This window comes from Vreelandella arctica, from assembly GCF_037070215.1.
Classification (GTDB): Bacteria; Pseudomonadota; Gammaproteobacteria; order Pseudomonadales; family Halomonadaceae; genus Vreelandella; species Vreelandella arctica.
This window is the reverse complement of sequence record NZ_JBANSN010000009.1, coordinates 1-56,456: the sequence shown is the minus strand read 5'-3', so window position 1 is coordinate 56,456 and position 56,456 is coordinate 1. Positions and strand designations below refer to the sequence as shown.

Genomic DNA, 56,456 nt, shown 5'->3' with positions numbered 1-56,456 from the left:
TGGCGGATGCGGGTCAACCTCGCCCGTACGCTGTTTATGCCTTCTGACCTTCTGCTGCTGGATGAGCCCACCAACCACCTGGATCTGGACGCCCTGCTGTGGCTGGAGCAGTGGCTGACCCGCTACCCTGGCACGCTGCTGCTGATTTCCCACGACCGCGACTTTTTGGATGCCGTATGTGATCACATCGTGCACATGCATCACCAAACGCTGGAGCTTTACCGCGGCAATTACTCCCAGTTTGAGCGCACCCGCGCCGAAAAGCTCGCCTTGCAGCAAGCCGAAGCCGCTAAGCAGCAGGCCCGCCGTGAGGAGATCGAGCGCTTTATCGCCCGCTTTAAAGCCCAGGCGACCAAGGCAAAGCAGGCGCAAAGCCGGGTCAAGATGCTGGAGCGGATGGAAGATATCGCTGTGGCCCATGTGGATTCTCCCTTCCACTTCACCTTGCCTGCTGCCGATAAAACATCGCGCCCGCTACTGGTGCTTGATCAGGCGCAGTTAGGTTATCGCGGCAAAACGGGCGATGGAAGTGACGACAACATCCAGTTGGACAAGGTCAACGTTACCCTGCTGCCCGGCAGCCGCATTGGCCTGTTAGGCCCCAACGGGGCGGGTAAATCGACGCTAATTAAGTCGCTCACCGGCGAACTTGAGCTACTTAACGGCAAGCGCGTGCCTGGCGAGCATTTGGCGATTGGCTATTTTGCTCAGCATCAGCTTGAGAGCCTGGACGTTTCATCGACGCCTTTTGTGCATGTCCAACGCCTCTCGCCCACCGCCAGCGATCAGGATATCCGTAACTTCCTGGGCGGTTTTGGGTTTAAGGGCGACGACGCCTTCGGCAAAGTCGCCAACTACTCAGGTGGTGAGAAAGCCCGCTTGGCGCTGGCGCTCGTTGCTTGGCAAAAACCTAACCTACTGCTGCTTGATGAGCCGACCAACCACCTGGATCTAGAAATGCGCGAAGCGCTGACCCAGGCGCTGGCAAGCTTTGAAGGCACGGTGATTCTGGTGTCTCACGACCGTCACTTGCTACGCGCCACGGTCGATGAGTTTTGGCGGGTAGCGGATCACCGCGTTGAACCTTTCGATGGCGATTTAGAAGATTACCGCGTTTGGCTCAAAGCGCGCCTGGAAGAGAGCCGTCGGGATTCCCGCGGCGAAAAAGCCGAGCGCCAGAACCAGCAACCCAGTGGCGACAGCCGTGAAGCGCGCAAGGCATCGCGTAAAGCAGCAGCCGAGCTGCGTGAGAAGCTACGCCCACTGAAAAAACAGCGCGATCAAGCGGAAAAAGCGATGGAAAAGACCCAGCAGGAACTTGATCAGGTAGAACAAGTGCTGGCAGACCCCGAGCTCTACACCGACAGCGCCCGCAAACCCGAGCTGACCAAGACGCTTAGTCAACAAGCTGAAATCAAAGCACGACTGAATGAAGCAGAACAGCAATGGCTTAGCGCCGAAGAGGCGCTGGAAGCAATGGAAGCCGAGCTGCTCGCCAGCGAAGAGACGGCTAGCTAGCTTTCGAGTAAAAACGTTACCGGGCCATCGTTGATTAGCGCCACCTGCATATCGGCGCCAAACTCACCGGTAGCGACATGTGGCCAGGCAGTGCGCGCCTGGGCAACCAGCAAATCAAACAGCGCTTCACCCTGGGCGGGGGGAGCGGCGCTGGAGAAGCTGGGCCGTAGCCCTTTGCGGGTATCCGCCGCCAGCGTGAACTGAGAAACAAGCAGCAAGCCTCCACTCACCTGCTGCAGGTTGTGATTCATTTTGCCTTCGGCGTCGCTGAATACCCGGTAGTGCAGCATTTTATGCAACAGCTTCTCTACCGCCGCCGCATCATCGTGCTTCTCAACGCCTATCAGCGCAAGTAGTCCGTGATCGATACTACCGACAATTTCCCCTTCCACTTCTACGCTGGCGCGCTTTACGCGCTGAATGAGTGCCTTCACAACGCCTCTCCCCGGCAAAGAAACGGCTATTGTAACCGCCGCTCATTCGCTTTTCCTTCACCGAGTCAGTTTCGCCCTAGTAGCGCGTCGCGGAAGTCGTCGTCCAGTGGGCGCTCACCGAGCCAAATACTAAACATCGCGCTGGCAAACTCGGCACTCTCCTCTTCAAACAGCACCTCACCATTGAGCGCAAGGCGCAGCTGCTCGCCGTTCCAGCTAAGCAGGTAGCGGTCACCGGGAACGACATTGCGATAGCGTTGATTTAGGCGCCCAAGTGGTTCTTCGATCTGAGTGAATTCATACAGCGTAAGAGTGTCTTGCAGCGTTTTTTCAGTCGCTTCGGCAAAGTCGCTGGCTTCAATGGCATGAAAGTAGGCAAGCTCCAAGCGCCGCGGAATATTGCCTAACGGCTGTGGCTGGGTTTCACCTTCAAGCTGATAATATGCCCCCGCGTAGGCCGTCCAGATCATGTAACGGAATACGCCACTGCCAATCAACGTGTAGCGTTGGCCATCCTCTACTACGCTGCGTTCAAACGATTCGCCGTTTTCTGACACGCTACTGGCCATTACCCAAGGAGACAGCATTAGCCCCACTAACATTAGCGTAGTTTGGGCGGGAATTGGCGTGGACATAAAACCTCCTCGTGGCAGCATTGCTATACGTAGCAATACACCCAATAAAGGTTTCGTACAATATACAGCCTATCCAAAAGCAATTTAAATGATGTGTCGCCTACCAAGCGCGGCAGAGCATCAAATCGCAGTGCGGCTCACACAGCAGCATCTCGGTGAGCTGGCTAGTGTGATGGGGTTGCCCACGGCTGCCGATCATGACGAGATCGGGTGAATGACGTTTCATATAGGCCTGAAGCACATCACAGGGTGCGCCCTGCTCTAGCACTAGCTCAACGTCTGGTACCCCCTCTAGCTCGCGCATTAGGCTATCGACCTCATTGGTCAGCTGTTCGCGCAAGCGCTGCACTTCTTGCTCACGCCAATGGGCGTAGTACGCTTGCGAACCCAGCTCACGCTCGCCGGGAAGCGACCAAGCGTGTAGCAGCGTCAGCGAGGCATCAGGGAAGCGAATCAGCGCCTCTCTCAAGGTATGCCGCGCGGTGAGCGAAAAGTCGATGGGTACCAAAATATGCTGCCAGGGCTGGGTGGGTTGATAAGAGGCCACCACCACCGGGCAAGGAGCGCTGCGCAGCACACGCATCAGTGTTGTACCCATCAACAGGTCTTTTTGCCCGCGCTTGCGATGCATGCCCAGCACAATCAGCTCGGCGTTGCGCTCATGGGCTTCACGTACAATCTCAACGTGGGGCGAACCTGTCACGGTTTGGATCAGCGTTTTCGGCGCCTCCAAAGCGTAGTCTTCACGTAGATCGGTCAACGTGGTGGTAATGTCCTCTACTACCGCGCTCTCTACATCAAGCAAGACACGCCGCGGTAAGTAAGGGTCCAACACGTGCAGCACGTCGAGCTGAACCCCGTAAGCGTAGGCTAAACGCAGCGCACGGGCACAGGCGGCGCGATTATCAGCAGAAAGATCGGTGGCAAACAGAAGTGTACGAGGCATGGCGAAACGCTCCTCAGCTGAGCAACTCAGCCTTATAAGCCGTTAAGCAGACACTCCTCAGCATGGTGTGCAATACCCATTCACGCAAGCTACCTATTACTCTGATGGCAGCGCCTCACCACCAGGCGTGAAAATGGTGCACCGGTCCGCGCCCTTTACCCACATTTAAGCGCACACTCGCTTCCAGCGCTGCATGTAGCCAACGCTTGGCATCGCCGATCGCCGCCACCGGGGCATCAGGGCCTGACTGCTCTGGCAGTTTCGCCAGACAGGCGGCAATCGCCGAGGAGAGCGCGCAGCCGGTGCCGTGCAAATTGTTGGTGTCGATTCGCGAGGCGGGCAACCATTCATGGCCGTTGGGGGTTGCCAGCAGATCAGGGCAGGTCGCTCCGCGCAAATGGCCGCCTTTTAGTACCACATAGGGCGCCCCCAGCTGGGTCAGTCCCGGCAACATCGCTTCCATATCATCCAAGCTGGTAGGCGATGGCGAATCGAGTAGAACCGCGGCTTCCGGTAGGTTCGGGGTGATGACATCGGCAAGCGGTACCAAGATGTCACGCACGGCGCGAATACCGGCGTCATCGACCAGTATGTCACCGCTCTTGGCGACCATCACAGGGTCGAGCACGATCCAGCGCGGTCGGCGCTGGCGCAGCACGTCGGCGATTACCTCAGCCACCTCGCGGCTGGCTACCATGCCAATTTTGACCGCGTCCAGCGCCACATCATCCAGCAGGTGCTCAAGCTGCTCGCGAATGGCCTGGGGAGAGACCGGATACACCGAGGCGACGCCACAGGTATTCTGGGCAATCACCGCGGTGATCACGTTAGTACCATACACGCCGAGGGCCGAAAAAGTCTTCAAATCGCCCTGTAAACCAGCTCCGCCGGACGGGTCGGAGCCAGCGATGGTGAGCACATTGCGCAGACGGGAATGGGTAGACATGAGGCTCCTTTACGACAAAATCGTCACTGTCTGCCTAGGATACCCAAGCTATGCGTTTTGTGCTGCTTAAAACCTACGCTCCAGACACACAACAGCCGCCCGAAGGCGGCTGTTGTGTTCGTGTGCGTTAAGCACAGCAGTCTATTGCGCGGTGTCGCCTTCCGGGTTACGGGCGTTGTAGTACGCCTGCTCGGAGATAGCGTGGTAATCCTCGACCTTTTCCTGGAACGCTTGATAAGAGTCATAGATACGCGTGGCTAATTCGCTCGACTCCGCCAATTCGGCGACAACATCAGCCGAATGCTCGCGGGCTTGAGCAAGCACGTCTTCAGGAATACGGCGCAGCTCAACCTCGTGCTCGTTCACTAGGGTTTCCAGCGCATCGTTGTTACGTGCGGTGTACTCATCCAGTACGCTTTGGTTGATATCGCTAATAGCGGTACGCAGGATCGCCTGCAAATCCGCTGGCAGCTCAGCGAAAGCGTCTTCGTTAACGATCGCCTCGAACATGACCGTCGGCTCGTGCCAACCTGGGTAGTAGTAATAGTCAGCAGCCTGATGCAGGCCAAACGCCAAGTCGTTATAGGGGCCAATCCACTCGGTAGCGTCAATCGCGCCCGACTGCAGCGAGGTAAAGATCTCGCCGCCCGGCATGTTAACAATCGCTACACCCATACGGCTCATTACTTCGCCACCCAGGCCAGGCATACGCATTTTCAGGCCGTCTAGGTCATCAACCGAGTTGATCTCTTTGTTGTACCAGCCGCCCATCTGCACGCCTGAGGCACCAGCGACCATGACGTCAACGCCAAAGTCGTCGTAAAGCTCGTTCCACAACTCCATACCGCCGCCATAGCTTAACCAGGCGTTCATCTCCTGGGCGTTCATGCCAAACGGCACGGCAGCAAAGAACTGAGCGGCGGGGGCTTTGCCCTTCCAGTAGTAGGAAGCGGAATGGCCAAGTTCAGCAGTGCCGTCGGAAACGGCGTCAAACACTTCAAACCCCGGCACCAGCTGACCAGCACCGAAGACTTCGATAGTCAGGCGGCCATCCGACATTTCATCCACCAGCTCAGATAGGCGCTCTGGGCCTTGGCCAACACCTGGGAAATTCTTCGGCCAGGAGGTGACCATTTTCCAACGGAACTCGTCCTCTTGCGCCTGGGCGTGGTTATCGAAGCTAGAGACCACCAGCAAACTGGCGGAGAGAGCGGTCGTCATGGCGATGGCGACTGGGAGTGTTTTGGCTTTCATACAATAACCCTCTTACTTTCTATTATTACTATTATGAGTAGGGAATACCCCGCCTAGCGTAGAACGCCAGGCGGTTTGCTACAGACCATTACTTGCTACAGGACACTAATGGCTCGTTGCTGCTTTTAGTTAGGTTGCCACATATATTCGTTGATAGCTGCGTTGATCACAGTGATGCTTTTCAACTTACCTTTTGTTGACTAGAACTGCGAGGGAAGCCAGGTTGCCAACTGCGGGAAGAAGCTAAGCATGAGCAACATACCCAACTGCATCAAAATAAACGGGATAACGCCACGGTAAATAGCTGACGTGGACACAGACGGCGGCGCAACACCGCGCAAGTAAAACAGCGCGAAACCAAACGGCGGCGTTAAGAACGATGTCTGCAGATTAATGGCAATCATGATGCCCAGCCAAATCGGGTCAAGGCCCATGGCAAGCAAGATCGGCCCGACAATGGGCACCACCACAAAGGTGATTTCGATAAAGTCGAGAATAAAGCCGAGCAGGAAGATAACCAGCATGACGATAATCGTTGCGCCCACCACGCCGCCAGGCATGCCCTCGAACAGCTCGGTAACCATGTGCTCGCCGCCGTAGGCACGGAAGACCAGCGAAAACAGCGCCGCACCGATCAAGATCAGAAACACCATGGTGGTAACGTGAGTGGTCGAGCGCAGCACGTCTTTCAGGGTCGCCCAGTCGAGCTGACGGTAAGCCAGTGCAAGCACCAGAGCGCCAAAGGCCCCTACCGCGGAGGCTTCAGTCGGTGTGGCAAAGCCGCTTAGGATCGACCCCAGCACCGCCACAATCAGCACAACGGGTGGCACTAAGCCTTTGAGCAGCAGCATGCCAATCCCTGAGGTATGGCCAAGCTCGGCCATTAACTCTTCACGGTCGGCAGCGGGTGCCATGTGCGGTCGCAACCATGCCACCAGCGCCACATAAATCATATATATCACGACTAGCAGCAACCCAGGCACCAACGCGCCCATAAACAGATCGCCCACAGAGACCGTTTTAGGGCTGAAAATCCCCATATCCAGCTGTGCTTGCTGGTACGCCGATGACAACACATCACCCAGCAGCACCAGGGCGATAGAAGGCGGAATGATTTGTCCCAACGTGCCGGTGGCACAGATAGTGCCGGTCGCAAGCGATGTGCTGTAGCCACGCTTTAGCATGGTGGGTAGCGACATCAGCCCCATGGTGACCACTGTGGCCCCCACAATGCCGGTAGAGGCAGCCATCAACATGCCCACCAGCGTCACCGAAATACCCAACCCGCCCCGCATGGAACCAAACAGCAGGGCCATGGCATCCAGCAGCGTTTCCGCCACTTTGGATTTTTCCAGCAAGACGCCCATCAACACAAATAGCGGCACCGCCAACAGCGTTTGGTTGGTCATAATGCCGTAAAGCCGGTTGGGCAAGGCGGCGAGATAGCCGCTATCAAAATTGGCATCGATACCAATGGCTTCCAGGCCCAGCCCCATACCGGCAAACAGCAGCGCCGTGCCCGCCAGCGAAAGCGCTACGGGAAAGCCGAACATCAACACAATGCAGATGACGGCAAATAAAATAATCGGCATGAATTCCAGCATCAAACACGCTCCTCAAGATGGTTGCCGCCAGCAGCAGCCGGCACTATCCGTCCGGCCATCACATAGCTATTACGCACGATCTCAACCACGCCTTGCACGATCATCAGCACGGCAAACAGTGGAATTAAGGTTTTCAGTGCATAGACAGCCGGAATGCCACCATAGTCGGAGGAGGTTTCCAGAATACGCCAGGAGTTGGCAACGTAGCCCAGGCTGGAAGCGATGATAAAGATCATCACGGGAATCAGTAGCGTAATAATACCCACGACATTGATTAACGCTTGGCGGCGCGGAGTCATGCCTCGATAGAAGATATCCACCCGCACGTGGCCGTCGTGACGAAAGGTGTAAGCAGCAGCCAGCATAAAGACGCTAGCGTGCATATACATCACCAGCTCTTGCATAAAGATGCTGTTCACGCTGAAGGCATAACGAAGCAGTACAATCGCGAACTGAATCAACATCATAATGATGATCAGCCACGCAAGGGTACGGCCGAACCACTCTGAAGCGCGGTCCAGCGCACCAATAAAGGCAGGTAGTTGTGTTGTGTCCGACATGGAAGTGTCTCGCGTAAAACGACTAAGGGGAGTCAGCGCCCCAGACAATAGCGCATATACGCGGACAATGCAGCGCCCACAGGCGACAAAGGCTATCTTGTTGGCCTAAACACTTAGCCTAAACGCTTGAGCGAATAGCCGCTAAACAAGCCTCTGGCAGCGGAAGATTGACGGCTATCGGTAGGTGATCAGAGAACAGATGATCCAGCACACGTACTTCCGCGGCCTCTAGCGACTGCGACAACAGAATATGATCCAGCGCATGGCGCGGTTGCCAGGAAGGATAGCTGAAAAGGGGTTTAACCGGGTGCAGGGGCAGCGACAAACTAAAGCGCTCGTGAGCGTGTAGTTGGTCAGGCGTACAGTTGAGATCGCCCATCACCACGACGTGGCGCAGCGGCTGAATAATATCGCTTAGATAGTTGAGTTGGCGCACACGACCGCGGTGGCTAAGCGCCAAGTGAGCAACAAAAATATGCAGGGCATCCGGGCCTTCGCCAAAGCGGGCATGAATAGCGCCTCGGCCAGGCATTGCGCCCGGTAAGCGGTGCTCGACGATCTGACTAGGTACCAAGCGCGACAGTAACCCATTGCTGTGCTGGGCAATACGCCCCAGGTTGCGGTTTAACTGCTGAACATGGTGCGGAAATCCCGCTTTGGTAGCGAGATACTCCACTTGGTTAACGCGGCTGGAGCGAAAGCTGCCGCCATCAACTTCTTGTAGCCCAACTATGTCGAACTTACTCAGCACTTCGCCCATCATGTCCAGCCGCTGCTGTCGACGCGGATGCGGCAATAAGTGCTGCCAGCTGCGCGTGAGATAGTGATGATACGCTGACGTCTGAATACCCACCTGCAGGTTAAACGTTAACAGCCGCAGATGGCCCTCTTCCAACAGCACCGGACGATGGCTACTGGGTACTGCCTCATCACGCTCTCTCGCTTCACGCAACACGGTTATTCTGCGCGCTCTGCACGCACCTGCTCGACCAGCGCATCAGCAATTTTCGGCATATTTTCCAGGCTACCGGCTGAACTCGGCGAAACAACGTAGCGTCCGTCAATCACCAGCGCGGGCACCCCCATCAACTTCATCTCACGCATACGGTTGTTGGCTTCATTGACATCGCTACGAACACTAAAGTCGGTCAGCGCTTTTTTGGCCTCTTCTTCGCTGACACCATAGTTAGCGAAAAAAGCGGCAATCTCATCGGACTCAGTGAGCGACTGATTTTCCTGATGGATAGCATTAAAGAAATCGGCGTGTAGCTCCTCTTCAATACCCAGCGACTCAGCCGCGTAGAAAGCGGTAGCGTGGGTATTCCAGTCGCCGCCCATGGTAGCTGGCATATGTTCTACGCTAACGTCGTCTTCCAGCGTCTCGTACCACTCATTAACCGGTGTTTGTAGCCGGTAACAGTGCGGGCACCCAAACCAGAACACTTCAGTAACTGCAATTTGCCCATCTTCAGCGTGGGTTTCTACCGGTGACTCAAGCACTTCATAGTGCTGGCCTTCAACCACATCCTGGGCACTCACTAGCGCAGAAAAACCTAGACCGGCCATCGTAACCATTAGCGTTTTAAACATTGTCGTTTTAAACATCGTATAAATCTCTCCATGGGTAAGCGAGGACTAAGACCGTGGTTATATTAGCGGGTTCCCTCATTTCAAGCACATAGACAAATGAGGGAACCAAACGGCACAAGGAGGTATAAAATTTTGCAGCCTTAATTCAGTCCTAATACGTAATTCGCCACTGCTTCCATATCCCTGTCACTCATTTTGGAAGCAATATCGCCCATAATATTATTGGGGTCATTGGTGCGATCGCCGGACGCAAATGCCTGCAGCGTAGAAACCGTATATTGAGCATGCTGACCGGAAAGGCCAGGATACACGGCACTACCGATACCTACCCCGGTCGGCGTGTGACAGGCTGAACAGGCGGGGATACCCTTAGCCATATCGCCAGCACGGTAAATCTCTTCGCCGCGCGCCAATAATTCAGCGTCTTCGTCGTTGGTTTGGCCCAAGTTAGCGTCTTGTTCCGCAAAGTAGGCCGCAGCATCCCAGGCGTCTTGGTCAGAGTAGTCATCCACGATGCCCGCCATTTGAGGCACCACACGATCACCGTCGCGGATATCCATAATCTGCTTGGCCAGGTAAGACATTTGCTGCCCAGCCAGGTTAGGAAACGCGCCTGAAGGGCTAATACCCTGCTGCCCATGACAGGCGGCGCAGACTTGGGACATTTCTTGACCAGCAGATGCGTCCGCATCGGCTTGATAGTCCGTTTGAGCGTGGGCAGCGCCAACGGCGCCCATGGTAATTGCCAGGCTTGCCAGTAACTTTCTCATTGCTCTTCCACTATGCCGTTTTATGTTTGACTGGTACGCACCCTGGGCGCTTCCCAGGCTCCACAAATTACCAGGGTTAGCTCCGCCAAAACGAACAACGTGTCGCGTTGGTCGCTGCCGGCTAGAGGGCGATGGTACACTAGCGCCCCAGGTCGCAGATATAAACCGCTTGCATTATAACGAATCACCCCAGCGGCGGGAATGCAAGTCCTGGTCTGCTTTAGGGGTAATTCGTCGCAGTCCTGCTCTCATTTCTCTATTATGCGTCACTACCAAGCGTTCTACTTTACGCGCTGAAGTAGCCATAATGGGTTGATAGTGCGTTGATGATAGCGCATTGATGAGCACATTGATGATAGTGCGTTGAGTAGGCCGCTTTTATGTTCGTTTTTCAGGATTAAGTCCATGACTACCCCCCACGATAGCCCAGTCCCTCGGCTGAACTACCCGACGGCAAGTTTTATTATCAGCGCTCCCACCTTGGCTTTGTGCCCAGATGATACCGGCGCTGAAGTAGCTTTTGCCGGGCGCTCTAACGCGGGCAAATCAAGTGCTATCAACGCCTTAACACAACAAAATGCGTTGGCGCGCACGTCGCGTACACCGGGGCGCACTCAGTTGATTAACTTCTTCAGTGTCATGAACGATGAATCGCTGCGCTTGGTCGACCTACCCGGCTACGGCTACGCCAAGGTTCCGGAATCGGTCAAGCTAGAGTGGCAAAAGCACTTAGCAGAATACCTACGCAATCGCTTTAGTCTACGCGGCTTAGTACTGCTAATGGACGTTCGCCACCCGCTCACTGAGTTCGATCAGATGATGCTCAATTATGCCGACCAGCGCGAAATGCCGGTGCATATTCTGCTGACGAAAGCGGACAAGCTTAAAAAAGGGCCCGCCAGCGCTTCGTTGCAGAAAGTACGTTCGCGCTTGAAGGAGTGGGAAGACTTGGTCTCTGTACAGCTCTTCTCTTCGCTCAAGCGTGACGGCGTCGATACACTATCCCAGAAACTCAATCAGTGGCTGTACACACCGCCGGAATGATGCGTTTCCAAGCCCGCCTTTTCTAACATCTCAAGCACGCGGGGCAGCTCTTTAATATGAGCAATACGGTGTACCCGCGGGGGAAGTGGTTGATCTTCCAGCGCGGAAATCCACACGGCATGCATACCCAGCTGCTGGGCGGGTAATACATCTTCCTGCCATGAATCGCCTACGTGCATGGCGTGTTCGGGGGCCACGTTCAAGCGCGCAAGCGCCGTCAGAAACGGCGTGGGATCAGGTTTAGGTGCTAACAACTCGCCTGCTGCGATGGCCACCGGAAAATAGGCGGCCAGCGGCTGACGCGCCAAATGAATATTGCCATTCGTGATGGCTGCTAGCTGATAACGCTCGGTTAACACCGCCAGCAAACCGGCCGCCTCTGGGTGTGGTGTGACTTGCACGCGCAGGCGATGGAACTCATTCATCGCCGCTGCCGCCCACAACAAAGCGGCACTGCGGGTCAGGCCTTCCGCCTCTAACTGCGCTTCCAGGGCGCGCATTCGCAGCCAAGTAAAGTCACCGCGCCGTTCGGGCACCTCTTTGGCTAACTGTTGACGACGCTGAAGGTAATCCTCCCGGCCGCCTTCTTGGGTCAATGTTAGGGCTGGTTCCTGGCTTGCCGCTCGCCAAGCCTCAAGCGCCTCCAGCAGCCAGCGGTAGTGTCCCTCTTCGGTACGCGCCATCACGCCATGGTTGTCCCACAGCGTGTCGTCTAAATCGAAGGTAATGGCCTTCAACTTGGTCATGGTTTGCTCCTGGGCTATTTGTTTCTGTTTTCGCCGTTTCTGGGACTGGGGCTTCTTTTAGCCCGGGGATGCGCCGCATCGTAGCTGGTTGCAAGATGCTGCCAGTCAAGCCGGGTATAGATTTGCGTGGTCGACAGGTTAGCGTGGCCCAACAGTTCCTGCACCGCGCGCAGATCCTGGCTCGACTCAAGCAGGTGGCTAGCAAAGGAGTGGCGCAAACGGTGAGGGTGCAAATGTTCGGGCAAGCCGCGGGCTAACGACAGCTGCGCTAAGCGTTTCTGAATGGCCCGATGGCCTAGCCGCGTGCCACGCTGCCCCACAAACAGCGCCAATTCATCCACCGGTGCGAGCGCGGAGCGACAGCCCAGCCACTCCGCCAGTGCCTGCTGGGCGCGCCGCCCGACGGGCACTTGGCGCGGTTTGCCGCCTTTGCCGGTCACCCTTACCCGGCTGTTTTGCAAATCGCCCAAATCAAGGGCTGCAAGCTCTGCTAGACGCAGCCCGCTGGAGTAAAACAGCTCAAGGATGGCCTGATCCCGCACGCCCAGCGGCGAGCCGTCGTGAGGGGTATCGAGAAAGCGCGCCAGGGCGTCAACATCCACCGGACGCGGCAAATGGCTCGGCTGTTTGGGCGTACGCAACAACCCCACCGGGTTATCGGCCAGCACGCCCTGTTTAACCAAATAATCAGCAAATTTGGAAAGCGCCGCCCGGCGCCGGGCAAGGCTTCTTGGCGCTAAACCCCGGCTGCGCTCCGACCCTAAAAAAGCCCGCAGCAGCGCGGTATCTAACGCCGCGGGGTCCGTCACCTCCCGGCGCTCGGTAAAGGCACACAGCGCGGCCAGATCATGCCGATAGGCTTCCACCGTTGCAGGACTTGCATGGGATGACAATGCGGCTAGAAAGCCGTCAATGTGCTTGGCTATCGACACTTCACCCAAGGGAGCCTCAACCATGATCACCCAGGCGCACCAGTAGCCGTGCGACGATATCGCCCAAATACTCGGTGAAGAGTGTGTCCATGCTGGCCCGATAGGCATCCGGGCTGGGGCTTGCCAGCAATAGATAACCAAGCGGGTCGCCTGCGGATAGGCGAGAAATGGCACAGGAGCCCGCTTTACGCGGCGCTTTAACGTGAGGCAGCAGGCACTTCCAATCGCTAACGCTAAGCTTAACGCAGCGACTGGTGCGGCCATCCAGCAGCGCTGTCAGCCGTGCGCTGGCGTGTTGATCCAACACATGGCGCGGTGGCTGAGGCGGCGTTGGCTCACTGTCGCTTAATGTGGCCGGGCACCATAGCGCCATGGCCGGCGTTTCAAAGCGCTCGCTGAGCTGGGTAGCCAACGCTTGTGCCAGCGCATCGCGGTCTTGCGCTTCCACTAGCGCAATCAGCGTTTCGCGCAACCGACGGTATTGGGACTCGTTATGGCGAGCGGTTTCCAGCAAGTGCTCCAGGCGGCCTTCCGCGTTTTCAGCGCGCTTGCGTAGATCAAAGACCAAGCGTTCCAGCAGCGATACCGCCCCGTCGATATGCGGGTGGGGCACCTGCAATTGCTGCAAAAGCCCCTCGCGACCGACGAAAAAATCGGGATGACGCGCCAGCCAGAACGCCACTTGATCAGGATCGAGCGTTTTGCGGGGTTCGGGGGCTTGTGACATCGCCGTTCTCCTCGAATTAATTAAGGGCTACGCGGCCATCGAAGACGCGTGTAGCCGGTCCCACCATCGTTAGCGCCCCTTCAGGATCAGGCCACTCAATGCTGAGTTCTCCACCGGGCAAATGAACCTTCACGGGACTTTTCAGCAGCCCCTGACGGATACCGCTGGCCACGGCGGCGCAAGCACCGGTACCGCAAGCCAGCGTTTCGCCACTGCCGCGCTCATACACGCGCAGACGGATTTCGCTGGGCGAGACGACCTGCATAAAGCCCACGTTAACACGCTTGGGAAAACGAGGATGCGCTTCCACCAACGGCCCCAGGCGCTCGACCGGCGCAGTGTCCACATTGTCGACCTGAATCACCGCATGAGGATTACCCATGGAAACCACACCGATCTGCAGTGTTTCATCGCCCACTTCTAAGCGGTGCAGTGGTTGGTCCCCTGGAGCATCGAACGGCAGCGCCAAAGGACTAAACCGCGGGCGGCCCATATCCACACGCACCATGCCGTCGTGCTGCACGTTCAGCACCAAGGGTCCGCCTGCAGTTTCCACATGGATTTCATGCTTATGGGTGAGCCGCTGGTCGCGTACAAAGCGGGCAAAACAGCGCGCGCCGTTGCCACAGTTTTCCACTTCACTGCCGTCGGCGTTGTAAATGCGGTAGCGAAAATCCATTTCTGGATCACGGGGCGGCTCCACCACTAGCAGTTGGTCGAAGCCTATGCCAAAGCGCCGGTCCGCCAGGGCGCGGATTTGCGCTGCATCCAACCGGGCGCGCTGAGTGACCAGATCCACCATGACAAAGTCATTGCCTAGACCATGCATTTTGGTGAAGTGTAAAAGCATCAGCGCTCCCCTTCAGGCAGCAGCGCCTCACCCGCCCACAGGCTGGCGACAGTTTCCCGTGCACGTACCACGTGGCAGTTGTCGCCATCGACCATTAACTCGGCGGCGCGAGGGCGGCTGTTATAGTTCGACGCCATGACAAAGCCGTAAGCCCCCGCCGAACGCACCGCCAGCAGATCGCCTTCGGCAATTGCCAGTTCGCGCTCTTTGCCCAGAAAATCACCCGTTTCGCATACCGGACCCACCACATCGTAAAGGGCGCTTTCGCGCACTTCGCGGGTATCGACGGGCACAATCGCCTGCCACGCCTGATACAGCGCCGGGCGAATCAAGTCGTTCATGGCGGCATCGACAATGGCGAAGTTTTTGGTTTCGCCGGGCTTGAGAAACTCTACCCGAGTGAGCATGACACCGGCATTGGCGGCGATGGAACGGCCGGGCTCAAACAACAGTGTCAGCGCTTCACCACCTTCCCAGCGCGATAACCGTGCCAACAGCTGGCTGGCGTAATCAAACGGCTGGGGCGGTTTTTCATCGCGGTAAGGCACACCCAAACCGCCGCCTAAATCGAGATGTTCGATTTCGATGCCGCGTTCACGCAGGCGCTCCATGAGCATCAGCAAGCGATCAAGGGCATCCAGAAAGGGCGCCGTTTCGGTAAGCTGAGAACCAATGTGACAATCGAGCCCCTTCACCTTCAGATTAGGCAGGCTCGCGGCTAGTTCGTAAACATCCAGCGCTTCATCTACCGGGATGCCGAACTTGTTATCTTTCAAACCGGTGGAGATATACGGATGGGTTCCCGCGTCCACATCCGGGTTCACTCGTAGCGAGACCGGCGCGGTTTTTCCCAGCTCACCGGCAACGCGGTTCAAGCGCTCAAGCTCCGGACGCGACTCAACGTTAAAGCACTTAATGCCCACTTCTAGCGCACGAGCCATTTCGTGGGCCTGCTTGGCCACGCCGGAAAACACCACGTTGACCGGGTCACCACCGGCTTTAAGCACGCGCTCAAGTTCGCCGATAGAGACAATATCAAACCCCGCGCCGAGCTTGGCCAAAAGGCCCAGCACTGCCAGGTTGGAATTCGCCTTCACCGCGTAGCAAATCAGGTGCGGATGGCCGCCCAGCGCTTCAGTGTAAGCGCGAAAGTGACGCTCAAACGTCGCTTTTGAGTAGACGTAGCACGGCGTGCCGTGCTCGTCGGCAATCCGTGATAGCGGCACGTCTTCGGCATACAGCACGCCATCGCGGTAATTAAAATGATCCATAGTGCTTTCCCCTTCTCCTGGCCTGCAACGGTCTATTTAGACGCCTGACTAGACTGCTCATCAGCAGGTGCATCGTCCGGCAAATACAGCGGCCCTTTTTGCCCACAGCCTGCCAACCCGGTTAACAGCAGCGTGGTAAGGGTCAAGATTGCCAACGTTTTCATGCGCCCGCCCTGAGTGCGCTGAGTGCCTCACGCGCTCGCTGGGCGGCAGCCCGCACTTGGTTTGGCGCGGTGCCGCCAATGTGGTTACGGGCAGCTACCGAACCTTCCAGGGTAAGTACCTCGAACACATCCTGCTCGATGGTAGCGGAGAACTGCTTGAGCTCATCAAGGCTCATTTCAGACAGATCTTTTTCGGTTTTTAGGCCATAGGCGACTGACTGACCAACAATTTCATGAGCATCGCGGAAGGCCACGCCTTTGCGCACCAGGTAGTCAGCCAAATCCGTCGCGGTGGAGAAGCCGCGCCGCGCCGCTTCATACATGCTGGCTTTTTTGGGTTCAATCGCGGGCACCATGTCGGCGAAGGCTTTTAAGCAGTCGCGCACGGTATCCACCGCATCGAACAGCGGCTCTTTATCTTCCTGGTTGTCTTTGTTGTAAGCCAACGGCTGCGATTTCATCAGCGTGAGTAGCGACATCAGGTGACCATATACCCGGCCGGTTTTGCCGCGCACCAGCTCGGGCACGTCAGGGTTCTTCTTCTGCGGCATGATCGAAGAGCCGGTGCAGAAACGGTCAGGTAGATCGATAAAGTCGAACTGGGCGCTGGTCCACAGCACCAACTCCTCACTCATGCGCGACAGATGCATCAGTAGAATGCTGGCAAAGCTGGTAAATTCAATCGCAAAGTCGCGGTCTGAAACGGCATCCAGAGAGTTTTCTGACGGGCGGTCAAAGCCTAGTAGCTCTGCGGTCACGTGGCGGTCAATTGGATAAGTAGTGCCAGCCAATGCGGCCGCGCCCAGCGGCATCACGTTGACGCGCTTGCGACAGTCCAGCAGGCGTTCATGGTCACGCGCCAGCATCTCTTGCCAGGCTAAAATATGGTGCCCAAAGGTAACCGGCTGGGCGGTTTGCAAGTGGGTAAAGCCGGGCATGATAGTCTCGGCTTCACGATCAGCCAACTCGATCATGCCTTCGCGCAGGCGCTTTAGCTCCACTTCGATCACATCGATCTCGTCGCGCATAAACAGGCGAATATCGGTGGCGACCTGGTCGTTACGCGAACGCCCGGTGTGGAGTTTTTTGCCGGTAATGCCGATCTTTTCGGTCAGCCGCGCCTCGATATTCATGTGCACGTCTTCTAACGGCACCGACCAGTTAAACTCGCCGCGCTCGATTTCGGCCTGAATCTCATTAAGGCCGTTAATGATGGCGTCGCGTTCATCATCGGTGAGTACGCCTACACGGGCTAACATGGTGGCGTGGGCGATAGAGCCCTGAATATCCTGGCGCGCTAGGCGCTGGTCGAAAGTCACAGACGCGGTGAAACGTGCGACAAAGGCATCGGTGGGCTCGCTAAAGCGACCGCCCCAAGACTGATTCGTTGCTTGGCTCATCGAAGGTATATCCTGCTGACAAAACGTAAAAGTCGTTACGGAAAGTGGGAGTCGTTGCGGAAAGTGTACCAGAGTCGCCGGTCAGCGAGCAGCAAACACAGGGGGTGATGCCAAAAATGCGCAGAGGGCATCTAAGGGCATAGGACGAGCGAAGTAGTAGCCTTGAAAGTAGTGGCAGTGGTGCTGTTCAAGGTAGGCAAACTGCTCCAGCGTCTCTACCCCTTCCACTAGTACTCCTAACCCCATTTTTCCCGCCATGGCGACAATACCATCGATAATGGCCGCATCGTTGCGATCGGTAATCACATCGCGCACAAACGAACGGTCAATTTTAATTTTATTAATCGGCAGGCGCTTAAGGTAGCTCAAGCTAGAGAAGCCGGTGCCAAAATCGTCTAAGGCAATATGAACGCCCAACGCAGACAAATCCGCTAATGCCTGGATTGCTTGTTCGGCGCTGTCCATTAAAACCCCCTCGGTAATTTCAAGCTCTAGCAGGACTGGCGCTAAGCTACTCTGGGTCAGCACCTGTTGAATAGAGGCCAGAAAACCGGGGCGTTGAAACTGCATCGGGGAGATATTGACCGCCATGGTGATCGGGCCAACACCCATGGCATTAAGCTGCTGGGCATCCCGGCAAGCGGTCGCTAGCACCCAATCGCTGATCGGTATGATCTGCCCGGTATCTTCTGCCAAGCTGATGAAATCAGACGGCGGAACATTACCGCGCTCTGGATGTTGCCAGCGGATTAATGCTTCTACGCCTACCACGCGGCCACTCGGGGCATGGACTTGTGGCTGGTAATAAAGCGTAAACTGTTGTTGCTCAATGGCTTGCTGAAGCGCACTGCGTAAACTGACCCGCTCACTTACCTTGCGATTTAAGTCTTCAGTATACCAGTGGTAGGTGTTGCGTCCGCGTCGCTTGGCCTTGTACATGGCCAAATCTGCTTGTTGGATAAGTTGGCGAGGGTTTTTCATATTGCCATCGTTGATAGCAATGCCGATGCTGGCGGTAATACGCAGCTCGCTGCCACGGTACCAATACGGCGGCGAAAGCCTCTGCAGCACGCGCTCCACCACCTGTATCACGTCTTTTTCATGGGCTAAGTCGGGCAGTAAAACAACAAACTCGTCGCTGCCAAAGCGCGCCACGGTGTCCCAAGGGCGTAGTTCATCTTCAAGACGCTTGGCAACCTCGACTAAGATAAAGTCGCCCACCTCATGGCCGAGCGTATCGTTAATGGGTTTAAAATCATCCAGATCAATAAACAGAACGGCAATAAAGCGCTGGTAGCGACGTGCTAACACGCACCCCTCTTCCAAGCGCTGACCAAGCATTACTCGATTAGGCAGCCCGGTCAGCGCATCGTGATTGGCGTTATAGGTAAGCTGGGCCTGATATTCGCGCTGTTCAGATACATCGTTTTGAACACCCAGATAGTGAGTCACGTCACCTGTTTCGTCGCGCACTGGCGAAATATACAAGTCGTTCCAAAAAATCGAACCATCACGCCGATAGTTACGGATCACTACGTGCACTTCGTGCTGCTGAGCAATACCTTCCTGCAGCAGTTTGACGGTAGCGGGGTCGGTATCTTCGCCCTGCAAGAACCGGCAATTACGCCCCAGCGCCTCACTGCGCGAATAACCGGTTATGCGCTCAAAGGCGGCATTGACGTAGACCATAGGGAGATCGCTGCTTTGGGCAGCGACAATAATCACCCCGTTGGTGCTTGATTCCACACTACGCTCTAGCAGCTTCAGCTGATGCTCACTCGCTTTGCGCTCGCTAATGTCGCGAAAATAGACGGTAAGCCCTTCAGCTGAAGGATAAACATGCACTTCCAGCCATAACTCTAACCGCGGATTGAAAGCTTCAAAATGTACCGCCGTTTGTTGGCTAGCCGCACGTTGATATTCGTCGTCAAAGTAGCTGCCTTTTGCATCAGGAAAGCTCTGCCAAATATGCTGGCCCAGCAGCTCGCCTTCGCGGCGCTTTAAAATACGCTCCGCCTCACTATTAACGTAGGTAAAGCGCCAATCCGTATCTAAAGTGAAGAAACCATCGGTGATACTGTCAAGCGTAATGGTGAGTCGTTGCGCAAGCTGGGTTAGATTTTCACGCAGCTGTTTTTGCTCAGTAATATCTTGCGTCGAGCCCTCCACCTGACTAATTTCCCCCCGCTCATCGCGCACGGCCTTACCAATAACACGCACCCAGATATGCTTACCTTGGTAAGTAATCACCTCTAGCTCTTCGTCAAAACTTACTCCCTGTTGGCAGCAGGCGGTAAAGACTTCCAAAATACGCGGCTGAGAGGCGGGCGCATAAAACCCTATTGCCTGTTCAACGGTCGGTTGGAAACCGGGAGCCATACCATGCAGGCGGGAAACTTCATCCGACCAGTTAGGCAGCCCTACGGCCATGTCCATGTACCAACCGCCTATCAGCGCCGTTTCACCGGCTATTTTAAATAGCCGCTGGTTGCTTAATAACTGTGCTTCTGCCAACTTACGCTGTGTAATGACCCGGGCAATAATATAAATAACATCACCACCGGCAGTTGGGGTGATTTCAATCCAATGGACCTCCCCAGACACGGAGATGGCGCGGACTTCAAAGGGGGCAACAATTCCCCTGTGCTGCATACGCACCAGCGCCGCTTCAATCACCGGATAATCCTGCGGATCTACCACCAATCCGCAGCGGCGCCCGATCAACGCACCGGCTGAATACCCCAACAGCGATTCAAAGGCCGGATTAACCTCAAGCAGTGTGCCCTGAAAGTCGATACAGCAGAACAGATCCTGCGAGAGCAGAAAGAACTGATCCAACTGACCTTTAGTAAGCACTGAGGGCATACGATTTCCTAGGCAATGAAAAGACACGTTGCGAGAGCATAATTGGCTCCGTTATTTTTACTGGGACGCTCGGTGCTTTATGATGAGGTTTATCATAGTTTGACTCGCCGTGTCTGCGGTATTAGGGAGAATAACGTGCTATCTATCACCAAACTGCGCATTGCCACGCGTAAAAGCCAACTGGCTATGTGGCAGGCTGAGTACGTTCGCGACCGCTTAATGGCGGAGCACAGTGGCCTGGAAGTCGAGCTTGTAGCACTTTCAACCAAGGGCGATAAAATTCTTGATACGCCGCTTTCAAAGATTGGCGGCAAGGGTTTGTTCGTCAAAGAACTGGAAGACGCCATGCTGGACGGTCGCGCCGATATTGCCGTTCACTCCATGAAGGATGTGCCGATGCACTTTCCTGAAGGACTGGGCTTGTCGGTCATTCTAGAGGGCGCCGACCCAACTGATGCATTTGTATCCAACCACTACTCTAGCATTGATGAGCTTCCAGAAGGGGCGCGTATTGGTACAGCCAGCCTACGCCGTGGCCTGCAAATGCGAGAAGCCCGCCCTGACCTGCAAATTCTTAATCTACGCGGCAATGTGCAAACGCGGTTGGCCAAGCTAGATGCGGGCGAATTCGACGCCATCATTCTGGCAACCTCGGGCCTTAAACGCTTGGGTTTGGATGAGCGCATTGCTCAGGCGCTTCCACCGGAAGTGTGCTTGCCCGCCTGCGGCCAAGGCGCGTTAGGTATCGAATGCCGTCTGCATGACCCCGAACTCGTTGCGTTGCTGGCGCCGCTGGATGACGCCGATACTGCCACGCGCGTGCGTGCAGAGCGGGCCATGAACACGCGCTTAGAAGGCGGTTGCCAAGTGCCTATTGCGGGCCATGCGGTGCTGGACCTGGATAATGAAACCTTGTGGCTGCGCGGCCTGGTCGGCAACCCTGAGGGTACAGAAGTGCTACGCGCCGAAGGGCGAGGCTCGATGCATGAACCTGAAGCGCTGGGTATTCGCATTGCCGAAGAGCTGCTCGACCAAGGCGCTGGCGATATTTTGGCAGAGGTTTACGGCCGCGAAATATGAGCCAACCGGTACTGATCTGCCGCCCAGGGGAACGCGGCGAAGCGTTAGCGGCGGCGTTGCGCAACCAGGGCGAAAGCGTTGAATCACTCAATGTGATGCAGCTTGAAGCACTGCCAGAAGACACCGCCATGCGGCAAATTTGGCTGGATATTGATCAGTACCGTAAGATAATTGTCATCAGCCCTTTTGCTGCCACCTGCTTAAGTGAGGCGCTGGATCGCTTCTGGCCGCAGCTACCGGTGGGAATTGACTACTATAGTGTTGGCAGCGCCACCGCGAGTACGCTTTACGATCAATTGGGAATCCGCGTCCATGTGCCTTCACCCACCGCGGGCGAAGATACCAGCGAAGCGCTGCTGGCGCTTGCATCGCTGCAGCAATTAGCGCATCAGCGTGTTCTACTGGTGGCCGGTGAAGGCGGCCGGCCCCTGCTCGCTGAAACGCTTGCCGAGCGGGGTGCAAAGGTGACGCGCATTGCCGTGTATCGGCGCACCTTTCATGCTCTAGCACCTGCTCAGCAGGCGCGCCTTTTTTCAGGTAATTATCGGGCGTTGATCGTCACCAGCAGCGAACTGCTGGAACATCTGGCAAAATGGTGTAATCAGGCGGCCTTGAACCAACCGCTAATCGTTTCCAGTCGCCGTTTGGCTACACTGGCTGGCATACTGGGGTTTTCTAACCTCAAGGTGGCGTCCGGAGCAACGCCAGCTGCGTTGATAGCGGCGTTGGAGACCTGCGACCCACAGGGTGCCGATGTCGATCAAGGAACTTACTAAGGGCTAGCGACAGATGAGCAAACAAGTAAACGATCAGGACGATGTACAACCTACGTCCGCCGATGCCTCCCAAGGCGTCCCTACGACGACTAACAAAGCAGCTTCCACTACCGACGCCACTGAGCCTAGCACGCAGTCTCCCCCGTCTAGCTCAGCAACACCGTCTACTAATAGTGGGGCTAAAAATAGTCGTTCACGGCGGCGTGGAAAAGGATCCCAGAATACGGGCTCAACTGCTACTAGCTCTTCAGATAGCACCTCAAACAGCGCCTCAGAAAAGAACCCTGCCGTGCCCGGCACTTCACAGGCGGGGGCAAAACCAGCGGATGCAACGCCGACGACGACTTCCAGCGCGGCTAAAGGCAGCAGCACAGCTTCGCCGAGCGCGGCTGCACCAAGCCCTTCAAGCACCACTGCTAACGCTTCTTCAGGTTCCACTGCTGCAAAACCTGCTACCGGCAAGGCTGGTAGCGCGGGCAATGGCAGTGGAAATAGTGATGGTGGAAACAGTGGTAGTGGAAATAGTAGCGGTGGAAACAATAGCGGCGGGAATAGCGGTAAAAAGGGCAGCGGTCTCGCCATCGCCCTGGTACTTATCTTAGCCATTGCCTTAGCGCTCGTTGCTTGGCAAGGCTGGCAGCGTCTGGAAAGCCAGCAACAACGCCTCGACGAACTGGCGCAACAGGCTGAAGGTAGCGCTTCGCAACAGGCAGTCAGCGACCTTGAGTCGCGTTTAGACAGCGGTGAAGCGGAGCGCAATGAAGCAACTCAAAGCACCATGGAAGAGCTGCGTAGTGAGTTTGACAGCTACCGTAGTGATGTCGACGAGACGCTGGGCCAAGTGCTTGACCAGCTCTCACAAGAGCAGGACACCGACGAGCGCGAATGGCTGCATGCCGAAGCCGCTTATCTACTACGCCTAGCCAACCAACGCCTGCAGCTAGAAGGCGACGTTGATGGCGCCGCCGCGCTACTGCGCACTGCCGATGCACGCTTGGTCGATGCGGATAACCCCGCGCTGACCCCCGTTCGCGAAGCGATTGCCAATGAGCTAGCCGCGCTTGACGCCGTGCCCCAGGTTGACCGTACAGGGCTCTACCTAGCACTGAATGCGCAGCAGGAGCGCATTTCTGAACTGCGTCTCTCGCAAGAAATTGAAGAGCAGGCGGTAACGTCGAGTATCGAGCAGCCGCCTACCGGCACGTTCCAGCGCCAGCTAGCGCGTTTCGGTGAAGAGCTCAAAGACTTGGTGGTGGTTCGCCATCACGACGAAGCCCTGGAAGCACTGATTACCCCGGAGCAAGAGTCTTACCTGCGCCAAAGCCTGCGCTTAGTACTGGAGCAGACTCAGCTAGCCCTGCTCAATGAAGAAAAAGAGCTTTATGATGCGAGTATCGATAAAGCGCTACAGCTGCTAAACGACTACTACGACACCACTCGCGAAGAGACGCAAAGCGTTATTACTCGTCTAGAGGAGCTACAGCAAGCCGAGGTTAAACCGGAGCTGCCGGATATCAGCGCCTCTCAGCAGGAACTGGCACGCTTTATTGAGAATCGCTATGAGACGCGTGGCCAAAGCGGAGGTGATGCATGAGAAAGCTCGTTCTCCTCATTGTCGCCGGGCTTGCCGTCGGGGCCCTGTTTGGGCACCTGATGATGTCGGTACCCGGTTACTGGCTGATCCGCGTGGGCGACTCATCTATTCAAACCTCTTTCTGGTTTGGCCTAGTGCTGCTGTTTGCGGCGTTTGTCGTGCTGCACTTTGTACTGCGCTTACTCAGCGGCATTATTCGCCCCATGGGACGCTTTCGCACCTGGAACAGCCGTGCCCGCAACCGCCGCGCCATGCAGCGCACTCAGCGTGGCTTGGTAGCGCTCACCGAAGGCCGCTGGAAAAAAGCCGAAAAGACCTTGGTGAATGCCGCTGACGACTCTAGCACACCACTGGTCAACTACCTCTCGGCGGCCCTGGCCGCGCATTACCAAGGGCATCACGCAAAATCCCAAGAGCATCTCAACCAAGCGCAGCTAACCACCGACGGCGCCGATACCGCGGTGGGCTTGATGCAGGCGCAAATGATGATTGAGCGTCAGCAGCCGGAAGAGGCGCTGGCGATCCTGAACCGGTTGGATAAAAAGCTCTCGAACCACCCGCAGGTACTCAAGCTACTCAAACAGGTGCATTTGAGCGTCAACGACTGGGAAGGCTTACGGCGCTTGATTCCAAGGCTAGCTGCGCAAAAGCTGATTACCCAGCAAGAGCGTGAGCAGCTGGAATTTAAAGCCTACCGCGAACTGATCGTGTTTGAAGCGCAAAACCCCACCAATATTGAACGAGTGCGGGGGCTGTGGGCCGACATGCCCGACTACCTGCGCGGCAACACCGAGCTAATCGTGCTCTACACCGAAGCGCTGATTCAGGCTAACGAGGAGCCGATTGCCGAGCGTTTGCTCAACCACTCGCTGGATCATCACTGGGACGCGCGCTTGGTGAAACGCTATGGCCTGCTGAATGTGGACGCAGGACGCCAACTGGCGAAAGCTGAGAAGTGGCTGCAGGAACGCCCCAATGATCCTGAACTGCTGCTCGCCTGTGGTCGTCTCTCTCTGCGTGTTGGCCAGTGGGAAAAAGCGCAGGAGTACTTCGAAGCCAGCCAGCGTCAACGCCCCAATGGCGTGGTATGTGCTGAACTTGCCCGCCTTTATGCAAGCCTTGGTGAGCATAACAAAAGTCAGCTTTACTACCGCCACAGCGTTGAAATGCTGGCCAAGTCGCTACCTTCGCTGCCCCAACCAAGCGATGCGAACGATAGTCAAAAGCCGGATACGAAAGCGGCCAAAAAACGCGCTTAACCTAGCATTTCTATCATTGAAAAAGCGGCTTTAGAACACGCAAAAAGGTGCCTGAATAGGCACCTTTTTGCTTTGGACGATTACTTGGCAACCGGCGTTTCAGTGGGCTGAGGAGACAAAGGTTCAGCCGATGCCTCTGGGGACGGCAAGGCCGCCGTGCAGTGTCCACACCGTGTGGCTTTGATAGGCACCACCATTAAACAATACGGGCAAGGCTGCTCCGTAGGACTCGCAGGCGCCACTGCCTCTTCGCGCTTTAACCGGTTGATGGTGCGTACCAACAGGAACACCACGAAAGCGACAATCGTAAAGCTGACGACCGCATTAATAAACAGCCCCACGTTCAATGTCACCGCCCCAGCGGCTTGCGCATCCGCCAGCGTCGCATAAGGGCCGCCCACCGCCCCTTGGCGTAACACCACAAACAGATTTGAAAAATCGACACCGCCTACCAGCAACCCAATCAGCGGGTTCATCACATCCGCCACCAGGCTCTGCACAATCAGCGTAAACGCCCCGCCGATGATGATGCCCACCGCCATATCGACCACATTGCCTTTTACCGCAAACTCTCGAAATTCCTGGAAAAATTTTGTCATTGAGCCTCCACTCTTGCGTCTAGGCGATGTTGAGATAAAGACATGCCATGTTTGCTGAGGAAGAAAGACAGATATCGCTCGCGGGCTTATTAAGAGTGTATCGCTTCTCTGGATTTTTGCGCCGTATAATCCAAGGCCACGCCACTTTAATCTTTCTTCTTACTTTCATCATATCTTGTTTGTTGCAATGACCGCCTGAAAGGCAGCTTTATAGCCTTGAACCCCTAGTCCGGCGATTACTCCATCGGCACGCAGCGAGACATAGGAGTGATGCCGGAAGGCTTCTCGCTTGTGCACATTCGATAGATGCACCTCAATCACTGTGCCATCGAAAGCATTAAGGGCATCAAGAATGGCCACGGAGGTGTGGGTATAGGCAGCGGGGTTGATAATAATTGCTTGGGTGCCATCCAGGCGGGCGGCATGGATAGCATCGATCAAGGCGCCTTCATGGTTACTTTGCAAACACAGCATGTCCCAGTCGGCCATTACCGCTTTCTCTCGCAACATATTATTCACATCATCTAATGTCGTGTAGCCATAGATTTCAGGTTGACGACTACCTAATAAATTTAAATTAGGCCCATGTAATACTAGTACCTTTCCTTTACTCATAACGTTTTACTACCCTACTTGTATTGAACATATCAATAAAAATGGTTGATCTATCGCTCAAACCACTAACTGCGCCAGCGCCTGTTCAAGCGATGCTTGTTGGCGCTGAGTGTAAAGCTCAATCTCATCAATGACGGTAGTCCCTAAAGCCTGCTCGAATTGCTGTTGGCTGGCGCTACTGCCGTAGTTATCGCGACTGCTTTCGCCCAGATTGGACTGAAAAATGCCAGCCGCACTCACCGGTAAGAAACCTTCATAAATCATCGGTGTGACTGACAGGGTGCCCTGCTGAATCAGGCTATCCACCTGCTCTATCGAAACAGGCCCTTGCACCGGCACGCCCTGCACCGCGTGGTAATGGAAGAATGCTAACGCTTCCCGACGCAGAATGGCGTAATCATCGGGGAACGCGGTGAAAACTTCCGCTAAATGGGCTTGATGAGTGTCATTATCCGCCCCCTTGGGCGCACTTTCTCGCGCCGTCGTCAGCAGGCGATCATAAAGCTCGCGCCCTTTTTTAGTTAGCGCAATACCGCGCTGCTCGATCTCGCCAAAACGAGCAGTATGTTTGCCTTCGGCGGCATCTGCGAAAGCGATGGTCTCCTCTAACGCTTTGAAACTGGTCTGGCGCAAGAGTATCGGGCAGTTGCGGCGGGGCGGGCCTTCAATGGTAGCTTTGGGATCAATACCCACGCTTGGCATACGTCGCTGTACTTCATCAATATCTAACGTTCTCGGCGCTAGGTGGTTAATGTGTGGGCCGCGGAAACAGACCACGTCGGCGATCAAGCGATGCTCATGATGCAAACGGTCATAAGTCGCCAAATCGACTGTGGCGTTGTCATGCCAGCGGAACGTTTCCAGCGCTTCCTGAACGAACTGCTCGGCATCGGCGGCGCTAAGCCCACCCTGCTGCTCGAAGCCTTCAATGAGCGTTTTCACATTATCAGTAAAAATATCCCGTGAGCTTAAAATGGCGCTTGCCTGTTCGCGGAGTTCGGCCTTTTCGATGAGTTCCAGGCGCAGCAGCGAGGTAAAGACACGAAAGGGATTACGCTTGAGCGCACGATCGGCGACCGGACGAAATGCTGTGGAGTGCACCGGCACGCCCGCCGCCGCCAGGTCATAATAGCCCACCGGCTCCATTCCCATTACCGCGAACATTCGCCGTAGCATGGCAAGCTCGTCAGCGCTGCCCACGCGAATCGCACCGTGGCGTTCAACATTGATGCGGGCCAGCTCGTCGCCCTCCTGCAGTGCACCGTTAAGTTCTGGATTAGCAGCTAGCACCTCTCGATTAACAGCCTCGACCAGCGACAACAAGGTGCCGTATTGCGGCACTTCCTGCTGATACATCGCTGACATCGCGCTGGAAAACTGATCGCGGATTTCATCACTGCTAACGTACGCTGAACTCATGGAATTGTCCTATTTATAAACGGCTATATCTGCCCATAAAAGGCTGTACCTACATAGTAGCGCTATCGGTGCCTTAACAATTTCACTTTTTCCGCACCTTGCTACACCTAAAAGCCCCCTCACCTTAACGAGTAGGTATTTTAAACTGTTACATTAGCGCTTGATCTTATGAACCTAGGCACGCCATCAATGACGCTTCCGCTTTATTTAGGTTTGCCCATGTGGGCCAATCAAGACTGGCTCGGCAGTCTTTATCCGCGCCATGCCAAAACCGAGCTATTAAGCGATTATGCCGCGGTGTTTTCGAGCGTTGAAGGTAACACTACGTTTTATAGCGGTATTCCAAAACCGGAAACAGTCGCCGCTTGGGCACGCCAGGCGCCACCCCACTTTCGTTTTTGTTTTAAATTACCGGCAACCGTCACTCACGATCAACGGCTTACCCATTTAGAAGACGCATGGGCATTTTTAGCCGCCCTTGAACCGCTGCACGATCGCCTTGGGCCCACCATGGTTCAACTACCCCGCGACTTTGGCCCTCAAGAACTCCCTCAGTTGGAAGCGTTGCTCGCTGATTGGCCTGCTCATTTGCCTTGCGCGGTAGAAGTACGCCACCCTGATTTTTTCCACAAAGGGGCCGCTGAAATTGCCCTTAACCGCCTGTTGATAACTTATTCGGCCAACCGCGTGATGCTTGATGTCCGTCCGCTCTTTTCAACCCCGTCAAATGATCATATGGGCCTGGCTCATGCCCAGCAAGAAAAGCCAAAACTCCCACTACACGTGCTTTCCACGGCAAATTATCCGGTAATTCGCTTCATTGGTCATATTGACAAAACCATAAACAGTGACTACTTCACCGCCTGGAAAGCTCGCCTAAAACTGTGGATAAGTCAGGGGAAAACCCCTTTCTTATTTGTGCATACTGCGGATAACCGCGAGTCCCCCCACATGGCTCGCCTACTTTATAACGCACTCGGAGAAGAGACGCCCTTACCCCCGCTTGAGCCCTTTGCCGGTGAAAAGCAAAGCCAGCTGTTTTAGGCCGCCTTTTTAGGCCAGCTAACTGGCATGCTCGCAGTCGATCAGATAAATTGCGCTTACTTTCGAAAAAGACGCTAACAATGACGCTGTTTTTCGAAAATTAGCGTGCACACCACGCTGTGACTGACACAATAATCGACTTCATAGGTGATGTATGGCGAAGCTCGCACACGCGCAGTGGTCATCGCGAATGACCTTTGTGCTGGCCGCCGCTGGTTCAGCGGTGGGTCTAGGGAATATCTGGAAATTTCCATATATGGTGGGTGAAAGCGGCGGCGCTGCTTTCGTATTTGTGTATTTACTTTGTATCGCACTGATTGGCTTGCCCATTCTCGTCTCCGAGTGGCTACTGGGGCGGCGTGGCCAGAAGAACCCTGCCAGCACGATGTCAGAACTGGCCCGCACCGCAAACAAGCCAAAAGCATGGGCCATTGTCGGCATTAGCGGCATTGTTGGGGCCTTTTTGATTTTGTCGTTTTACAGCGTGATTGGTGGCTGGTCACTCTACTACACCGTTAACTCAGTGAGCGGTGCCTTTAGCGGTCAAGACGCCGACGGGATTGGCGCCCTGTTTAATGGCATGCTGAGTAACCCAGGCTTACTGCTGTTGGGCCATTCGATCTTTATGCTACTGGTGATTGGCATTGTCGCCCGCGGTGTTACCAAAGGGCTTGAAGGCGCTGTACGCATTCTAATGCCAGTACTCGCGCTGCTGCTCGTTGTGCTGATCGGTTACGGCATGTCGACCGGCCACTTTGGTGAAGCGTTGACGTACATGTTCAACCCGGACTGGAGCAAGCTCAGCGCAGAAACCGTGCTGGCCGCCTTAGGTCACGCCTTCTTCACCCTCTCACTGGGTATGGGCATCATGATGGCTTACGGCTCTTACTTGGGCAAAGAGATCAACCTGCTGCAAACCGCCCGCACGGTCATCATCATGGACACCGTCATTGCCCTAGGCGCTGGGCTAGCCATTTTCCCGATTGTGTTTGCCAACAACCTGGATCTTGCCTCAGGCCCTGGGCTGATTTTCGTCACGCTGCCGTTGGCGTTTGGCAATATGGATGGTGGCTTGATCCTAGGCTTGATGTTCTTCTTGTTGCTCACGTTTGCCGCGCTGACCTCAGCGATTTCACTGCTTGAGCCGGTGGTTGAGTTCGTTGAAGAGCGCACGCCGCTCAGACGTGTCATGGCAACGGTTGTGGCCGGCGTGGGGGCTTGGTTGCTCGGCATTGCGGCACTGCTATCGTTCAACGTTTGGAGCGAGCCGCTCATGTTTGGGCTGGGCGTATTCGACCTGCTGGATACGCTGACCAGCAAAATAATGCTGCCGCTAACCGGGCTAGGCGCGATTCTCTTCGCCGCTTGGTGCCTGGATCGTAAAAGTGTCGAAGCCGAGCTTGAACTTTCAGCGACCGGTAAAAGCGTATGGAACATCATCGCACGCTATGTAGCGCCCGCTGGCGTTATTGCGGTGTTCGTGACAGGGCTTATTTAAGGTAAGCTGTCACTTCCCTGCTGTTTGCTAACCTCAGTGCAATTCGCTCTCTTGCCGATCTTCATCGGGCAAGGGGGCGATGTCCCGCGATAGCTTCTGAAATTCTCGATGCAATTCAATCCCACGACGCGCTCTTAGGCTACGCTGGGCAGCGCTCCGCTGACGCTGGGCATGTTCATCTACTTGCATACTCATAAAGATGTCGAGCAGTTCGCTTTTAACCGAGGTGATGCGTTCGACGTTTCTCATAATCGACGTTCCTCCAGGTGAATATGCCTTCGTCCACCTGCATCCGTGACGACTGTTTGATGCAGTGCGGCACTTCACTTCTTACTATAACCTACTTGACAAAATGATGAACATTCTTAAAAAAAGTGCCTAACGGCATTTTAACGCTAACCTTAAACAACGCTTTTCATGCCCATTTGCGCTATCAGTCAGGCATACTGTGGCAAATGCTAGAAGTAAGCCAAGTGTGTGCTGAAGAGCCAAGGAGCTGAACGTGAGTCGCGCCCTGTTCGATGAAATGAGACGCCGCATGGAGCACTTTCGACGCTCCGAGCAAAAAGTGGCGCGGTTTGTACTGCGCAACCCCGAAGAGGTCATCCACATGCGTATTGTGGATCTGGCCACTGAAGCCACCGTCAGCGAACCGACCGTGGTGCGCTTTTGCCGTGCGCTGGGGTGTAACGGCTTTCAGGATTTCAAGCTACAGCTAGCGCAAATGCTGGCCAGCGGCAGTCAGTTTGCACAATTTTCCATGAACGATAGCGACTCGGTCGCTGAGTTTTCCCATAGCATCTTTGACTCGACCGTGGGCACGCTGCTCTCTGTGCGTGACCGGCTGGATAACGACGCCCTGGGCCGAGCGGTTAATGCGCTAGCGATGGCTAATCGCGTGGAGTTCTATGGCTTTGGCGCCTCAGGCGCGGTCGCCTTTGACGCCCAGCACAAGTTTTTCCGGCTGCAAATTTCCACCTCCGCCTACGCCGACCCTCATATGCAGAATATGTCGGCGGTAACCCTAAAAGAGGGTGACGTGGTGGTGGCCATTTCTCAAACCGGCCGCACCAAAGCGCTGGTTGCCAGCGTGCGCTTGGCCCGAGAGGCAGGCGCGACGGTGATTGGCCTCTGTCCCAGCGGCTCCCCGCTCGCCGAAGAAGTCAGCCTGCCGCTATATATCGATGTTCACGAAGACACCGAAATCTACACGCCGCTTAGTTCACGTATTGCCCATCTGGTGCTGATTGATGTGCTCGCCGTCGGGGTCGCTAAAACCCGCGGCCCAAAACTCGCCGAACAGCTTAAAGCGGTTAAAAAGAGCCTCAATACGCTGCGCTTTCCTGAAGAGTCGTAATCGTTAACCTGTATACACAGCCAGTTTGCTGGCTGTGCTAGACTAGCCGCCTATTTTTTGATCCGGCAGCGGCTACTATGGACGACGTCACGGCGATTCTCGATCAGCTCAACTCCGCACAGCGCGAAGCAGTGAGCGCCCCCCAAGGTAACCTGTTGGTGCTCGCAGGGGCAGGCTCCGGCAAAACCCGCGTGTTGGTTCACCGTATCGCCTGGCTGATGCAGGCCGAAGGGTTGTCTCCCTACGCGCTGCTGGCGGTTACCTTTACCAATAAAGCCGCTAAAGAAATGCGTACCCGCCTTGAGACGCTGCTGAGCCTCTCGCTGCGACATGTCTGGGTCGGCACCTTTCACTCCATTGCCCACCGCCTGCTGCGCACCCACTGGCAGGATGCTCGGCTGCCGCAACACTTCCAGATTATCGATTCCGACGATCAGCTGCGCCTGGTTAAACGGCTGCTGAAAGATTACTCGATCGATGACGAACGTTATCCGCCGCGTCAGGTGCAGGGGTTTATCTCCGGCTGCAAAGAAGAAGGGCTGCGCCCGCACCAGGTAAATGTCGATGGCGATGCCTACATGGGTCAGATGGTCGAACTCTATGAGCGCTACCAACTGACCTGCGAGCGCGGCGGTCTGGTCGATTTCGGTGAGCTGCTGCTGCGAAGCCTGGAGTTACTGCGCGATAACCCAGCACTGTTAAAACACTATCAGGAGCGCTTTGGTCACGTACTGGTGGATGAGTTTCAGGATACCAATACGCTGCAATACGCCTGGCTAAAACTGCTCACTGGCATGAAAACGCCGATGACCGCGGTGGGCGATGACGACCAGTCGATCTACGGCTGGCGCGGTGCCAAGGTGGAGAATATCAGCCGCTTTGAGCAGGAATTCCCGCAAACCCATACCGTGCGTCTAGAGCAGAACTATCGTTCCACCAGCGCGATTCTTGAAGCCGCCAATACACTGATCAGCCACAACAGCGAGCGGATGGGCAAAAACCTGTGGACTGATGGCATCGAAGGCGAGCCGATCTCGATCTACGCCGGGTTTAACGACCTGGAAGAAGCGCGTTATATCGTTGATACCATCAAAGAGAAGGTCGACGAAGGCTTTAACCGCCGGGATATCGCGATTCTCTACCGCTCCAATGCCCAGTCGCGGCTGCTGGAAGAGACCCTGATTCGCCAAGGCATGCCCTACCGTATTTACGGTGGCCACCGTTTTTATGAACGCTTAGAAATCAAAAATGCCTTGGCTTACCTTCGCCTGATGCTCAACCGCGATGACGATGCCTCCCTTGAGCGGGTCATTAACGTCCCCACTCGTGGCATCGGCACGCGCACGGTCGAGATTGTCCGCCTGCGTGCACGTGAGCAGAGCATTCCGCTGTGGCAGGCGCTCCACGATGCGATTAACGACGGCACTTTAAAAGGCCGCGCTGCCAATGCCGTACAAACCTTCGCCAACCTGATCGAGCAGCTCGATAACGACGCCTCCGGCATGGCACTGCACGAGATTATCGATCACGTTACCGTTCATACAGGCCTGATAGAACATCACAAAAGTGAGCGCGGCGAGAAAGGTCAAGCGCGCGTGGAGAACTTGGAAGAGCTAGTCACTGCTGCCCGCGCCTTTACCCAAGGCGATGTCTTTGAAGCCCCTGAAGCGGGCGAAGGCATGGCCGCACTGGAAGCGTTTCTCTCCGAAGCAGCCCTTAACGCTGGCGACCATGAAGCTGAAGAGTTTGAAGACAGCGTACAGCTAATGACGCTGCACTCCGCCAAAGGCCTGGAGTTTCCCGTGGTGTTTATTGCCGGGGTCGAGGAGGGGCTTTTCCCGCACAAGATGTCCCTGGAAGAGCCGGGCAGGCTCGAAGAGGAGCGCAGACTTTGTTACGTCGGCGTCACTCGCGCCATGCAGAAGCTCTACCTGACCCACGCAGAAACTCGCCGCCTGCACGGCAAAGAAGTGTTTCCACGCCCCTCACGCTTCTTACGCGAGCTACCGCCACACCTGCTGGAAGAAGTCCGCCTGCGCGGGCATATTTCACGCCCGGTGACCGCGTCGCGCACTTCTTTTGCTCAGCAAAGCGTCGAAAGTAGCGGCGATCTGCCCAGCCTGCACGTCGGCCAGGGCGTTGAGCATCCGGTGTTCGGTGAAGGGATTATCCTTAATGCGGAAGGCGAAGGTGCCCGCGCCCGTGTACAGGTCAGTTTTGAAGGCGAAGGGGTAAAATGGCTGGTACTTGGCTTTGCTAAGCTGACACCGCTATAGCGATCTGTTCACTTACGTCCCATTGAATGCGCCCAGGCGCCACGTAGAGGTCATTATGAAACAGCGCTTAAAACGCCTATTTCCAGAAGTGAGTAACGGCTGGCAATCACTCAGCGGCTACCAGCGCTTTGAACGCTTAGTATCGATGGTACTGACCCTCGCCATCGGCGGCGCTGTGCTGGTCGCCATGTATTATCTGGTCATTCATGTGGTACAGCTGCTGTTTATTCAAAGCCGCGACCCCTTTGACTACCGCGTGTTTCAAGCCTTGTTCGACATGATTCTTACCGTCTTGATTGCCATGGAGTTCAACAACTCCATTATCCGCACAATGACCAGCGGGAAAGGCTTCATTCACGTTGAAATCGTCGTGCTGATTGCCATTATGGCGCTGGTGCGCAAGTTTATGGTGCTGGATATGGAAGTCATCGACCCCTGGCAAATAGGCGCGCTATCGGTGGCAGTCCTGGCGTTAGGCGGTTGCTATTGGCTGGTGCGCCACGGCAACAGTATGAAAGACGCAGCGGATGATTAGTCAGAAGGCTTGCGAGCTAAATTCGCTATAAAGCATACTAACCAGCAGACACGGCGCACTTAGCGCCCTATAAAAACAGATAATGACTTTTGGAGTTTTGCTCACATGCAACGCCGTAACTTCCTCAAAACCGTTGGCCTAGGCGCTGCGGGTGTCGCTGCCGCCCCCTTCGTAACTACCTCTAGCGTACGCGCTCAAGAGACCTATACCTGGGACATGGTCACCTCGTGGCCGAAAAACTTTCCCGCCCTGGGCACCGGTGCAAATGATTTTGCCCGCCGGGTCGAGCAGCTTTCCAACGGCCGTATGCAGATTCGCGTCCATGGCGCGGGTGAGCTGGTACCTGCGCTTGAAGTATTCGACGCCGTGGCGGCGGGAACCGCTGAGATGGGTCACTCTGCGTCCTACTACTGGCGCGGCAAAGTGGCTGCTTCACAATTTTTCACCGCTGTACCGTTCGGCATGACCACCACCGAAATGAATGCCTGGTTGTACCATGGTGACGGCCAAGAGCTGTGGGACGAAATCTACGCCAATCACAACCTGAAACCCTTTGCTGTCGGTAACACCGGCACGCAAATGGCGGGCTGGTTCAAGAAAGAGATCAACTCGCTAGACGATATGCAGGGGCTGAAATTACGCCTGCCAGGCCTCGCGGGTGAAGCCATGAACGGCATCGGTGTCAGCACCGTCAACATACCGGGATCCGAAATTTTTACCTCGCTGCAAACTGGCGCTCTGGATGCCGCTGACTGGGTGGGGCCGTATAACGATTTGGCATTCGGTCTGCACCAGGTCGCTGATTACTACTACACGTCGGCTTGGAACGAGCCCTCAGCGGTACTGGAAGGCACGATCAACCTGGATGCCTGGAACGCGCTGCCGGAAGACCTGCAGGACGTCATTCGCGAAGCCGCACGTGCATCTAACCTGGCGATGATCAGCGAATTCGCCTTTCGCAACGCCCAGGCACTGGAAGCATTGGTCGATGAGCACGGCGTTCAGCTGCGCACCTTCCCTGAAGACGTGATGGCAGCGCTTTACACCTCCTCCCAGGATGCCATCCAGCGCCAAATCGAGGACGATGAAGAGTCCCGCCGCGTGTATGAATCTTACTCGGCGTTTCAGAAACTACTGCGTCCGTTTAGCGACGTGGGTGAATACGCCTATCTCAAGAACCGCGACAACGTAGGTGCCTGATTATCCAGTCAGGTAAGCAGCAAGTACGGCAAAGGGCGCACTGAGCGCCCTTTTGCTATTTTAGGGGGGAACATTGAAGGGGTTGATAAGAAGGGCTATTCGCTGTGTACCGCTCGGATCCGTCCGTTATCGTCTAATGCGACCATTACAAAACGCGCCTCTGTCACCTTTTGACGCTCTTCAATCCGTTGCCCATGGGGCGGGCGTACCCATACTTCCACATCAATTTTGATTGAGCTATGACCGATCTCTTGTACCTGGGTGTAGACACTGACCATTGAGCCGACGCGCACCGGGCTTAAAAAATCCATGGCTTCAATCGCCACGGTGGCCGTTCGCCCACCCGCTTCGCGGCAGGCTGCAAGCTCAGCTGCCTGGTCCATTTGATTGACTAGCCAACCACCGGGTATATCACCATAAAGATTGGTATCTTGGCGGGAAGCCAGTAATTTTAAAGTAAGCTGCCCTTGAGGGGCCGGTACGTCATCCAAATCGGTTTCCAGAAGAGTCATGGGTTCGTCGCTTAGTCAGTTTATTGTTGTAAACGTTGCAGTAAGGCACATTGCCAAGGGGCGTTGCTGCGTCGCAACACAAGTGAATGGATTCAGTTAACCATAAGAGGACGCTTGTTTGAATACTCTTTCATCTCATAGAAGCTACCTTTTATCGCTACGGCACACCTCAGGTTGCTGGGTGATGATGGCCCTGCTGCTGGTGACGCCACCTACTTGGGGGCAATCACTGCCGATAACCGGCACGTTAGGTGCCGTCGGTTCTGACACCATGGCTGGGCTCATGCTGCGCTGGGGCGAAACACTGACTTCCCGCTACCCAGAGGTAAAGCTGCAATTTCAAGCCAGCGGCTCGGCCAGCGCCCCAACCGCGCTAATGGCAGGTACCACCCGGCTGGGGCCGATGTCGCGGCCGATGAGCACTGAAGAGCGTAATAATTTCATTGACCGCTACGGCTACCCGCCGCTGGAGTTAAAGGTTGCCCGAGACGCGCTGATTGTGGTCGTCCATCGCCATAACCCGCTGCGCGCGCTCACCCGCCAGCAGGTCGATGCGATTTTCTCGACCTCGCGTGCCTGCGGTGCCGAGGCGCCGATACGGCGCTGGGAGCAACTTCCGGCAACCCGTGAGTGGTCATTTGGCAGTATTGCGTTACATGGGCGCAACCTTGCCTCCGGCACTCACGGGCTATTTCAAGAACGGGCGCTGTGCGGCGGCCTCTTTCGCAACGATATTAGCGAACACCCCGGCTCATCGGCCGTCGTCGCTGCAGTCGGCGAGTCTGCCAATGCAATGGGATACGCCGGGTTTAACCACCTAACGCCGGCCGTGCGCGCATTAAGCCTTTATGACGATGACGGCATCGCTATACCGCCCGATGAAGCAGCGATACAGAGCGGTGATTATCCGCTGTCGCGCTACCTCTACCTCTACGTGAACCTGCCGCCCGGGGCATCCTTACCGCCCGCCGAGCAGGCACTACTGACGCTAATCATGTCCGATGAGGGCCAGCAAATTGCACGCGCATCCGGTTTTGTCCCCTTAACCCCAAGCGTCCTTGACGCGCAGCAAGGGTGGTAAGCCGCTGTCATCTAATTGACACATAATCGTCTTAGAATAGGAAGTCATTCTATGCACCGTTTTCACTATAAGCTCTCTTCACGACTCACTCTTTCAATACATGCTGGTCAGTACTGTGATCACCCCGGTTTTGCCATGCCTAGTTTTGTCATGATAGCGACATGACCCCACCTCGGTTAACCTCTTCTCGGCAGCCATTGCGCTTGCTTCAGGATCGTGTGGCCACCGGGTTCATCACCGCTGGTGGTGTCGGGGTGTTGCTGGCGATTCTCGCTATCGGCGTTTTTCTGATATGGGAAACGCTGCCACTACTGGCGATTGGAGAGAGCTTGGCCCTGGCCAAGCTCTCTCCGCTGGCGTGGGGCACCCTTAAAGCCGCGTTGGCTGCACTGCTGTTCGCGATTCCCGTCGCCTTAGGGGCGGCGATCTACTCTGCGTTGTTTATGTCAGCGCGCTTGCGTGCGCGTATCAAGCCCTCGCTCGAAATGATGGAGGCCATTCCCGGCGTGGTGGTGGGCTTTATTGCCGGGCTCATTTTGGCACCGTGGGTAGAGCGACACCTAGCCAGCGCTTTGGTACTGATAATCTGGCTACCGCTCAGTGCCGGGCTTGCGGGCTTGCTCTGGCAACTGGTCAAAGCTCGGCTGCGCCGCCGCTTACCGCTTTCCTGGGCAGGCCTGTGGCTAATACCGTGGCTCGCTCTGATGGTGGCAATAGCGCTATGGCTTGCGCCGTGGATGGAGCAGCTGTGGCTGGGCGGTGATCTGCGTCAGTTGCTCGACCAGCGCTTTGGGATGGATTACGCCACCCGTAACGCCCTGATTGTCGGCTTGGCGATGGGTTTTGCCGTTATCCCCAGCATCTACTCATTGGCAGAAGATGCCCTTGCCGATGTGCCTTCGACCCTGATAGAGGGCGCCCAGGCGCTGGGTGCCAGCCGTTGGCAGGCGCTGTGGAAGGTGGCTCTGGTGGCAGCGGGCCCCGGTATCTTCTCAGCAGTAATGATCGGCGCGGGTCGGGCGGTGGGCGAAACCATGATTGTACTGATGGCCAGTGGCAACACCGCTCTGTTTAGCGCCAGCCCTTTCGAAGGTATGCGCTCCATGGCAGCGGCTATTGCCATCGAGCTTCCTGAAGCGTCACCCGGCGGCCAGACCTATCATCTGCTGATTTTTGCCGCGCTGGTGCTGTTTATCTTCACGTTCCTGGTTAACACCCTAGCCGAGGTTGTCCGCCAGCGCCTGCGCCGCCGTTATCGGCAGATGGGAGGCACTTCATGAAAGCTGGCACGGTCAACACCGCCTCTCGCCGCCCTCGTTTTAACTGGCTGAATGACTTATGGCCTTGGCTATGCGCGGCCAGCGTAGCGCTCTCCTTGCTGATGCTGGGTGCTCTACTGTCGCTATTGTTAGTGCGCGGGCTTGGACATTTCTGGCCCGCGACGCTTGAAGAGGTCACTCTGCGTTCGGGTGACACCTTTGCTGGCCATGCCGTGCGCGAGGTCGAGCTCCCCCAGCAAGCGGGAGATGAACGGCTGTACTTTACCGGCAATCAGGACATTGAGGGCGCCCGCTGGCGCTGGGTGGCGATTGAGGAGATTGCCGAACGCGCGCAGCCAGCTGACTTGATTCGCCTGGAGCGAAGCCCCTGGGGGGATTTTATTGGCCGCTTGGTGGCCATTGAGCAAGACGACCAGCGCTGGGAGGGCGATGCTGCCTGGCAACGGTTAACGACTTTATTAGCGCTTCCCGCTAGCCAACGTCAAGAGAGCCAGCTGCTGCTCACCACCGTGGATGGCCAAACCTTGCGCCAACCGATGGCCAGTGTCGTCAGCGCTCAAGCCCCAAATGCGATGAGCTGGTTGCAGAAAACCCATGTCTGGGGCGATGGGGTCTGGCGGTTTCTCAGCGAAGGACCCCGGGCAGCCAATACCGACGGTGGCGTGTGGCCGGCGATATTTGGCACCGTGCTAATGGTGATTTTAATGTCCGTCATGGTGACGCCTTTTGGCGTGCTGGCCGCTATTTATCTTAATGAAATTGCCCACCAGGGGCGGCTGACGCGCCTGGTGCGTATTGGCGTGCGCAATCTAGCGGGGGTGCCGTCCATCGTGTATGGCGTCTTCGGCTTGGGAGTGTTCGTTTACGGCATTGGCGGCTCGCTGGATCAGTGGTTTTTCAGCGATACATTGCCTTCGCCCACGTTTGGCACCGGCGGCCTGCTGTGGGCCTCGTTAACCCTCGCCCTGCTTACCCTACCCGTCGTAATTGTGGCAACCGAAGAGGGGCTCGCGCGGATTCCTGAGGCCCAGCGCGAAGGCGCCGTGGCGCTCGGGGCTACTCGCCTTGAGATGCTTACCCGCATCGTACTGCCCATGGCGGCACCGGCCATGCTGACAGGCGTTATTTTAGCGGTCGCCCGCGCGGCAGGCGAAGTGGCGCCACTGATGCTCGTCGGCGTTGCCAAACTAGCGCCACAAATGCCCATTGATGGTGAGTTTCCTTACCTACATTTAGAGCGCAAGTTCATGCACCTTGGCTATCATTTATTTGATACCGCCTTTCACGGCGAAGATGTACAAGCTGCGATCCCGCTGGTTTACGCCACGGCGCTACTTTTAGTGTTGATTGTGCTAGTGCTTAATCTAACTGCCATATTTCTGCGTCATTATCTTAGGCGTCAACGGGGAAACGAATGCTAGCGCCTTTACATTCAGCTAATACCGCTCAGGTACCAGTGGCGCACTTTTCGTCCGAGCACAGCTGCCTGAGCATCGATCACTTAAGCCTCGCCTATGCGGGGAAAGAGGCGTTGCGCGACTTAACCCTCAGTGTTCCGCGACATCGTGTGACGGCCTTCATTGGCCCGTCGGGATGCGGTAAGTCAACGCTGTTACGGGCAATTAATCGGCTGCATGATCTCAATGAGACAGTGACCCATAGCGGCAAAATCACGCTGGAAGGGCAGGACATTCACGACCCGCAAACGAACGTGACCGAGCTGCGGCGGCGAGTAGGGATGGTGTTTCAAACCCCCAATCCCTTCCCTATGTCGATCTATGAAAACGTGGCCTTTGGCCTGCGGTTGCAGCAGCGCCTTCCCAAGCGCAAAAGGGACGATATTATTGAGTGGGCATTAACCTCCGCCGCGCTATGGGATGAAGTGAAAGACCGCCTGCACCGCTCCGCCTGGCAGCTTTCCGGTGGACAGCAGCAGCGACTAGTCATCGCCCGCACCTTAGCAGTACAGCCCGATGTGCTGCTGCTTGATGAACCCGCGTCAGCGCTAGACCCGATTTCAACGCTCAAAATTGAGGAGTTGATCCGTAATCTAAAGTCGGAGCTAACGCTGGTACTGGTCACCCACAATATGCAACAAGCGGCGCGCGTATCGGACTACACCGCCTTTTTGCATCAAGGTGAGCTGGTTGAGTACGGACCTACCGATCAGGTCTTCACCAACCCCCGTTTGCAACACACCGAAAACTACATCACCGGCCGCATTACCTAGGCCTTAGCGACTGAAACGTCAGGAGTGCTCCATGGATATTACTAGCGACTCTCACAGCCAGCATATCTCTCGCCAGTTCAACCAGGAGCTGGAAGAGCTAAAAACCCATCTGATGGCCATGGGCGGTCTGGTAGAGAAGCAAGTGCAGGATGCCGTCTTTGCGCTTCTTGAAGGCGACACCCGCCTAGCCGAACAAGTGCGCGACAATGATCGTCAGGTCAACGATCTGCAGCTGCAAATCGACGACGAATGCACCCGGGTACTGGCGCGGCGTCAGCCTGCAGCTTCCGACCTACGCCTGGTGCTCGCCGTTATCCGCGCCACCTCTGATCTTGAGCGAATCGGCGATGAGGCCAGCAAAATCGCCCGTAACGCCCTGCTGCTGAGTGAAAGTACCAGCACTATTCGTGGCTTGGTGGAAGTGCGCCACATCAGCGAGCATGTGCGCAAAATGCTGCGCGATGCGCTCACCGCCTTTGCCCGCTTTGACACCGACCTTGCGATGCAGGTAGTGCGTGAAGACGAGCTGGTTGACGATGAGTACAGCAGCGCAATGCGTTCACTAATGACGTTTATGATGGAAGACTCGCGCTCGATCACCTCCGTACTCAGCATCATGTGGGTATTGCGCGCTCTGGAGCGTGTGGGCGACCACGCTGACAACCTTGCTGAGTACGTGGTTTATCTTGTCAAAGGCCTGGATATCCGCCACAGCGACCCCGACAACCTTGACCCGCAAGTGCTAAAAAAGTCTTGACCTGAAAGGGGTTTCCTCCTGCAATACGTCCAGGCTGTTAAGCGGCCTGGACGTTTGAATCATAAGGAGTCTCCCCCACCATGCTGGATGCTGTCACTGCGCTTAGCCGAGGTACACGCTGTGTGTATCAGCCGGGTATGCGCCGCTATATTTTTCTGCCTATTTTAGTCAACCTGATTGTTTACGTCAGCATGTTCAGCTTCGTGCTCAACCGCTTCGGTGGTTGGCTAGATCATTGGATGAACATGGTACCAACCTGGCTTGATTGGCTCTCCTGGCTTATCTGGCCTCTTTTCGTGATTTGCCTGTTAGTGGTGGTGTTTTTTACCTTCACGCTGGTGACCAGCCTGATCGCCGCGCCTTTTTACGGTTTTTTGGCCGCTAAAGTCGAAACCCAAGTGACTGGCCGTGAACCGATTGATGACCGCAACCTTACTAAAACAGCCATTGATGCCATTGGCCGCGAATTTGTTAAGCTCGCCTATATTTTGCCCCGTGCCGCCGGTCTGTTTGTGCTTAGCTGGATCCCAGGGCTGAACTTAGTATCCCCCCTGCTGTGGGCGCTATTCTCCGCCTGGATCATGGCCATTACTTATCTAGACTACCCAATGGATAACAATAAGGTGACGTTTTCCGATATGCGCCAACGGCTCTCGAAACGCTGGTGGCAAAGCTTAAGCTTTGGGGGGTTAGTCACGCTCATCACCTGGATTCCGCTGGCCAATCTCTTCCTTATTCCCGGCGCCGTGGCAGGTGCCGTACTGCTCTGGGATGATCACTACAGAGACGTGCATGGAGATGCCCGTGGCATCGCGCCGCAGTAGCGCTTATTACCTATGCTCGGCTACTTTGCTATTTTTACGCTTTAAATTGCTCTCCTGCCTTCAATCAACAATAAAGGAATAAATGTATGTTCAAACCCATCGCTTGGCTGTGTGTGTGTTTAGTCAGCACTCTCTCTATGGTGGCATCAGTAGCGATAGCCCACGACGTACAAACAGACACGATGCGTATCGCACACCCCTTTGCCATACCGACCCCTCCGGGTGCGGCCAATGGGGCCGCCTATGTGGATATCACCACCTTTTCAGACCCGGTTACCTTGATTGGCGCAAGCAGCCCTGCAAGCAAAAAAGTGGAGCTTCACGATATGCGAATGGACGGCGACATGATGCAGATGCGTCATGTGGGCGAGCTTTTTATTGAGGCTGGGGAAACCTACACCATGCGTCCTGGTGGTGGCTTTCACTTAATGCTGATTGGGCTAAGCGAACCGTTAACGGAAGGTGACCGATTTCCCATCACGCTAACCTTTGCTGAACAAGGTGATGTGGACATTGAGGTCTGGGTACAAAGCGCCCAGGAAGGTAGTGAAGCCGCGGATGGGCATCACCATCACTAAAAAAAGTTGCTGCCTATAAAAAATTAGACCCCGCATAATGGGGGTCTAAGGACACAATATCTGGACAATAACTAACGCTAGCTTCCTTTCCTTTTGCGGGATTCCAGCCTTGGAATTTAACCCTGACCAGCGTTTTGATTGTCGTTTGATTCATTCCTTGAATCGACCTGCATCCCTATCGGTGTGACACGCTTCTGCGTGTCACACCTCTATCGTAATATATTTCAACATAATTGCAAACTTTTGTTACCAAACGTTTCAATCGCCTACGTTATGCGTTAAATATTTAGCGGTATATTCTGCTTGAGCACTAGTACGATGGGACTCTGCCATAACATTAGGGCGATCGAATCCTAGACCACTCATGGATGAATGGAGAGAATAGCCCATTACATAAATACAAAAAGAGAGGGAGGAGTAAAAATAAAACAATGTAGAAGTAAGTATTAGAAGCTTACAAAAAAGCAGGCAGCAAAAAAATTAGGCCCCGACTAGCGAGGCCCGATATCAGAATAGGCTATAGGTAATAACTAACGTTAGCTTCCACTCCTTGTGCGGGACTCCAACCTTGGAATTAACCCTGACTAACGTTTGATTTCCTAACGATTCATCCTTGAACCTAAAAAGCATCCTTGCCTTTGTAACATCCTGTCAATCTACCTTTCATCCGTTGAAAGGGCATTCTTTGATATCTAAAAAGATAATTAATGATTAGTCCGCTACTGCTATTTTTTACCGATCCTTTTTACAGATACAAACTCTTCGTCATATCGTCAGTACAATGTTTATCTAACCTATCAATACGTCCTTACCTATTTTTAATATTGCAGCTAGCATGCCAAAAACTCAACAAAAAAATTAAAACACATGAAATCAACAGCTTAATAAAACAAAATCAAGATAAAGCACTCTGTTAACATCGGAATACCAGGCCTAAAAACTGTATAAAAATGGCACATGAGTAAACTCTTACCAATTTTACATGCCAATATTGCACACCTTTACAGGTATGGTGCGAGAGGTCGCTTACGGAGCCCTATACAAGACGTGAAGCGGGAAATGAGCAGCGAAAAAGCGCCCCTTTACCAGGGTGGGATTCAATCTGTAATTGCGCATCGTGGCGTAATAGTACGTGCTTAACGATCGCCAAGCCTAAGCCAGTGCCGCCAGTTGCGGTGCTACGGCCTTTATCGACACGGTAAAAACGTTCGGTTAGTCGGGGAATATGGACGGGATCAATGCCTTCACCATTGTCTTCCACATCAATACAGCCGCCGCCAGTCGCGCTAGCTTTCCAGCGTAAGGTGATGTGGCTACCTGCTGGCGTATAGCGAACGGCATTGAAGGCGAGGTTAGAGATGGCGCTACGAATCTCCTGTTCACTACCCAGCAGGCGTGCATCGCTTTCAAGCGCGACAGTAATGGTATGACGCTGATTCGACAGCGCCAGCGCATCATCACAGATGCTTTGTAGCAAAGGCCCTAGCGACAGCGGATGGTGATCTTTCCCCCCCTGGTCGATTTCTAACCGAGAGAGCAGCAATAGATCGTTGACCAGGTTTTGCATTCGCTGCGTCTGTTCCTGCATCTGGTTGATGCTTTTGCCCAAACGCGGAGGCAACTGGTCAGCAATATCGCTGTAGGTTTCCAGATAGCCGGAAAGGACGGTTAGCGGCGTGCGCAGCTCGTGAGAGACGTTGGCAACAAAGTCGCGCCGCATCTGTTCCAGGCGATGCAAGCGCGTGATATCCCGGGCCATTACCAGCCGTTCATCGTCACCGTACAGGGTAATTTGATACTGCAGGATTCGACGCTCGTCAATCGGCGATGTCAGCGTTAGCGGCTCGCCATACTCCCGCGCATTGAAGTAGCGGATGAAGCTTGGCTCGCGCAGTAGGTTGGTAATGTGCTGACCACGATCATGGGCAGTTTGTAGCCCTAGCATGTTCGTTGCAGCGCTGTTCCACCACTCTAGATCACCGTGGCGGTCGAGCATGACCACACTGTCACGCATCGCTTCAGACGACTCTTGAATACGGGCCAAGGTAGCACGCAGCCGACTTTGCGTTATACGCTGGCTTTTCTGATAGCGGTATAAACGATCAAACAATTCACCCCACATACCGTGAGCGGCAGGCGGCTCATCGTGAGGATGTAGGGTTAGCCATAAATAAAGTTCGCGTAGCTGCCGCAAGTGATAAAACAGACATACTGCAAGCCCTGCCGCAAGCCCTAGCCCTGCTGAGCCCAATAACCAGCCTAAGCAAGTACCCAGTGTGGCCAGCCACGCTAGACGCCACAGTTCACGGCTCCATAGGCGCACATTTACACCCGTGCAGAGAAACGGTATCCGGTACCCCGAACCGTTTGAATCAGGTTTTGATGCACATCGCCCAGCGCTTTTCGTAAGCGTCGAATATGCACATCGACCGTACGCTCTTCGACATACACATTACCACCCCATACTTGGTCAAGCAGTTGGCTACGTGTGTAAGCACGCTCTTGATGGGTCATAAAAAACTGCAGAAGACGATACTCGGTCGGCCCCATTTCCAACGCTTTGCCGTGTGCGCTTACCCGGTGACTTACCGGATCAAGCAGCAGGCCATTAATCTCAATCGGATCTTCAACGCCACGCGGCGTCGCGCGGCGCAGCACTGCTTTTAACCGTGCCACCAATTCGCGGGGCGAAAAGGGCTTGGTGATATAGTCATCGGCACCGGCTTCAAGCCCTTGGATCTTATTATCCTCTTCGCCTTTAGCGGTGAGCATAATAATGGGGATCTCGGCGGTGGCTTCTTCGCGCTTCAACCGCCTAGCCAGTTCAATACCGCTGGTGCCAGGCATCATCCAGTCAAGCAGCAATAAATCAGGTTGGTGGTCAACCACCATGGCATGAGCATCCTGGGCGTTATCTGCTTCGAGCACACGGTAGTCAGCCATTTCCAGCGCTACCGCGATCATCTCGCGAATCGACGATTCATCATCGACAATCAGAACGGTTTTGGCGGTCATACCAGAGCCTCACGGTGTGCAAAAAAGCCAGTTCAAAGAAAACAGTTCAAAGAAAACAGTTCAATGACATGTCAGTGACGATAACACCATGACTTGATGACAGTTACATGACAATGGCAGTTACTAACCCGCCGCAGGCCACCAACTTAGCGCAATACCAGCAAAAATCAGCAGCCCCGACCAGTGATTATTCAGAAACGCCTGGAAACAGGGATCCCGCTCCTGATAACGAATTAAGCGCTGCTGATGCAGGAAAGTTGCCGCCATTGCAGCGAGCCCTAGCCAAAAGAACCCACCTAACCCGACCCGCCAGCCTACCCATGCCAGTAACCCCAGGGTAGCTACCTGGAGTAGGCCGATTATCAGGCGATCCGCGTCGCCAAACAGCACGGCTGTCGATTTAATGCCAATTTTTAAATCATCGTCGCGATCGACCATGGCGTATTGCGTGTCGTACGCCACCGTCCATAGCACGTTTGCACAGAAAAGCAGCCACGCTTCCAACGGCACATGGCCCAGCACGGCGCCAAAGGCCATTGGAATTGCCCATGAGAATGCCGCCCCCAGCACCACCTGGGGAAAGTGGGTATAACGCTTCATGAACGGGTAAATAACTGCCAGAAATACCCCGCCCAACGAGAGCAGCACCGTAAACCAATTAGTCAGTAGCACCAGAATAAACGCTGCGGCCACCAAACCAATAAACAGCAATTGAGCCTCGGTTTCGCTGATTCGACCTGTGGCGAGCGGGCGATGCTTAGTGCGTTTCACATGGCCATCGAAATGGCGATCTGCATAATCGTTCACCACGCAGCCAGCCGCGCGCATGACGTAAACACCGGCCACAAAAATCAGCAGTACATCACGGCCGGGTACCCCTTCAGCGGCAATCCACAGCGCCCAAAGCGTCGGCCACATCAACAGCCACGTGCCAATGGGTCGATCCAAACGCATCAGCTGTATAAAATCTGCCACGCGAGCCCATCCCTTCGGCCGCAACAGTGAACGATCCATGCTTACCTCACGAAAAATAAGATGCAGGCGCTAGCCTAGCGCGATGGCAGATCAAGGTCATCCGCCATCGCACGCAAAAAATACTCCTGCACCAATAACGACAGCCCGCCGTGATAAAACACCGAGCGTCGGCCCCAGGTACAGTCACTTTCGATACCGTTCATACAAGCAAATAAGGGGGGATGGGAGGTGGCCTCAAGCGGCCCGCGAATTAAACCTGGCTGACGAAATAACCAACTGCCTAACGAGCGCTCACCTAACCCTTCCAAACGCTGGCCCTTTAACTGAGTAAGCGGGGCGACGGAGCGCGCCACCACCCACGGTGTATTATCTAAACATAGCGCTACTTCACGCAGCCATGCGTAGCGTTTGGGAGCAATGCCCAACGCCCGTGCCTCATCCTCTCGCGGCCAGCCTACGCCCTGGCGTAGCAGCCGAACGCGAAACTGCTTTTCACCTCCTGCGGCTATTAAACGGGCGGTTAATGAGTCGGTTGAGGCAACCCACTGCCACCAGGAAGTACTCATGGCAGGTCGCGCCGCATCAACGGGGCGCCAGCGCGAAAAGTGAGGAGTTTGCCGAAAAGCTGCAGGCGTCACCAAGTTCTCCAGGGCAATAAACGAGTCGGCTAGTGTAACATGCAGCACTAACAGGCTTTTGTTTCAGCGACTTTTTTGGTGTCTGCATGCCCCCCTCACAACCAGAGCTCTCTTCATCCCACGCTGCGCTGGTCATTATTGGCACGGGAATGGCCGGGATTGGCTTAGCCCGCGCACTGCGCCGTCTCGGTGATCAGCGGTCAATCACGCTGATTAGTGCTGACAGCGGTGACGATTACAGCAAACCGTTACTCTCCACCGGCTTCGCTAAAGGCCTAGCGCCCAACAAACTGGCCCAGCGAAACGCTGCCGAGCTGGGCGATGAGTTAAACGCCCGCATCATTACCCACACCCCCGTGGCGGCACTGGATGTGGATAACCGGACACTGCTTCTCGACGCTGGACAAGCGCCCAACTATGAAAAACTTAGCTCTGAAAAACTAAGCTACGAAACACTGGTATTAGCCACCGGCGCTGCCCCCAGGATGCCGTTCAGCATCGACCCCAGCGTAGCCCCACGCTGCTTCACCATTAATGACCTAGACGACTACCGACGCTTTCATCAGGCGTTAGGCCAAGGCTCAGCAAGGGTGGCGATTGTTGGCGCCGGGCTGGTCGGCTGTGAATTTGCTAATGACCTGCACGCCGGAGGTCATCACGTCAGTGTCATAGCGCCTGAAGCTACGCTACTGCCCCGCCTGCTGCCCACGCCACTGGGCAACGCCCTGGGCGATGCCTTCAATGAGGCAGGCATCCGACTCTGCTTAGGCCGCACGATAGATTCACTAACACTCAGCAGCGGTGATGACATCGTATTACGGTTGGATAACGGCGAGACTATCAGCGCCGATCTCGTACTAATGGCAACTGGCCTAACACCGCGTACGGCGCTTGCCGAAGCCGCGGGTCTTAACGTATCGCCGAGCGGCATACACGTTGACCGCCAACTGCGTACTTCACACCCCGATATTTACGCCCTGGGCGATGTCGCCTGCGTCGATGGCGTTAACGCCATGTACGTGCAGCCGCTGCAAGCGAGCGCCAAGGCATTGGCGGCAACGCTTGCGGGCACTCCCACGTCGGTCAGCTTTGGCGCTTGGCCAATAGTCGTTAAAACACCCCTGCTGCCAGTGGTCGCCTATCCGCCAACCACCCCACCTGAACGCTGGCGAATTGAAGGCGAAGGTGGCGATATCAGTGCGTTAGCCGAAAATAAAGACGGACGTTTGATTGGTTTTGCGTTGACAGGGGGCTGCGTGAGAAGGAAAGTGGAGCTTTCCAGAGCAGCACCTACGCTGCTAGGCTGATTTTCGTCGCGTTCACGACTAGGCTAGAGAAGCTACCTAGTGCTAATGACGCGCCCAACAACCTGCATTTGCTTTACGCTCGATTCTTTAACAAAAGTTCGATTGTTTACTAAAGGGAGATTTCTTATGCGCAAACCTGAACTCGCTGCTGCCATCGCTGAAAGTGCCGACCTGTCAAAAGACAAAGCAGGCCAAGTACTGAACGTTATTTTGGATGAAATCACTAACAGCGTTGCTAAGGGCGAAGATGTCGCTCTGATCGGCTTTGGTACCTTTACGGTACGTGAGCGCGCAGCACGTACTGGTAAAAATCCACAAACCGGTGCCCCACTACAAATTCCGGCCAGCAAAAATGTTGCCTTTAAGCCAGGCAAAGGACTTAAGGACGCCGTTTCCTAATGAAGCTCAAGCTGACGCTGTGGCTACTGGGCATATTGCTCAAACGTGCCCTGCGCCGCAAGCCGCGCTTTCGTGAACAGTTAGAACGCATGCGCGGCCTGGACTGGGGAATTGCCACGGAAGATCTAAGCATAGCCCGCCACTACCGGATGACGCCGAAAGGTATCAGCACCGGTAAAGGGCTGCCCGTCGACTTAGACCTTGAACTGCGTTTCCGAGACCAAGCCACCGCGTTAAAGGTGCTCAAAAAGCCAACTCAGCAGGCCTTTCTTGACGGCATGATGAGTGGCAACGTGCGTTTAGTGGGCGACTCCGCCGATATGAACAAGCTGCAGAAGCTGCTCAAATATTTGTAGCCCAGTATTTGCAGTATTGAGCGATCAGCAAAGGGTAAACCAGGCAGAGGTATAACAGCTATCGATGGACATACCTCATCAACGCTTAGTGTACTTCCGCGTTACCCTGGAGTCTGGTTCAGTGCGCCGTGCTGCGGCGCGTCTGGACATTGCTCCCTCGGCAGTCAGCAGGCAAATTTCGCTGCTGGAAGAAGCCTTGGGAGCCACCCTCATGGAGCGTCAGCGCGGCGGCATTTCACCGACCCCGGTCGGTGAAATGCTGCTTGAATACTGCGAACGTCGCGGCGCACTGGACGAAGGCTTTATCGCGTCACTTGAAGCCTACCAGCGCATGGAAACCGGCAAGATATCGCTCACCGTCGGTGAAGGATTTGTCAGTGACCTAGTAGCGTCGCCGCTGCACGAATTTACCCAACGCTATGCGGGCATTCAGCTCGACATCCATACCGCAGGCACCTCGGGCATTATTGACGCCATTGTCGGCGATCACAGTCATATCGGCTTGATGTTCCATGAGCGTACCCATCCCCAGCTGCGTTTCTGGTCATCCAGTCCTCAGCCACTGATGGCTATTCTGCCGCCGGATCACCCATTGACCAGCCAGACGTCACCTCTCACGCTGACTCAGCTTAGCGCCCAGCCGATGGCCATGTGGGACACCACACATGGGGTGCGTCAAATGGTCGACCAAGCATTTCAGCAGTCTCGTATAGTCCCGCGCATGGCAATGAATACAAATTCCATGGTGGTATTAGCACAGTATGTGCGCAGCGGCATGGGCATTACCCTACTGCCCTCCTTTGCCGTCGCACACGATTTAGAAGCTGGCACGCTAGTGGCGCGTAAGGTAGATAATCCCCTTTTTCAGCGCTCCCAGGCCCACATGGTCACGCGCGTAGGCCGCCAACAGCCCAAGGCTAGCATTCTGCTGCTCAGACACTTACAGCGCTGGATGCAGGCCTTTCGCGACCCGGCCTCAGCAAGCGATTAACCAACGCCACTACCGTAGCCAAATGCCACGCTGGCTTCCGGTGCCGTTTCCACCCAGACGCTTTGCGGCACCGTGTATTCACGCAGGCCGTCCAAACCGCTTGAGCGACCGAAGCCACTATCGCCAAAGCCACCAAACGGCGACATCACGCTGATCGCCTTGTAGCTATTGATCCATACCGTGCCAGCACGCAATTGCCCCGCCACACGATGCGCTCGCGCCACATCCTGACTCCAAACGGCGCCAGCCAAACCAAAGCGAGTTTCGTTGGCGAGCTGAATGGCTTCGGCTTCGCCGTCAAAGGCCATGGCGATCAACACCGGGCCGAAAACCTCTTGCTGAGCGATCTCCATATCCGGCGTGACATCGACCAACACGGTAGGGGCGATAAAATAGCCATGAGCCTCATCTGGCAGTCCTTCGGGACGCTTGCCACCCGTTAACACTCTCGCGCCTGCCGCTTCGGCGGCCTCAATCATCCGGGTGACCTGCTCAAATTGACGGCGATTCTGCAAAGGCCCCATGCGCGTCGCTTCATCGCTGGGAAGGCCGACCGCAATCTGTTCCGCGGCCCGGGCCAAACGGCTGGTAACCTGCTCAAACACCGAACGCTCAATCAACAGCCGTGAGCCCGCCACACAGCTCTGACCTGCGGCGGCAAAAATTGCCGCCTGGGCACCGGCGACGGCTTCGTCCAGCTTGGCATCGGCAAAGACGATATTGGCAGATTTACCCCCTAGTTCTAACACGCTGGGCACCAATCGGCGTGCGCCGGCTTCAGCAATCATGCGGCCACTCTGGGGAGAGCCCACGAATACCAGCTTGCTGATAGTGGGGTGGTCGGTTAGGGCTGCGCCGGTCGTTTTTCCCAGCCCGTTGACGATATTAATCAGCCCCTTAGGTAGCCCGCCGCTTTCCAGTAGCTTGGCAATCACCACCGATGAGAAGGGCGTCAGTTCGGAAGGCTTCAGTACTACCCCATTGCCCGCTGCTATGGCCGGGGCCACTTGCCAGGCGCAGGTGAACATTGGAGCGTTCCAGGGGGTAATTTGCCCCACCACGCCATAGGGGACATGACGTACATAGTTAAGGTGCGAGGTAGGCACTGGAATCACTTCGCCGTGCTGCTTGTCGCACCAGCCCGCGTAGTATTCAAACATCTCACGCACCTTGCCTACTTCAGCCCGGCAGTCACGAATCGGCTTACCGGCAACGACGCTCTCCAACTGCGCCAGTGCTTCTTCATGGCCCTCTAGCCCACGCAGCGCCGCACTCATGCGCCGTCCACGTTCGCTGGCGGTAAGCGCCATCCATTCACGCTGCCCACGCGTAGCCGCTTGAGTAGCACGCTCAATTAACGCCGCACCCGCATCACGATAGCTCACCAGCGCTTCGCCGGTGGCCGGATTGATCAAGTTGATTTCCTCACCCTCCCCTGCGACTAATGCGCCATCAACCCAGTTACTTAGCGGCGTGGCAGCGGCTAAGCCGAAACCTTTAAGCAGTTCAGCAAGATGGTCGCAGGCATGTTGGCTAAGTGAGTTCATTGGTTGCCCTCCGCTTGGCTGCCACGCGCTAATATCGGCGTGGTAATATGGTTAAAGTCATCGCTATCAGTTGGCTGTTCGAGGTTCGCGTGCCACGCATCGACAACGGCTTGTAGCAACGGCAAGGGGATACCGAGTTGCTCAGCGGCATCCCGTGCCAGACGCAGATCCTTACGCATCAAACCGGAGGTAAAGCCAGAATCGAAGCGCTCGCTTAGCACCCACTCTGGGAAATTCACCTCGCTAATCGCGCTGCGCCCGGAGCCACTATTGATGCCCGCCAGACAGGCGACGGGGTCGACGCCCGCCTTGGCGGCCATAGCCACGGCTTCGGCGGTGGTTAACAAGTGCGCGGCACACAGGTAATTATTGGCAAGCTTCACCACATGACCGCTGCCAGGGCCGCCCACATGGGTGCGCTTGGCTGACATCGCTTCCAGCATCGGCAATACCCGCTCGATAGTGCTTTCATCGCCACCTAACAACATACCCAGCTTGCCACTGGCAGCACCTTTGGGGCCGCCGCTGACGGGGGCGTCCAGCCAGTGAAGCCCCGCTGCGGTTACTTTTTCGGCCAATTCACGAGTCACGGCGGGGTCGCTGGTCGAGGTATCGACAATCACACTGCCTTTAGGCGCCAGGGTGAGTAAGCCTGGGGATTGCTCAATCACCTCACGTACATGGACAGAAGTGGGCAGCGAAAGCAGATACACATCGCTTGCGGGCAGCGCATCGGGCGCCACAACGGTTAGTCCCTGAGCAGCAAGGCGAGATCGCGCTTGCTCAAATACATCGCTACCCGTTACTTCAAATCCTGCTGCTTTGAGGGTGAGCGCCATATTGCCACCCATCTGCCCGAGACCAATCACCACGATCGATAACGCTGTTGTTGAAGACATAGGTGAAGACATCGTAAATGCTCCTTGAACGCCCTAATACTTGAAAGACGCTATGTTCGGCGTAGACGCTCCCCTACCCAGTGGGCATCAGAGAGCGCATAACGCTTTTCGTTGAGAAAAAGGGGGCGACTTAGACGAGCAGCGCCCTTACCAGCTCCACCCAGTAGCGCGTCCCTAGCGGCAGCAGCGCATCGTTGAAGTCATAACGCGGGTTGTGCAGCGAAGCGGAATCTACACCGTTGCCCATCCAGATATAGGCGCCTGGTCGCTCGGCTAGCAGAAACGAAAAATCTTCAGAGGCCATGCTGGGCGGCGGGTTGCGCTTTACTTTGTCGCTGCCGAGCAAGCTTTCCAGCACCGTCGCGCAGTGCTGGGCATGCTCCGGGGTATTGATAGTAGCCGGGTAGCAGCGCTGGTAATCCAGTTCAACGGCTAAGCCGTGAAACTCTGCCAAACTGCCAATCGCTTGTTTAAAGCGTGCTTCCAAATGCTCTTTAAGCGTCATATCAAAGCAGCGCAGCGTACCGCGCAGCTCGACCTGCTCCGGAATCACATTGAAGGTATCCCCGGCGTGAATGCTGGTAATACTCAGCACCGCCGATTTATCCGGCGGCGTTTCACGGCTCACCAACCCCTGTAACTGACTGATCAGTTGGCAGCTTGCCAGCACCGTATCGATGCCCAAGTGTGGCATCGCAGCGTGGCATCCCTTGCCAATCAGTTTTAGGGTAAAAATATCGAAAGCCGCCATCACATCGGTGTCATGCACCGCTGCCTCACCTACCGGCAGGCCCGGCCAATTATGCAGACCGTATACGGCATCCATGGGAAAGCGCTCAAACAGGCCCTCTTCGACCATGACGCGTCCACCACCAGCGCTCTCTTCAGCGGGCTGAAAGATAAACACCACCCGGCCTTTGAAATCCGGCTGCTGCTTTAACGCCCAGGCGGCGCCCAGCAGCATGGACGTATGACCATCGTGGCCACAGGCGTGCATTTTGCCGGACGTTTGCGAGGCGTAGGCAAGCCCCGTCTCTTCGAGGATATCCAGGGCGTCAATATCGGCCCGTAGGCCGATGGTTTTGCCTTCCCCCTGTTGACCATCCAGAGCGGCGACCACACCCGTTCCAGCAATCCCGGTAGTTACCTCAAAGCCCCACTCAGTCAGCAGCGCTGCAATACGCGCACTGGTACGGTGCTCCTCAAACGCGGTTTCCGGATGCTGGTGGAAATCGTGACGCCACGCTTTTAATGTTTCGCTATCCGGCAAGTTTACTGAGGCAGTCATCGTCCTATCCTTAAAGCATTATGTGAGCGACAACGGCAGAGCCGATAAAGGTGCCGGTGAATACCAGTAAGGCCACGATCACTAGCTTCCAGCCGGTCTGCCTGAACATGGCAAACTCACGTCCGGTCAGCGCCAGCCCTGCATAGGCCAATACCGGCGTGACCACTGCCAGGAAATCCACTTCAGCGAGCCGTGCGATAATCCAGCCATTGCCAGGGAAGAATGGCAGCGTCGCGATAATACTGATCAGCGATACCCAGGCCACACTGGGCAGGTAAAAGGGGCATATGCGCCCGATGACCAAGCCGATAATGACCATGACATACAGAATCAACATGCCGGGCAGTGCGTCTAATAAAGGCGAACCGTTGACGATATTGCTAAACCATGCCGCCACACACACGGCTGCCAGTACCAACGCGGTTTTGCCTAGCTGGTTTTCGGGACGTAGCTCTTTTAACGCCTCAGCATCGAACTGATCGATTGGGCTCTCATGAGTTTTCATGGCTAACCTCCTGGCGCGAGCCTTTTAAGCGCTTGTACATCCACTCAGTGACTGGGAGCGCGATAAATAGCGAGATATACAGACCGGTGGCGTAGGTAAGCAGGTTGCTTGCCCCGGCAAAGGCGAGTAGTTCATCTTTGGATGCTGGTACCGCTTCAGCTAATGCGGCCGAACACGCCGCCACCATACTGCCACTGCCCACCCCGCAGGCCATGGCCAGAGCACGAATATCGAGAATATCCAGCGAGGCGATATACCCCGCCATTAAGGCGAAATAGAGCGTACCGAACATGGTGCCCACCACGTACACGCCCATAATGCCGATGCCTTCAGGGCTTCTAAGGCCGTAGCGATCTGAAATAATGGCAATATTGGGTTCGCGGGCGATGGAGTAGGTAGCACCAATCGCTTCACGGCCCATTTTGAGCACCAGGACGGCAAAGGGCAGCGCGATCAACATGGTGCCGAGATTACCTAGCTCCTGGAGAATCAGCGCGGGGCCAGCGGCAATGATCTGCTCAATGGCAGGCCCGATAGTAGAGCCGAATTTAGCAATAAACGGCAGGATGGCGATAAGGATGATGGGGCCAGCCGCATTGCTGACCGGCTTGGGAATCACCTTGCCCATAGTCGAAAAAAGGTGGGGATTGAAAATAACGCCAATGATAAAGGCGTAAAGCAGCGGTAGTAACAGCAGTGTTCCCGGTCCGAGTGGAATGCGCACAATGCCTATCCACTCGGCAAACATCGACGTCACGATCACCGTCAGGTGCAGACGCCAGTCCAGCAGTAGCTTGAGATCCATTGGAGTGTTCCTGTTTTTTTAGTGTCACTCCGAGTATCGAAAGGTTACCGTTTCAATCATAGGGCTTTAGTGCGCTATTTTTTAGAACACATGTCCGTCAGGCGTTGTGGATCGCCCGCCCACCGGGCGGAAAGTCGCTAAACGCTCACCTTGAGTGGCGATGAAGAGACTCCACGGTCAAAGCACAGCAACCACACCACCACGGCTATTCCTGCTACGCCGGCAAGTGCCAAAAATGCTGCCTCGTAGCTCAACCAGCTCGCCACCACGCCCGCAAAACTAGCGCTGAGCGCCGCGCCGACGCCTTGAATCGTCATCACCGCGCCTAACCCCATGTTCACACGCCCGGTACCGCGCAGTATTTGCGCCACAATACCCGGCGTTGCTACGCCCAATAACCCCGCGCCGACACCGTCCAGTATTTGTACGGGCACCACACTCCAGAGCCCCGGCACCGTGCCCGCCAAAACACCGCGGACAGGTAACACAAGTAGCGCCACCAAAAACAGCAGCCAATAGCCGTTCTTGTGCGAGTACCACGCAGCCAGAAGGGCCATCGGAATCATCGTTGCTTGAGCGATCACGACCGTACCAGCGGTATAAACAGCAGGATTCATCAGCTCATTGGTGGCCACGCGCTGACCCAACAACGGCAACATGGCGGCATTGCCTAGATGAAACAGCAAAAGCGTAAGCCCCACGACCATCAACATGGGGTGATCACGAAACACCTGGGCGATGTTGATCGTTTGGTGCGTTGTTTTATCCAGCCCACGGGCCTCTTCATAATCGATTTCGGCGGGGTTAATCCTAAGCACCAAAAAGATGGTTAACGCGGCCCGGTGATTTTCAACCCAGTTGTCCAAATGGCTGAGCTTAAGCAGCCTTTTTATTACGCTCGATTTCCTTCACTTTTCCTGGGTTAAGCGACACTGAACCAGTGACCCCCCAGTTTCGGGTG

At 55.5% G+C, this 56,456-nt stretch carries 57 protein-coding genes (1 of these 57 running past the window's edge); 23 read left to right on the top strand and 34 right to left on the bottom strand.

All coding sequences use genetic code 11. The features are described from left to right. A protein-coding gene (locus tag V8L70_RS10350; RefSeq protein WP_101146893.1) for an ATP-binding cassette domain-containing protein crosses the window boundary here: on the top strand, window positions 1-1,518 show its 3' portion. Its footprint begins 459 nt before the window's first position; the window shows 1,518 of its 1,977 coding nt (coding positions 460-1,977); its start codon lies off the left edge, out of view; the stop codon is at window positions 1,516-1,518. Here V8L70_RS10350 and dtd read toward each other — a convergent pair. The 10 genes from dtd to V8L70_RS10300 all read right to left on the bottom strand — a co-directional run bounded on the left by dtd (window position 1,515) and on the right by V8L70_RS10300 (window position 10,257). Continuing rightward, window positions 1,515-1,952, bottom strand: a complete 438-nt coding sequence (gene dtd, locus V8L70_RS10345; RefSeq protein WP_101146894.1) for a D-aminoacyl-tRNA deacylase — start codon at window positions 1,950-1,952, stop codon at window positions 1,515-1,517. The two genes, V8L70_RS10350 and dtd, sit on opposite strands and share 4 nt — an antisense overlap. A gap of 65 nt (window positions 1,953-2,017) precedes the next feature. Beyond that, on the bottom strand, window positions 2,018-2,587 hold the full coding sequence (locus V8L70_RS10340; RefSeq protein ID WP_101146895.1) for a chalcone isomerase family protein: 570 nt from the start codon (window positions 2,585-2,587) through the stop codon (window positions 2,018-2,020). 100 nt (window positions 2,588-2,687) lie between these two features. Beyond that, window positions 2,688-3,533 (bottom strand): universal stress protein, encoded by an 846-nt coding sequence (locus tag V8L70_RS10335; protein WP_101146896.1) that lies wholly within the window; start codon window positions 3,531-3,533, stop codon window positions 2,688-2,690. Window positions 3,534-3,648: 115 nt separating this feature from the next. Continuing rightward, entirely contained in the window at window positions 3,649-4,479 is an 831-nt protein-coding gene (gene thiD, locus V8L70_RS10330) for a bifunctional hydroxymethylpyrimidine kinase/phosphomethylpyrimidine kinase (RefSeq protein WP_101146897.1), read from the bottom strand. Window positions 4,480-4,620: 141 nt separating this feature from the next. Beyond that, entirely contained in the window at window positions 4,621-5,733 is a 1,113-nt protein-coding gene (locus tag V8L70_RS10325; RefSeq protein WP_101146898.1) for a TRAP transporter substrate-binding protein, read from the bottom strand. A gap of 200 nt (window positions 5,734-5,933) precedes the next feature. Next, window positions 5,934-7,337, bottom strand: a complete 1,404-nt coding sequence (locus tag V8L70_RS10320; RefSeq protein WP_101146899.1) for a TRAP transporter large permease — start codon at window positions 7,335-7,337, stop codon at window positions 5,934-5,936. Then, the gene (locus tag V8L70_RS10315; protein WP_008956516.1) at window positions 7,337-7,897 is read right to left on the bottom strand and encodes a TRAP transporter small permease subunit; all 561 of its coding nucleotides are present in this window, start codon (window positions 7,895-7,897) and stop codon (window positions 7,337-7,339) included. The genes V8L70_RS10320 and V8L70_RS10315 overlap by 1 nt, the downstream gene beginning before the upstream one ends. Before the next feature lie 118 nt (window positions 7,898-8,015). Then, complete coding sequence (locus V8L70_RS10310; RefSeq protein WP_198556105.1) at window positions 8,016-8,852, bottom strand: endonuclease/exonuclease/phosphatase family protein; 837 nt, start codon at window positions 8,850-8,852, stop codon at window positions 8,016-8,018. Between the two features lie 2 nt (window positions 8,853-8,854). After that, a complete protein-coding gene (locus tag V8L70_RS10305) occupies window positions 8,855-9,487 on the bottom strand; it encodes a thiol:disulfide interchange protein DsbA/DsbL (RefSeq protein WP_050805278.1) in 633 nt (210 codons plus the stop codon). 140 nt (window positions 9,488-9,627) lie between these two features. Then, window positions 9,628-10,257, bottom strand: a complete 630-nt coding sequence (locus V8L70_RS10300) for a c-type cytochrome (protein ID WP_101146900.1) — start codon at window positions 10,255-10,257, stop codon at window positions 9,628-9,630. Between the two features lie 405 nt (window positions 10,258-10,662). Between V8L70_RS10300 and yihA the strand changes: the two genes are divergently transcribed. Further along, on the top strand, window positions 10,663-11,301 hold the full coding sequence (gene yihA / locus V8L70_RS10295) for a ribosome biogenesis GTP-binding protein YihA/YsxC (protein WP_008956511.1): 639 nt from the start codon (window positions 10,663-10,665) through the stop codon (window positions 11,299-11,301). On the opposite strand, the gene V8L70_RS10290 is transcribed toward yihA, so the two are convergent. From V8L70_RS10290 to V8L70_RS10255, 8 genes are all read right to left on the bottom strand, one after another. Beyond that, a complete protein-coding gene (locus V8L70_RS10290; RefSeq protein ID WP_101146901.1) occupies window positions 11,274-12,047 on the bottom strand; it encodes an HAD family hydrolase in 774 nt (257 codons plus the stop codon). The two genes, yihA and V8L70_RS10290, sit on opposite strands and share 28 nt — an antisense overlap. Before the next feature lie 14 nt (window positions 12,048-12,061). After that, a complete protein-coding gene (locus V8L70_RS10285; RefSeq protein WP_101146937.1) occupies window positions 12,062-13,003 on the bottom strand; it encodes a tyrosine recombinase XerC in 942 nt (313 codons plus the stop codon). Further along, window positions 12,996-13,706 (bottom strand): DUF484 family protein, encoded by a 711-nt coding sequence (locus tag V8L70_RS10280; protein WP_101146902.1) that lies wholly within the window; start codon window positions 13,704-13,706, stop codon window positions 12,996-12,998. Before V8L70_RS10280 ends, V8L70_RS10285 begins: the two co-directional genes overlap by 8 nt. Before the next feature lie 16 nt (window positions 13,707-13,722). Continuing rightward, complete coding sequence (gene dapF, locus V8L70_RS10275) at window positions 13,723-14,556, bottom strand: diaminopimelate epimerase (protein WP_101146903.1); 834 nt, start codon at window positions 14,554-14,556, stop codon at window positions 13,723-13,725. Beyond that, the gene (gene lysA, locus V8L70_RS10270; RefSeq protein WP_101146904.1) at window positions 14,556-15,827 is read right to left on the bottom strand and encodes a diaminopimelate decarboxylase; all 1,272 of its coding nucleotides are present in this window, start codon (window positions 15,825-15,827) and stop codon (window positions 14,556-14,558) included. The genes dapF and lysA overlap by 1 nt, the downstream gene beginning before the upstream one ends. Window positions 15,828-15,859: 32 nt before the next feature. Further along, window positions 15,860-15,991 (bottom strand): LPS translocon maturation chaperone LptM, encoded by a 132-nt coding sequence (lptM, locus tag V8L70_RS10265; protein ID WP_157826555.1) that lies wholly within the window; start codon window positions 15,989-15,991, stop codon window positions 15,860-15,862. Then, window positions 15,988-17,391, bottom strand: coding sequence for an argininosuccinate lyase (gene argH / locus V8L70_RS10260; protein WP_101146905.1), 1,404 nt, complete (start codon window positions 17,389-17,391; stop codon window positions 15,988-15,990). Before argH ends, lptM begins: the two co-directional genes overlap by 4 nt. 81 nt (window positions 17,392-17,472) lie before the next feature. Further along, complete coding sequence (locus V8L70_RS10255; RefSeq protein WP_101146906.1) at window positions 17,473-20,256, bottom strand: bifunctional diguanylate cyclase/phosphodiesterase; 2,784 nt, start codon at window positions 20,254-20,256, stop codon at window positions 17,473-17,475. A 135-nt stretch (window positions 20,257-20,391) separates the two neighbouring features. Here V8L70_RS10255 and hemC point away from each other — a divergent pair, with 135 nt between their 5' ends. Both hemC and V8L70_RS10245 read left to right on the top strand, forming a co-directional pair. Further along, the gene (gene hemC / locus V8L70_RS10250; protein ID WP_008956502.1) at window positions 20,392-21,336 is read left to right on the top strand and encodes a hydroxymethylbilane synthase; all 945 of its coding nucleotides are present in this window, start codon (window positions 20,392-20,394) and stop codon (window positions 21,334-21,336) included. Further along, window positions 21,333-22,112 carry a uroporphyrinogen-III synthase gene (locus V8L70_RS10245; RefSeq protein ID WP_101146907.1) on the top strand — a complete coding sequence of 260 codons (780 nt, stop codon included), beginning with the start codon at window positions 21,333-21,335 and terminating at the stop codon, window positions 22,110-22,112. The genes hemC and V8L70_RS10245 overlap by 4 nt, the downstream gene beginning before the upstream one ends. A 33-nt stretch (window positions 22,113-22,145) precedes the next feature. Here the strand turns inward: V8L70_RS10245 and V8L70_RS10240 are convergent, their stop codons facing one another. Further along, entirely contained in the window at window positions 22,146-22,718 is a 573-nt protein-coding gene (locus V8L70_RS10240) for a hypothetical protein (protein ID WP_232774925.1), read from the bottom strand. Window positions 22,719-22,890: 172 nt separating this feature from the next. On the opposite strand from V8L70_RS10240, the gene V8L70_RS10235 reads away from it, so the two are divergent. Together V8L70_RS10235 and V8L70_RS10230 are read left to right on the top strand one after the other, a co-directional pair. After that, window positions 22,891-23,706, top strand: coding sequence for a uroporphyrinogen-III C-methyltransferase (locus V8L70_RS10235; protein WP_008956499.1), 816 nt, complete (start codon window positions 22,891-22,893; stop codon window positions 23,704-23,706). Continuing rightward, a complete protein-coding gene (locus V8L70_RS10230; RefSeq protein WP_101146909.1) occupies window positions 23,703-24,965 on the top strand; it encodes a heme biosynthesis HemY N-terminal domain-containing protein in 1,263 nt (420 codons plus the stop codon). Before V8L70_RS10235 ends, V8L70_RS10230 begins: the two co-directional genes overlap by 4 nt. Window positions 24,966-25,045: 80 nt before the next feature. On the opposite strand, the gene mscL is transcribed toward V8L70_RS10230, so the two are convergent. The 3 genes from mscL to hglS form a co-directional block, all read right to left on the bottom strand. Further along, a complete protein-coding gene (mscL, locus tag V8L70_RS10225) occupies window positions 25,046-25,564 on the bottom strand; it encodes a large-conductance mechanosensitive channel protein MscL (protein ID WP_101146910.1) in 519 nt (172 codons plus the stop codon). 168 nt (window positions 25,565-25,732) lie between these two features. Continuing rightward, entirely contained in the window at window positions 25,733-26,179 is a 447-nt protein-coding gene (gene aroQ, locus V8L70_RS10220) for a type II 3-dehydroquinate dehydratase (RefSeq protein ID WP_101146911.1), read from the bottom strand. A 57-nt stretch (window positions 26,180-26,236) separates the two neighbouring features. Continuing rightward, on the bottom strand, window positions 26,237-27,598 hold the full coding sequence (gene hglS / locus V8L70_RS10215; RefSeq protein WP_101146912.1) for a 2-oxoadipate dioxygenase/decarboxylase HglS: 1,362 nt from the start codon (window positions 27,596-27,598) through the stop codon (window positions 26,237-26,239). Between the two features lie 189 nt (window positions 27,599-27,787). Here hglS and V8L70_RS10210 point away from each other — a divergent pair, with 189 nt between their 5' ends. Continuing rightward, the gene (locus tag V8L70_RS10210) at window positions 27,788-28,642 is read left to right on the top strand and encodes a DUF72 domain-containing protein (RefSeq protein WP_101146913.1); all 855 of its coding nucleotides are present in this window, start codon (window positions 27,788-27,790) and stop codon (window positions 28,640-28,642) included. 154 nt (window positions 28,643-28,796) lie between these two features. Further along, on the top strand, window positions 28,797-30,140 hold the full coding sequence (locus V8L70_RS10205; RefSeq protein ID WP_101146914.1) for a sodium-dependent transporter: 1,344 nt from the start codon (window positions 28,797-28,799) through the stop codon (window positions 30,138-30,140). A gap of 33 nt (window positions 30,141-30,173) precedes the next feature. On the opposite strand, the gene V8L70_RS10200 is transcribed toward V8L70_RS10205, so the two are convergent. Beyond that, the gene (locus V8L70_RS10200) at window positions 30,174-30,389 is read right to left on the bottom strand and encodes a PA3496 family putative envelope integrity protein (RefSeq protein WP_008956472.1); all 216 of its coding nucleotides are present in this window, start codon (window positions 30,387-30,389) and stop codon (window positions 30,174-30,176) included. A 253-nt stretch (window positions 30,390-30,642) separates the two neighbouring features. On the opposite strand from V8L70_RS10200, the gene hexR reads away from it, so the two are divergent. The 4 genes from hexR (at window position 30,643) to V8L70_RS10180 (ending at window position 35,508) form a co-directional block, all read left to right on the top strand. Continuing rightward, window positions 30,643-31,497: a transcriptional regulator HexR gene (gene hexR / locus V8L70_RS10195; protein ID WP_101146915.1), complete on the top strand. Its 855-nt coding sequence runs from the start codon at window positions 30,643-30,645 to the stop codon at window positions 31,495-31,497. 77 nt (window positions 31,498-31,574) lie between these two features. After that, on the top strand, window positions 31,575-33,773 hold the full coding sequence (uvrD, locus tag V8L70_RS10190) for a DNA helicase II (RefSeq protein WP_101146916.1): 2,199 nt from the start codon (window positions 31,575-31,577) through the stop codon (window positions 33,771-33,773). A gap of 55 nt (window positions 33,774-33,828) precedes the next feature. Continuing rightward, window positions 33,829-34,308, top strand: coding sequence for a phosphate-starvation-inducible PsiE family protein (locus tag V8L70_RS10185; protein ID WP_101146917.1), 480 nt, complete (start codon window positions 33,829-33,831; stop codon window positions 34,306-34,308). A 105-nt stretch (window positions 34,309-34,413) separates the two neighbouring features. Continuing rightward, window positions 34,414-35,508, top strand: a complete 1,095-nt coding sequence (locus tag V8L70_RS10180; protein ID WP_101146918.1) for a TRAP transporter substrate-binding protein — start codon at window positions 34,414-34,416, stop codon at window positions 35,506-35,508. Window positions 35,509-35,603: 95 nt separating this feature from the next. Here V8L70_RS10180 and V8L70_RS10175 read toward each other — a convergent pair whose 3' ends face one another. Then, window positions 35,604-36,020: an acyl-CoA thioesterase gene (locus tag V8L70_RS10175; protein WP_008956467.1), complete on the bottom strand. Its 417-nt coding sequence runs from the start codon at window positions 36,018-36,020 to the stop codon at window positions 35,604-35,606. A 184-nt stretch (window positions 36,021-36,204) separates the two neighbouring features. Here V8L70_RS10175 and V8L70_RS10170 point away from each other — a divergent pair, with 184 nt between their 5' ends. The 7 genes from V8L70_RS10170 (at window position 36,205) to V8L70_RS10140 (ending at window position 42,770) form a co-directional block, all read left to right on the top strand. Continuing rightward, window positions 36,205-37,101, top strand: coding sequence for a PstS family phosphate ABC transporter substrate-binding protein (locus V8L70_RS10170; RefSeq protein WP_336269341.1), 897 nt, complete (start codon window positions 36,205-36,207; stop codon window positions 37,099-37,101). Between the two features lie 161 nt (window positions 37,102-37,262). Next, the gene (locus V8L70_RS10165) at window positions 37,263-38,381 is read left to right on the top strand and encodes an ABC transporter permease subunit (protein ID WP_336269340.1); all 1,119 of its coding nucleotides are present in this window, start codon (window positions 37,263-37,265) and stop codon (window positions 38,379-38,381) included. After that, window positions 38,378-39,802 (top strand): phosphate ABC transporter permease PstA, encoded by a 1,425-nt coding sequence (gene pstA, locus V8L70_RS10160; protein WP_336269339.1) that lies wholly within the window; start codon window positions 38,378-38,380, stop codon window positions 39,800-39,802. The genes V8L70_RS10165 and pstA overlap by 4 nt, the downstream gene beginning before the upstream one ends. Beyond that, a complete protein-coding gene (gene pstB / locus V8L70_RS10155; protein ID WP_008956463.1) occupies window positions 39,796-40,611 on the top strand; it encodes a phosphate ABC transporter ATP-binding protein PstB in 816 nt (271 codons plus the stop codon). Before pstA ends, pstB begins: the two co-directional genes overlap by 7 nt. Before the next feature lie 31 nt (window positions 40,612-40,642). After that, window positions 40,643-41,368, top strand: coding sequence for a phosphate signaling complex protein PhoU (phoU, locus tag V8L70_RS10150; protein WP_008956462.1), 726 nt, complete (start codon window positions 40,643-40,645; stop codon window positions 41,366-41,368). A gap of 80 nt (window positions 41,369-41,448) precedes the next feature. After that, window positions 41,449-42,192 (top strand): sulfate transporter CysZ, encoded by a 744-nt coding sequence (cysZ, locus tag V8L70_RS10145; RefSeq protein WP_101146921.1) that lies wholly within the window; start codon window positions 41,449-41,451, stop codon window positions 42,190-42,192. A gap of 86 nt (window positions 42,193-42,278) precedes the next feature. Next, a complete protein-coding gene (locus V8L70_RS10140) occupies window positions 42,279-42,770 on the top strand; it encodes a copper chaperone PCu(A)C (protein ID WP_101146922.1) in 492 nt (163 codons plus the stop codon). 1,036 nt (window positions 42,771-43,806) lie between these two features. Here the strand turns inward: V8L70_RS10140 and phoR are convergent. From phoR to V8L70_RS10120, 4 genes are all read right to left on the bottom strand, one after another. Beyond that, entirely contained in the window at window positions 43,807-45,093 is a 1,287-nt protein-coding gene (gene phoR / locus V8L70_RS10135) for a phosphate regulon sensor histidine kinase PhoR (protein WP_008957134.1), read from the bottom strand. A gap of 2 nt (window positions 45,094-45,095) precedes the next feature. Continuing rightward, window positions 45,096-45,785: a phosphate regulon transcriptional regulator PhoB gene (gene phoB, locus V8L70_RS10130; protein ID WP_008957133.1), complete on the bottom strand. Its 690-nt coding sequence runs from the start codon at window positions 45,783-45,785 to the stop codon at window positions 45,096-45,098. A gap of 123 nt (window positions 45,786-45,908) precedes the next feature. Then, window positions 45,909-46,799, bottom strand: coding sequence for a 4-hydroxybenzoate octaprenyltransferase (gene ubiA / locus V8L70_RS10125; RefSeq protein ID WP_101146924.1), 891 nt, complete (start codon window positions 46,797-46,799; stop codon window positions 45,909-45,911). A gap of 35 nt (window positions 46,800-46,834) precedes the next feature. Then, window positions 46,835-47,446, bottom strand: a complete 612-nt coding sequence (locus tag V8L70_RS10120) for a chorismate--pyruvate lyase family protein (RefSeq protein WP_101146925.1) — start codon at window positions 47,444-47,446, stop codon at window positions 46,835-46,837. A 38-nt stretch (window positions 47,447-47,484) separates the two neighbouring features. On the opposite strand from V8L70_RS10120, the gene V8L70_RS10115 reads away from it, so the two are divergent. The 4 genes from V8L70_RS10115 to V8L70_RS10100 all read left to right on the top strand — a co-directional run bounded on the left by V8L70_RS10115 (window position 47,485) and on the right by V8L70_RS10100 (window position 50,451). Continuing rightward, window positions 47,485-48,705 (top strand): NAD(P)/FAD-dependent oxidoreductase, encoded by a 1,221-nt coding sequence (locus tag V8L70_RS10115; RefSeq protein WP_101146926.1) that lies wholly within the window; start codon window positions 47,485-47,487, stop codon window positions 48,703-48,705. Window positions 48,706-48,831: 126 nt separating this feature from the next. Beyond that, the gene (locus V8L70_RS10110) at window positions 48,832-49,104 is read left to right on the top strand and encodes an HU family DNA-binding protein (protein ID WP_007112276.1); all 273 of its coding nucleotides are present in this window, start codon (window positions 48,832-48,834) and stop codon (window positions 49,102-49,104) included. Beyond that, entirely contained in the window at window positions 49,104-49,460 is a 357-nt protein-coding gene (locus V8L70_RS10105; protein ID WP_008957129.1) for a hypothetical protein, read from the top strand. The genes V8L70_RS10110 and V8L70_RS10105 overlap by 1 nt, the downstream gene beginning before the upstream one ends. A gap of 64 nt (window positions 49,461-49,524) precedes the next feature. Then, window positions 49,525-50,451, top strand: a complete 927-nt coding sequence (locus V8L70_RS10100; RefSeq protein ID WP_101146927.1) for a LysR family transcriptional regulator — start codon at window positions 49,525-49,527, stop codon at window positions 50,449-50,451. Here the strand turns inward: V8L70_RS10100 and V8L70_RS10095 are convergent. The 6 genes from V8L70_RS10095 to V8L70_RS10070 all read right to left on the bottom strand — a co-directional run bounded on the left by V8L70_RS10095 (window position 50,448) and on the right by V8L70_RS10070 (window position 56,361). Next, window positions 50,448-51,998, bottom strand: coding sequence for an aldehyde dehydrogenase family protein (locus tag V8L70_RS10095; RefSeq protein ID WP_101146928.1), 1,551 nt, complete (start codon window positions 51,996-51,998; stop codon window positions 50,448-50,450). The genes V8L70_RS10100 and V8L70_RS10095 overlap by 4 nt on opposite strands. Further along, a complete protein-coding gene (locus tag V8L70_RS10090; protein WP_232774926.1) occupies window positions 51,995-52,909 on the bottom strand; it encodes an NAD(P)-dependent oxidoreductase in 915 nt (304 codons plus the stop codon). The genes V8L70_RS10095 and V8L70_RS10090 overlap by 4 nt, the downstream gene beginning before the upstream one ends. 118 nt (window positions 52,910-53,027) lie before the next feature. Further along, window positions 53,028-54,185, bottom strand: coding sequence for a M20 aminoacylase family protein (locus V8L70_RS10085; RefSeq protein WP_008957123.1), 1,158 nt, complete (start codon window positions 54,183-54,185; stop codon window positions 53,028-53,030). 10 nt (window positions 54,186-54,195) lie between these two features. Beyond that, on the bottom strand, window positions 54,196-54,690 hold the full coding sequence (locus V8L70_RS10080) for a hypothetical protein (protein ID WP_101146929.1): 495 nt from the start codon (window positions 54,688-54,690) through the stop codon (window positions 54,196-54,198). Then, window positions 54,677-55,495: a DUF3100 domain-containing protein gene (locus V8L70_RS10075; protein ID WP_101146930.1), complete on the bottom strand. Its 819-nt coding sequence runs from the start codon at window positions 55,493-55,495 to the stop codon at window positions 54,677-54,679. The genes V8L70_RS10080 and V8L70_RS10075 overlap by 14 nt, the downstream gene beginning before the upstream one ends. A gap of 137 nt (window positions 55,496-55,632) precedes the next feature. After that, the gene (locus V8L70_RS10070; RefSeq protein ID WP_336269336.1) at window positions 55,633-56,361 is read right to left on the bottom strand and encodes a hypothetical protein; all 729 of its coding nucleotides are present in this window, start codon (window positions 56,359-56,361) and stop codon (window positions 55,633-55,635) included. Between the last annotated feature and the right edge of the window lie 95 nt (window positions 56,362-56,456).

Coding starts and splice junctions, on each gene's coding strand:
- V8L70_RS10340 (WP_101146895.1), bottom strand. CDS start 2,587: ATGTCCACGCCAATTCCCGCCCAAACTACGCTAATGTTAGTGGGGCTA.
- V8L70_RS10335 (WP_101146896.1), bottom strand. CDS start 3,533: ATGCCTCGTACACTTCTGTTTGCCACCGATCTTTCTGCTGATAATCGC.
- thiD (WP_101146897.1), bottom strand. CDS start 4,479: ATGTCTACCCATTCCCGTCTGCGCAATGTGCTCACCATCGCTGGCTCC.
- V8L70_RS10325 (WP_101146898.1), bottom strand. CDS start 5,733: ATGAAAGCCAAAACACTCCCAGTCGCCATCGCCATGACGACCGCTCTC.
- V8L70_RS10320 (WP_101146899.1), bottom strand. CDS start 7,337: ATGCTGGAATTCATGCCGATTATTTTATTTGCCGTCATCTGCATTGTG.
- V8L70_RS10315 (WP_008956516.1), bottom strand. CDS start 7,897: ATGTCGGACACAACACAACTACCTGCCTTTATTGGTGCGCTGGACCGC.
- V8L70_RS10305 (WP_050805278.1), bottom strand. CDS start 9,487: ATGTTTAAAACGCTAATGGTTACGATGGCCGGTCTAGGTTTTTCTGCG.
- V8L70_RS10300 (WP_101146900.1), bottom strand. CDS start 10,257: ATGAGAAAGTTACTGGCAAGCCTGGCAATTACCATGGGCGCCGTTGGC.
- yihA (WP_008956511.1), top strand. CDS start 10,663: ATGACTACCCCCCACGATAGCCCAGTCCCTCGGCTGAACTACCCGACG.
- V8L70_RS10290 (WP_101146901.1), bottom strand. CDS start 12,047: ATGACCAAGTTGAAGGCCATTACCTTCGATTTAGACGACACGCTGTGG.
- V8L70_RS10285 (WP_101146937.1), bottom strand. CDS start 13,003: ATGGTTGAGGCTCCCTTGGGTGAAGTGTCGATAGCCAAGCACATTGAC.
- V8L70_RS10280 (WP_101146902.1), bottom strand. CDS start 13,706: ATGTCACAAGCCCCCGAACCCCGCAAAACGCTCGATCCTGATCAAGTG.
- dapF (WP_101146903.1), bottom strand. CDS start 14,556: ATGCTTTTACACTTCACCAAAATGCATGGTCTAGGCAATGACTTTGTC.
- lysA (WP_101146904.1), bottom strand. CDS start 15,827: ATGGATCATTTTAATTACCGCGATGGCGTGCTGTATGCCGAAGACGTG.
- lptM (WP_157826555.1), bottom strand. CDS start 15,991: ATGAAAACGTTGGCAATCTTGACCCTTACCACGCTGCTGTTAACCGGG.
- argH (WP_101146905.1), bottom strand. CDS start 17,391: ATGAGCCAAGCAACGAATCAGTCTTGGGGCGGTCGCTTTAGCGAGCCC.
- V8L70_RS10255 (WP_101146906.1), bottom strand. CDS start 20,256: ATGCCCTCAGTGCTTACTAAAGGTCAGTTGGATCAGTTCTTTCTGCTC.
- V8L70_RS10245 (WP_101146907.1), top strand. CDS start 21,333: ATGAGCCAACCGGTACTGATCTGCCGCCCAGGGGAACGCGGCGAAGCG.
- V8L70_RS10240 (WP_232774925.1), bottom strand. CDS start 22,718: ATGGCTAAGATAAGTACCAGGGCGATGGCGAGACCGCTGCCCTTTTTA.
- V8L70_RS10235 (WP_008956499.1), top strand. CDS start 22,891: ATGGAAGAGCTGCGTAGTGAGTTTGACAGCTACCGTAGTGATGTCGAC.
- V8L70_RS10230 (WP_101146909.1), top strand. CDS start 23,703: ATGAGAAAGCTCGTTCTCCTCATTGTCGCCGGGCTTGCCGTCGGGGCC.
- mscL (WP_101146910.1), bottom strand. CDS start 25,564: ATGACAAAATTTTTCCAGGAATTTCGAGAGTTTGCGGTAAAAGGCAAT.
- aroQ (WP_101146911.1), bottom strand. CDS start 26,179: ATGAGTAAAGGAAAGGTACTAGTATTACATGGGCCTAATTTAAATTTA.
- hglS (WP_101146912.1), bottom strand. CDS start 27,598: ATGAGTTCAGCGTACGTTAGCAGTGATGAAATCCGCGATCAGTTTTCC.
- V8L70_RS10210 (WP_101146913.1), top strand. CDS start 27,788: ATGACGCTTCCGCTTTATTTAGGTTTGCCCATGTGGGCCAATCAAGAC.
- V8L70_RS10205 (WP_101146914.1), top strand. CDS start 28,797: ATGGCGAAGCTCGCACACGCGCAGTGGTCATCGCGAATGACCTTTGTG.
- V8L70_RS10200 (WP_008956472.1), bottom strand. CDS start 30,389: ATGAGAAACGTCGAACGCATCACCTCGGTTAAAAGCGAACTGCTCGAC.
- uvrD (WP_101146916.1), top strand. CDS start 31,575: ATGGACGACGTCACGGCGATTCTCGATCAGCTCAACTCCGCACAGCGC.
- V8L70_RS10185 (WP_101146917.1), top strand. CDS start 33,829: ATGAAACAGCGCTTAAAACGCCTATTTCCAGAAGTGAGTAACGGCTGG.
- V8L70_RS10180 (WP_101146918.1), top strand. CDS start 34,414: ATGCAACGCCGTAACTTCCTCAAAACCGTTGGCCTAGGCGCTGCGGGT.
- V8L70_RS10175 (WP_008956467.1), bottom strand. CDS start 36,020: ATGACTCTTCTGGAAACCGATTTGGATGACGTACCGGCCCCTCAAGGG.
- V8L70_RS10170 (WP_336269341.1), top strand. CDS start 36,205: ATGATGGCCCTGCTGCTGGTGACGCCACCTACTTGGGGGCAATCACTG.
- V8L70_RS10165 (WP_336269340.1), top strand. CDS start 37,263: ATGACCCCACCTCGGTTAACCTCTTCTCGGCAGCCATTGCGCTTGCTT.
- pstA (WP_336269339.1), top strand. CDS start 38,378: ATGAAAGCTGGCACGGTCAACACCGCCTCTCGCCGCCCTCGTTTTAAC.
- pstB (WP_008956463.1), top strand. CDS start 39,796: ATGCTAGCGCCTTTACATTCAGCTAATACCGCTCAGGTACCAGTGGCG.
- phoU (WP_008956462.1), top strand. CDS start 40,643: ATGGATATTACTAGCGACTCTCACAGCCAGCATATCTCTCGCCAGTTC.
- cysZ (WP_101146921.1), top strand. CDS start 41,449: ATGCTGGATGCTGTCACTGCGCTTAGCCGAGGTACACGCTGTGTGTAT.
- V8L70_RS10140 (WP_101146922.1), top strand. CDS start 42,279: ATGTTCAAACCCATCGCTTGGCTGTGTGTGTGTTTAGTCAGCACTCTC.
- phoB (WP_008957133.1), bottom strand. CDS start 45,785: ATGACCGCCAAAACCGTTCTGATTGTCGATGATGAATCGTCGATTCGC.
- ubiA (WP_101146924.1), bottom strand. CDS start 46,799: ATGGATCGTTCACTGTTGCGGCCGAAGGGATGGGCTCGCGTGGCAGAT.
- V8L70_RS10115 (WP_101146926.1), top strand. CDS start 47,485: ATGCCCCCCTCACAACCAGAGCTCTCTTCATCCCACGCTGCGCTGGTC.
- V8L70_RS10110 (WP_007112276.1), top strand. CDS start 48,832: ATGCGCAAACCTGAACTCGCTGCTGCCATCGCTGAAAGTGCCGACCTG.
- V8L70_RS10105 (WP_008957129.1), top strand. CDS start 49,104: ATGAAGCTCAAGCTGACGCTGTGGCTACTGGGCATATTGCTCAAACGT.
- V8L70_RS10100 (WP_101146927.1), top strand. CDS start 49,525: ATGGACATACCTCATCAACGCTTAGTGTACTTCCGCGTTACCCTGGAG.
- V8L70_RS10095 (WP_101146928.1), bottom strand. CDS start 51,998: ATGAACTCACTTAGCCAACATGCCTGCGACCATCTTGCTGAACTGCTT.
- V8L70_RS10090 (WP_232774926.1), bottom strand. CDS start 52,909: ATGTCTTCACCTATGTCTTCAACAACAGCGTTATCGATCGTGGTGATT.
- V8L70_RS10085 (WP_008957123.1), bottom strand. CDS start 54,185: ATGACTGCCTCAGTAAACTTGCCGGATAGCGAAACATTAAAAGCGTGG.
- V8L70_RS10080 (WP_101146929.1), bottom strand. CDS start 54,690: ATGAAAACTCATGAGAGCCCAATCGATCAGTTCGATGCTGAGGCGTTA.
- V8L70_RS10075 (WP_101146930.1), bottom strand. CDS start 55,495: ATGGATCTCAAGCTACTGCTGGACTGGCGTCTGCACCTGACGGTGATC.